Here is a 56,571-nt window from a genome sequence, read left to right as displayed (position 1 = left end):
GCACGGTGACCGCGTGCAATTCGGCGAAGACGTGCCTGAGGTGCTCCACGGCGCGCAAGCCACCGGAGATGCCGCCATACGAGACGAATCCCACCGGCTTGGCCCGCCATTCGGTGTAATGCCAGTCGATGGCGTTCTTCACCGACGCCGGATAGCTGTGGTTGTACTCCGGTGTCACCACGACGAAAGCGTCCGCCGCGGCCAGCCGGGGGCCGACCGCCGCCAGCGCCCGCGCCGCCTCCGGTTCGGGACGGTGGGAAAGCCGTTCCGGCAGCGGTGTTTCGGCCAGATCGACGACGTCGACGGTGACGTCATCGTGCTGGTCGGCGTGTGCGGCGAACCATTTCGCGACGGTCGGGCCGAAGCGGCCCGCACGAGTACTGCCGATGATGACGGCGAGATTGATCGGGTTGTCAGGCATGGCGCATTCCCTTCGACGCGTATCGATGCGGGAACAGCTTCGAGCCTGAACAAAGGTTGAGGTCAAGTCGGCGCGAGCGCCGGTCAGACCTCCAACTCCTCCTCGATGCCCTTCAGGCGGTGCCTGGCCATCGCCAGGTTCGCCCGGCCCCGGTCCAGAGCCAGGTAGAGGAACAGGCCCTTGGATTTGCGACCGGTCATCGGCCGGATGATGTGGTACTGGCCGGACAGCGTGATGAGGATGTCCTCGATGTCCTCCTTGAGGCCCAGTTGGTCCATGGTTCGCATCTTCGCGCGCACCACCTCGGTGTTGCCCGCGCCCGCTACCTGGAGATCCAAGGACTTGGAACTGCCGAGCATGCCCAGCGCCATGCCGCTGTTGTAGTCGACGACGGCGGCGCCGATCGCGCCGTCGATCACCATCATGTCTTTGAGTGCCAGATCCATATTGGACATATCTGTTCCTTTCAGTGGGTTTTCGTTGCCTGTTCGCTCGCCGCGTCAGTTGCCACCGGCGTCAGCAAGTCGGCGATCGCGCGGGCCGCCGGACGGGATTCCAGATGCAGCCTGCCGATATTCACCTCGGGGGCGGCCAAAACGGTCAGCGAGGCCCAGCCCGCCGCGTAGATCACCACGTGCCCGCCGGTGCCGTGCACCACGACCTCGCGGAAGCCGCCGCCGTGCGCGGTGCTGGCCAGCCGGTGCGAGAGCGACAGCTGCGAGGCGGCCATCGCGGCCATCCCGTTGGGCTCGATCTGCGGAGGTAGATCGTGGGCGACGAGCAGCCCGTCATTGGACGCCACCAGCGCGCCGGTCAGCCGAGGGACCCGATCGCGCAGTGCTTTCAGTTCCGTGAGCACCGCCGCGTTCGGTTCGGGGCCGGACATCGTCACCTTGGTCAACCTTCCCATCCAATCGCCGAGCAGTTTCTTGCGCGCGGTCACGCGAGCTCCTCCAAAGCCGCTTGCAGGCGGACGAGCAGGTCGCGGTCCGGCGGCTCGGACCGCTCGGCGACGGTGACCGGCGCCGAGTGCCGCCCGCGGCGCCGTGGGAGCCGGCCCGGCTCGGCGACCACGCGGGCGACCGCCGGCGACTCGGCGGCCACCGGCGCGAGCACGGCCGGTTCGATCGCCACCGGAACAGACGACCCAGCGGGCGGCTCGATCAACCCCGCCGCGGTCAGATCCCGCACCGCGACCAGACATCCATAGGTGGTGCGGCCGAGCTCGCGGCCGATCCCGGCGACGCTGCGCCGTGCGTCGGCGGCGGCCAGCACCTCGGCCTGCCCCCCGGTGAGCATCACGCGCCGTCGCCGTACCCGGCGGACCGGGACGACGGGGGCGCGATCGACCAGATCCGCGGGCCACGGCCCGGAGTCCGGATCGCCGCGCCGCGCGCACTCCTGCACGAGAACCCGGGGTGTGATGTGGCAGACGGGGGCGAGCCAGTGCGGCGGCGCGGGCCGGAATTCCGGGACGGTGGGCGTGGCCAGCAAGAAGTAGGCGGCATCGAAAACCGACAGCATCGCGAGCGTCTCCAGCCGTGGCCGCCCGAGCACCCGGCCGGGATCGCCCGACCCGGCGCGCCGCCAATCCTCGGCCGTGGCCACCCCGGCCTCGACGACCAGCCGGTCCAGCCCGGTGGTGCGCCTGCAGTCGGCGGAAACGATCGCTCCTTCGGCGAGATGAAACGCACCGTCGCCCGCGTGCAGCACCCCCGTACGTCCTTCCTTCTCCAGCCGCCGCAATTCGACTGCGAGTTCAGGGCTCATCAGCGTCCTCGGCCATTTCGTCGAGAATTCCGCGCAGCTGGAATCGCGCCATCGCCAGATTCCCGGTGTCCTCGTCGAACAGCACGTGCACGAAAAGCCGCCCGTCGAAGTCGCCGTTGACGAGGTTCAGCAGGTGATATCCGCGGGTTCCGCAGACGATGATCTCGGTGACGTCGTCGCCGCCGGTGGACAGCGCCGGGCAGGCGAGCACGGCGCGCACCACATCCGTTGTGGCCGCAGCGTCTTCGTGCTCGTCCACCAGGTCGTGCCTGCCGTCCGCGGCGATCGCCAGACCGCTCGCGCCGTCCACCAGCGTCACACTGCGCGCACCCGGAATATCCATGATGCGTTTCAGAGAGCCGTCGATACCGATCACGCGCCACCACTTGTCATGTGAGGGGTTTACGGGTTCCAGACGCTACACACGGGCGCGGCGGGCTGTACAGCAAATCGGGGAGAAATTTCCGGTAAAAATTATTTTCCCTGGCAGGACGGAATAATACCTTTCGGTATTCAATACCTTTTGGTATTCATACCCGTCGGTTTTTCCGGGCAACACGCCGGATTCGGCCACAATAAGTCCTCTATACGGCCATTCGACTGCCCCGCTGCCACTTACGCGACACGACTGCGACTATTCACGCACGGACATGCGCCGCCGGAGAAGACACGGACGCGGGGACTCCGCGGCTGCGCGCCGCACCTTGCCGCGCCCGCGCCCGTACGGCACTGTCACAGCCGCAGTCACCGCACAGCAATCACAAGATCGGGACGTGCGAACGCGGCCTCGGCCGCGCCGCCGGACGACGAGCGGTCAGCCGCCGGTGAGGCCGGTGGAGATCTTGACCACCACTTTGTCGTCGGTGACCTCCTGCACCGTGACGGTGCTCCCGTCGGCGGACTGGGTCTCCCCGACCGGCACGGTGACCTCCTGACCACCCACCGACAACGTGACCAGATTGCCGTTCACGGCAAGGAGTTTCGCTTCGATGCCCAGGATGCTCGCTCGGGCGTCCACACCGCGGGCGAAGGTGACCGTGCAACCGCTCACGGTGCAATCGGTCTTCGTACCAGGGCCTTCCGTCGTGCAGGCAGCCACTCCGAGCGAAGTCACCAAAGCGAACAAGGACACTGCGACGAGCCGACGAAAAGCCACGCGCTCAGTGTAGAGCCGATCGACCTCGCGGTGCGGCACATGCGCCGTTCCGAGCCGACGCACTGCCGTTGCCGTTCCCAGCCGACGCACCGTCGCTGCCGTTGCCTTGCCGGAACTTCAGCCCCGGCCGCGCAGGTAGTCGCTCACCACGGCGGCGCCGAGACCGTCCAGATCCGGCGCCACCACCCGGCCGCCGCTGCGGCGGGCCATCAGGTCGACGAACGCGGCCAAGCGCGGGTCGTCGCCGAGCATGAACACCGTCACCGACGCGCCCAGCTTCGCCAAGGCGTCGACCTGCGCCATGGTCACGGCCAGCGTGCGCGGCTCCGGCGGCCAGTTGAAATACGCTTCGCCATCCGGCTCCAGATGCGCTGTGGGCTCGCCATCGGTGACGACCAGCACCACCGGCACCGCGTCCGGATGCCTGCGCAGGTGCGCCGCCGCCAACAGCAGCGCGTGGTGCAGGTTGGTGCCCTGCTCCCAAACACCCTCCAGCGCGGTCAGTTCGCCGATGTCCACGGTCGTGGCGTGCCTGCCGAAGGTGATCACGCTCAGCGCGTCGGAACGGAACCGGGTGCCGATCAGATGGTGCAGCGCGAGGGCGGTGCGCTTCATCGGCACCCACCTGCCGTCCTGCACCATCGACCAGGACGTATCCACGCACAGGGCGACGGCGGCTCTGGACCGCTGCTCGGTTTCCATGATCTCGACATCGGAGACGTCCAGCGTCACCCGGCGCCTGCCCGTCGACGCCGACCGCAGCACGGCATTGCGCACGGTCCGCGACACGTCCCACGGCTCGGTGTCGCCGAATCGCCACGCCCGGGACCCGCCCGTCGGCTCGCCTGCCGCACCCGCCAGGGCCGTGTCCCGCTCGCCGCGCCGGGACCGCAACTGCCCGACCACATCCCGCAGCGCCACCTCGCCGAGCCGCCGCAAAGCCTTGGGCGTCAACCGCAATGAGCCGTCCTGCGCCCGCTCGAAGATGCCCTGCCTGCGCAATTCGCGCTCCAGCTCGGCCAGCCGGGCCGCGTCGACGCCTGCCTCCGGGCCGAGGTGGCGCGTCAACGCCTCCAGGTCGATGTCCTCCAGCCGGGCGCCGGCGTAGGTCTGCCCGAGTTGTTCGGCGAGCGCGTCGAGTTCGGCGAGATCCTGCAGTGCCTGCGCGCCCGCGCCGAGGCCGAGCGGGTCCTCGCCGCGGAAGGGCCGCCCGGAGCTCCAGTCCTCGCCCGGGCGCAGCGCCCGCAGATGCGCGTCCAGCGCGGCCACCTGCTGGGCGATCCCGGGGTCGCCGAACGCCTGGCCGATCAGCTCCGACAGCTCCGCGCGCTGCTGCTCGGACATCGAGTTCATCATTCGCTGCGCGGCGGCGGCGCGGGCGGCGAGAGCGTCGACCAATTCCGCGGTGTCGCGCGGATTCTCGGGGAAGAACTCGCCGTGCTCGGCCATGAACTCGGCGAACCGCTGCTCGGTGTCCTCACCCCGCGCGTGCGCGGCGAGCAGGTCGTTCAGGTCGGCCATCATCCGCCTGACCCGCTCGACGTCCTGGGGCGTGGTGTTCCGCAGAGCCTGTTTCATGCCCTGGAAGCGCGATTCCAGCAGTTCGCGTCCGAGCAGGTCGCGGATCTTCTGGTAGTTCTCGCGGCCGGTCTCCGAGCGCCAGGGGTACTCGGCGAGTTCGGTGACGGCGGCGGCCGTGCTCGACGGCAGGGCGTCCAGCTGCGCCTCGGCGAACCTGGCGTCGTCGGATGGGTCGGGGAACAGCGCGCCGCGCTCGGCTTCCAGCGCCTGCTCCAGCAGTTCGCGGACCTGCTGCAACGTGCCGTCCAGCCGGTGACGACGCGAGATCTCCGCGCGACGCTGCCACAGCTTGCGCGTCAGCTCCTCCAGCCCCGGCACGGAGCCGGTGCCACGGCGCAACAGCTCTTGCAAGGCGTTGCGCGGCGAGCTGCCCTCCATGACCTCGCGTCCGATCCGGTCCAGCGCCTCGCGCAGGTCCAGCGGAGGCGCCAAAGGGTCGGGCCCGTCGTGGTAGGGGCCGTAGGCGTAGCGGTCGGGCGTCGTCACGATGCCCCGCAGGCAACCGCGGCCCTCATCGCCCGTACACCGCCGTGCCGTCGTCGGAGTCCTTCGCGATCTGCCGGGCCAGGTAGAGCGCCTCCAACGCGAATTCGACGGCCGAGGCGATCCGGGGCGGCGGATCGGCCGCGTCGACGCCGAGCCGTCCGGCGACCTCGTGCAGGACCGGCAGCTCGGGCAGCGCCGACAGCACGTCCTCGCCGGGCACCCGTTCGCCGGTGGTGACCAGGTGCCCGTCGCCGACCGCCTCGGCCAGCGGCCGCAGGTTCAGACCGCCGAGCAATGCCCGCGCGGTCTCGGCGAACGAGCGGCGCAGCAGGTGCGTGAGATGTTCCTGTTCCCGGCCCTCCTCACCGGACTCGAACTCCAGCTTGCCGCGCAGCACCGCGGGCACGGATTCCAGGTCCACCGGACGCGCGACCGCGGGACGCTCGCCGGTGACGGCGGACCTGCGCAGCGCGGCCGCGGCCACCGTCTCGGCGGCGGCGACGGCGAATCGCGCGGAGACGCCCGAGCGCTGATCGATCGCGGACGACTCGCGCAATTGCCGCACGAAACGAGCGAGCACTTCGATCAGCGGATCGCCCACCTCGGCCACCAGCTCGGCCTCCTGCCGGACCAGAGCCACTTCGGCCTCGACGCTGAGCGGGTAGTGGGTGCGGATCTCCGCGCCGAACCGGTCCTTCAGCGGCGTGATGATCCGGCCGCGGTTGGTGTAGTCCTCCGGGTTGGCGGTGGCGACCAGCAGGACGTCCAGGGGTAGGCGCAGGATGTAGCCGCGGACCTGGATGTCGCGTTCCTCCATGACGTTCAGCAGCGCGACCTGGATGCGTTCGGCGAGGTCGGGCAGCTCGTTGATCGCCACGATGCCGCGATGCGCGCGGGGCACGAGCCCGAAGTGGATGGTCTCCGGGTCGCCGAGGCTGCGCCCCTCGGCCACCTTGACCGGGTCGACGTCCCCGATCAGGTCACCGACGGAGGTGTCCGGCGTGGCGAGCTTCTCGGCGTAACGCTGCGAGCGATGCCGCCACGCGACAGGCAGTTCGTCACCCAGTTCGGCCGCCAGCCGCCGACCGGCCGGGCTGATCGGGTCGAGCGGGTGTTCGCCCAGCTCGGCGCCCGCGATCACGGGTGTCCACTCGTCCAGTAGGCCGACCAGGGACCGCAGCAGCCGGGTCTTTCCCTGGCCGCGCTCACCGAGCAGCACCACGTCGTGCCCGGCCAGCAGCGCCCGTTCCAGTTGCGGCACGACAGTCCGTTCGAACCCGACGATGCCGGGCCACGGGTCGGCGCCGGAACCCAGCAGGCCGAGCAGGTTCTCGCGGATCTCGGTCTTCACACCACGCGGCAGGTAGCCGGCCGAACGCAGCTCGCCCGCGGTAGTGGGCAGATGTTCGGGAACTTTCACGAAATCGACGCTACGTCCATTCCGCCATCCGGTCGACCTCGCGTCGCTAGCTTGCTAGCATGCTAGCATCGGCTCGTGGGCGACGAGGAAGTGAAGCAGTTCAACGTGTACCTGCCGATCGGACTGATCAAGCAGGTGAAGTTCCACGCCATCGAGTCGGGCTCGTCCCTGTCGGCGCTGGTAGCGGACGCGTTGCGCGCCTACCTCGCGGACACCCCTGGCAACGATCGCGACTGAAGGAGATCCGCTGTGACGACGAAGGGCATCGAGGGCGTACACGTGCAGACGCACAATTGGGGCAAGACCGCGAGGTTCTTCCAAGCCCTCGGCTACGAGCCGGAGTTCACCACCGACCACAACTCCGGCCTGTTCCGCAACGGCGACGGTCCTTACGTCTTCATCGAGGAGATTCCGAACAACCAGACCCCCCGGACCCAGCTGATCCTGACCGTCGCCGATGCCGACGCGTTCCAGCCGAACAGCGACCTCGACGTGGTGACGCCCTTCGAGGCAACCCACTACGGGACGAAGGAGATGACGGTGCGCGACCCCGACGGGCGTACGTGGAGCCTCCAGTCCCAGGGCTGATATCGCGCCGTACCGAATCACGGGTCTTCAAGCGGAAAAGCCCCCGGACAGGGGGCTTTTCTCACAGTGAGATCCGAGTGTGGTCCTCGCGAGCCACAAGGTGCGGAGTCCGGACTACCGCCTGGTGAGCTGCGGTCGGATAGCGGCGCGCGGCGGCATCGCGGCGGAAACGTCGTCGTCTTCGTGCGGGATCGGTGCCGTGTCTGCGGCCAGGACCGGGGTGACCTGTTCCATCCGCGCCGGGCGCTCGTCGCCGTTCGCGCTCGGTCCGTAGTGCTGGGCCACGCTCGCGCCGATCGGCTCCAGCGCAGGAGCGTTCGACTCGCCGGCCTCCGTGCGCGCGAAGGGCTTCCCGTCGGCCGCACGCCCGGCAATCGCCTCCGCGTCACCGATGACCTCGGAATCCGGCTCGGCAGTCGCGACGTGCTCTTCATCGGCCGCGCGGACGGCGACCGCCTGCGGAGCACCACTGATCAGGTGCGTTTCGGCGGTCTCCTGGCGCGCCACGTGCTCGTCGGCCGTCTCCGCGACCCCGGCGGCGCTCGGTCCGGGCGCGGCGGCGGTGGGGTGCTCCACCGGCGGCACGGCGGGATCGGCCTGCTTGCTGAACCGGATCCGGTTCAGCGTCTGGCGCACCGCCGCCGCCAACCGTGCGTCCAGTACCGCCTCGTCCGGACCGGCATCGACAGGCCCTTGCGCACCGTTCGCGGCAACCGCAGGTGGCCGTTCGACCGCCGGGAACGGAGTGGTGGCCAGCCACAGCTCGGTGAGTTCCGGCGCGGGATGGGCGGCGGGGGCCGCGCTTTCGGCAGCCGCGGCGGGCTGCGGCGCTTCGACCGCAGAGTTCTGTCCGGGGTGCGGGACGGCCGCGCCTTCCGGAGCGGGGGCAGGCTGCTGCGCGGCCGCGGTGTCCCCGGCGGGGCGAGCGGGCGCCGCCGGCTCCATGAGGATGCTCGGCAGGATCTGGTTCCCGGCTCCGCCGACCTGGGTCAGCGCCGCCAGTCGTTCCTGGAGATCCTCGTGGTCGGGCACGGCGGCGGTCGCTTGCTCGATCGCGCGCCCATATCGCTCGGCGACGAGCCGGTGGGTGACGAGCGCGACGCCGATCATGATCGGCGCGATCGCGTGGATACCGATCCCGGCCAGATCTCCTGCCCGGAAATACGGGAACGTGTTCAGCGCGATGCTCGCCGTCAGCAAGACGCCCTCGACGGTGTAGACCTGCCACAGCCGATCGATCACACCCCACTCGGCGGTGTCCCCGGTGGACAGCATCAGCGCGACGAGCACCGCGCTGATCAGTGCTTCCAATCCGTAGGACAGCCAGAACATCGGATTGGTCACGCCGCCGGTCGGCGCGATGTTCTGCTGCACCGTGACCGCGGAGAACAGCATCGAGAACGCGACCACACCCGCGAGCAGTCCCAGCACCCGCGGCTTGCGCTGGTGCAGACGAGCGACTTTCGCGTGCGGGCTGCTGCTGTGGCGCTGCTCACCGATCGCCTGCGCGGCCCGCAGCAGGTCGGCGGCCTCGCGTTCGGCCAGCTCGGCGGCCGTGCGCCGCACCCGTTCCGCGGCGTCGGCGGCCGCCTGGATGCGCGCCCGTTTCTCATGGCGCTCGTAGTCGCGCACCAGCTCGGCCAACTCGCGGGAGGCGGCGAGCTCCCGCTCCGATAGTGCTTCGAGCAGTGCCGGATCGTCCTGGTGGGCCAACCGCTCGTGCGCGATCTGCACCCGATCCGGCAGTGCGCCGGCCACCAGATCATCCACCGGCGGCGCCCCAGCGGGCGCGTTGGTCGTGAAACGACGGAACATCAGCAAAGAACCTTTCCGACGATCGAGTGTTCCAGACGCAGCGCGCCAGAGCCGCCTCGGCCGTCGACCACTTCCGCCGAACCGGACGACCGACCCGGCCCAGACCGAAAAGATAACCCGTCATCGAAATCCGTTCGACCCGACGAGCAAACGGGACCGATCGGTGTCCTCCGCCGGGCAGCGGGACGAACCACCCAGGACAGAGCTCGGGTCACGAGGCGCATCGTCCCGCGCGATCGCCGCTCAGTAGCCTTTCGGCGAACGGTTCGGATCGGCTTGCTGGACCTTCGCCTGCAGGTCGTGGCCGTCTCGGGAGACGCCGTATCGTTCCATGACATAGTTCATACTGGCGGCGACGTTGGCCACCGGATCGTGAATGTTGTTGGACGTCCCGGCCACATGATAGGCCGAGAAGGTGCCCGGGATGGTCTGGGTAAGCCCCCTGGATGCCTTGCCTGCCGCGGCATTGCTGTCCCAATTGTTGACGGCGTTGGGGTTTCCGTTCGATTCCCGTTCGATCAGCACCTGATAGCCGCGCTTCCAGTATTCGCGGGCCACCGGATCGGTGATACCAAGTGCGTCCAGCGCGCCCTCGATCGCCGCGTCGACCGAGACGTTGCCCTGGTAGCGGGCGTAGTCGGCGGTCGTCGCCGCGGGCACGAAGCTCGGGCCGGGCGAGTAGCTGCGCTGCATGTAGTTGCTCGGCACGTAGTTGCTGGGCGGCGCGGACGTCGGGGTGTACGTGGGGGCGGAACCATCGATGTCTCTCGCGTGGGTCTGGACTCGGTCGTTGGCCTTCTCGATCTCGTCCTGCACGTTGTCGATCGTCTTCAATACGGTGTTCGCCAGCCGCGTTTCGATGTCGGGGTCGATGAATTCCTTGCCGGGACTCGGCTTCGGCACCCTCAGCGCATCCTGCAGAAGTTTGACGTGTTGCTTGACCGCCGCGAAAGTGCCGCTCGAGGTGTCGTAGGCGCCATAGGCGGACAGGTCGACATTGCTGTCCTGCTTGTGAATCTCGTCTTTGATGTCGCGGAACTCTTGCGCCCGGTCGGAGTAACCCTTGGCCATGACGGACTTGTCCTCGTCACCGGTGATGAGCTTCTCGTCGCGCAGCAGCTTCAACAGATCCGGCGCCTGCGAGGGCGAACCCGTCGCCAGCAGATCCGCGGAGGTCTGAATCGCCTCCCGCGCCGCCTCGAGGAGTCCGACGAACCCGGGGCGCACGCCGGCGGGCGGGTCGAGTTTCACCACCCAGCGTTCGGGGCTCATCGCGGCACCCGAACCCGCTTCGGCTGCCGACCTGCGAACACCGCCATCATCACCTCACGCCGGACAACCCTCATCAGGCCCTACGCGGCCTGCCACTGCGACACTCCGAGTATCGCGCAGGGGAGAATGGCCCATTCCCGGCACTGGGAGCAACGTCCAGCGAAACTTCGGCCGATCACCCGTCCCGGGTCTTCCCGCGCCGCACCACCGTTCGATGTGAGCTTGCGAACCGACGCCGCCGCGCCCGGACGGCGGATTGCGCGATTGAACGTGAAAATGACCGGCGTCATCGCCGGGGCGGGTCGAAGACGGGCGCCCCGACGATAACGTGTATTCCACCCACAACCATCAGCGGTCGGGGTTGTTCATCGATTGGGTGGATGTTTGCAGTAGATCACCGCTGCTGACGGTCGCGCATTTATCGCGCGAAGATCATCTCACTTTATCGTATCCGCCCGCCGCATTCCGTGTGTATCGGGTGCCGATGGGATCTCCGTAGGAGTTCGTGAGGGTCATCCGCTGGTTGTATTCCGCAGATTCACGGGCACTGCAGAACCGGAGCTTCAGGGAACCCTTGTTGTCGCCGAGGCCGCTGTCCAAGTCGTTGATCCTCATCCACACGTCCTCGCCACCTGCGAAATGGCGTCGAAGATCCAAGGCCTCCGGCAGGCCTTGTTCCCCTACGCGATAGATCACCTGGCCGACCCGGGCCTCGTCTCCGCTGTAGGGATACTTGGGGTCTCCCTTGCGTATCTCCTGGACATAATAGTTCCCCTGCAGTCCCGTACCGTCGGATTTGCACGTGCACGCTTCACCGCTATTGCTGTTGAAGGACCAACTGCCATCGGCGTACAGGTTCCCCGCCTCAGGTATTTTACCGATGTGCTGCCAACCTTTGTTCGCGTGAATCTCGGTTTCCATTTGCCCAGTCCTTTCGTAGTGGAGTGACCCAGTGAAAATGGCTGGAAAAAGGTGCTGCCGAAAACCAGTGCAACATCGTGACGACACGAGCTCAGGTCCAGCGGCAAGATGCTCGCCGGGAATGAGCCGGTTTCGCGCCGCCCGCAGGATGGAACGCCCTGCCTCACGTACTGTATCGCCGCTCCTACGATCTTCAGCCGCTCGCCACGGCACGTCGCACGGTCTAGGAATGGAGGCGACGGCGAAGTACCGCACTCGCTGCGGTGTGATTCCTCCGCTCCCTCGCGCTGTGCGCGGTGGTAGTGCGGCGCACCGGCAACACCCGATCCGAGCCATCCCGCGCGGCCTCGAAGTAGCTGGCTTCAGCCGAGCTGCCCTGCGGTTCGGCGCCGCTCGGCGCGGTGGGCGAGCGCATCGATGATTCGTTGCCACGCCGGTGACGCCTCGGAGATCCGGGAAGAGATCAGCCGCAGGCTCTCCGGTCGACCGCCGTTTCGTTCGTGTGCGATCTCCCATGCGTCCAGGTCTTCGATGAGCCGGTCCAGGCGTGGATCGTCGGGATCCCAGTCGACTGATTGATCGCAGGCGAGATACAGGCGCATCGTCTCGGAGTCGTCGAGGCCCGCGGTCTTGTCCCTGATCCGCTGCGGCATGGAGCGCGGGTCCAGAGCTTGCAGCAGGATCCACGAGTCGCGCTCGAGTCGTACCCGCCGTTCGCTGACGCCGAGACCGCGCATCCGGTTAAGGATGGCGACCACCTCCGGGGGCAGGACAAGACTTTCACCGCTTGCCAAATCGGCGATGCGGCTGCGGAATTCGGTGAGCTGGTCGATCTTGCGCTGCAATTCGGCGTCGATGTCGATGATGGCCGCGGCGAATTCGGTCGGCTGGGCGTGCAGCAGCGCGTCGATGCGGGCCAGCGGAATACCGGCGTCGGCGAGGGTCCTGATCCGGATGAGGTCCACCGCGGCTTGCGCGCTGTAGCGGCGGTAGCCGGAGGCATCACGCTCGGGCTCGGGCAGCAGGCCCACGTGGTGGTAGTGGCGAACGGTGCGGACGGTCACGCCTGCGGTCGCCGCGAGCCGGCCGATGGTCAGCACCGTTCCCCTGTCGTCGTCGGGCATGGTCGTGCCGAGTCTAGGGGCGCGCCGCCCGGTCCACGACATCGCGGATCGCCTGGACCACGGCATCGGGGCGGTCGAAGCAGAGCCGGTGGTGGAGGGTGTCGGAGAGAATGCGTTGTTCCCCCTGCGAGACCCCGCTCACCAGGGCCGCGTCCATTTTCGTCTTGGCGTGGTTCATTTCCTGCGCGGACTGCGCCTGCTGGGCAGGGTCGTTGCCCACCACGGTGAGCGCGACCACCGGAACGTCAGGAATGCTCGGTCCCGCTCGCAGTTCGGTGGCCAGATCGGTCAAGGCGGCACGCTCGGTGATGCCGACCCGCATCCACTCGTCGCTCAGCTTGGCATCGATCAGTGGTTGCCGTATGTGCTCCGGGTAGTCCGCGAGCAACTCGGCACGCATCTCGCGCAGGGCCGGGCGCATCTGTCGGAGCTGCTCGGGATCGGATGCCATCCGCTCGGCCGCGGCCAGACTCGCCGAGGGCGGCATGAAGTCGTCCCAGTCGCGGTGGAGGGCGTCCAACCAGACCAGTCCCGCCACGTCCTGCGAGTACAACTGCGCGAACCGATGCGCGTAGAAGCCGCCGAGGGAGTGTGCCGCGAGAACGTAAGGGGCGGTGATGTTCTGGGCGCGCAGCAGTTCCCGCAGTTCCGTGGCGACGTCGGCGGCGGTGCGCGGCAGCGGGAGAGGATCGCTGTAACCCGTGCCGCCGCGGTCATAGACCACAGCGGTGGTGAATTGCGAAACCTGTTGCTGCACACCGAAGTAGTCGAGTCCGACCGCGCTCGCGCCTGGCAGGAACACGACGGCCGGTCCGCCGCTGCCCGACCGGTGCACGAAAACACGGCGGCCGCCGATCTCCTGGAACCGTCCGATCGGCGGAGTGTGCCGAGTCGAGGAAGTGATGTCGTTCGTCATACGACAAGACTGCAACCCTGACGTAAGGTCAGTGTCAATCCCTCCGCCGCTCAGGTACGCGACCCTTCGGAACCTCGATTCAATTGTTCGCTTGCTGCTCGCACCAGGTCCGCAGCCGTTGCAGAGCGGACGCCAGGGTGCCGTCGTTCAGCGCGGCCAGGATTGTGCCATCACTGAAGCGCTCGGCACAGAGCACGGCGGTGACAACGCGAGCGGCATCGGCGACCGGTGCGGTATCCAGGCCCAGACCGCCCGGGTAAGCACTTTTGACGTCCCATTTCATAGACGGGAAGCGCACCATACAACCGACGCTGTACAGGGCTTCGGTCATTCGAACGACCGCGTCGCTGTAAACGACATAGGGCATCGACAGAGAGCCGTCAGAGTTCTCGAATTTTCTGATCCCGTAGGACTCCGGCTCCTCGGCGAGGACTTCATCGACGGCGGACCACAATCGCTGCCACGCTTCCGGCCGCGTGGCACGAAGGGCTGATTCGATGGCTGGATTGTCGCTCGGGTCGGGATGGTAGGGGTTGGCCCGCAGTTCGGCCTCGGCCTGCCGCGCGGCGAGGTTGAACTCATCGAACTGAGCTCTGATCCAAGCCATCTCCTCTTCGGTGTAGCCGGGCAGAACGTATCCAGAACCTCTGCGGAACAACCTGTTCCACCATCCAGCCACGGTCTTCCTCCCCCTCCGTCTGGAATGGACTGTCTCGATATTACTTCGCACTGCACTGACCGACCCGCCGTGCGCTCAGCGTCCCGCGGCGGTGAGCCGGTAGTCCGCTTCGAGCAGCATCCACCCGCTCAGCTGTACCGAGAGATCGCGGCTGAAGTTCGCCGACGAAGCGGCGGAGGAGTGCATGAGCTGGGGAAAAGTTCCCGGATGTTCCGGCACCGTGACCGGGCGGGTCCAGTCCACACCGAACAGCGGTAGCCCGTCCACCTCGGCACGGTGTTTCCAGGCCGCTCGCGCGGAAGCGTGCACGATGTCCGCGGCGGTTGTGTCGCCCAGAGACAGTGCGGCTTCCGCGAGATATCTGGCGAGGATACCCATGAACAGTCCGGAGTCGTCCCCGGCGGCCGCGGCGATCACCCCCGCGTCCGTGAGCCCGTCCGCGACCGCGGCGACGAGGGCTGCCACGCGCCTGCGCGGGCCCGCCTCGCCGGTACGCACCGCCAGTTCGGTTTCCAGCCCGATGGCAACGCCCTGGCAATAGGTGTGGACGGTCCGCTCTACTCGTCCGCCGGGCTCATGGACACCGTCGAGGATCAGTCCGCTATCGGTGTCGCGCAATCGGGTGTACAGGAAATCGGCGAGTTGTCCGGCGCGGGCCAGCTCGCCCAAACGCGCCATAGCGATACCGGTCGGGCCGATCGCGGGGGTGTTGTAGTACTCGTCGCCGGACCGCCACGGCACCGCGCCGACGACCGGGTTCCAGCCGTCGATCAAGTCGGCCCGCAGCTCGCCGACAGCGTCGCCGAACCGAATACCGAGCAGCCGGTCGGCGCGTTCGAGCGCCAGCACCAGCCACGCCATATCGTCGTAGTACCGGTTGGTCCAGCCGGTGAGATTGCGGGTCCGGATACCGCGTGCGAGGGCGACGACCCGATCAAAGCGTTCGGGCGTGCGGGCGCGGTACGCGGCGTCCACGGCACAGTCGAGAAGGTGGGCTTGCCACCAGTAACACCACGACATGAACGACTGGTCCAGCAAGGACGCAGGCCAGACGAGCGTGCCCAGCCGCGCGTGCGGCTGGTCCCATAGCGTGCGCACGTGCCGCTGCACGATCGCTTGTTCGGCCAGGTCCGCCCGCTTCCCGGGCTCATCGGGGCTGGCGGACACTTGCCGTGTGATCGTCACCGCCTGCGTCGGCTGCGCCATTGCGGTGAGTGTGATCGACGTTCCAGCCGCCATCAGCACACTGCGCCGGCTGATCCCCTTGTTCCGGCGATCCATCCGCTCGGACTCCCTTTACTGAACACGATTACCGGAGCCGAAACCTTGCGGCTACATCCTATCTCGCAACGACCACCGCGGCGCGGCGCGAACCGGCTGCACCAGGCGCAGGCGTCAACCGCCGGTGGCTCCTTGCGGCAACATCTGCTCCAGCCACCTCACCAAGCTGGCTCTGGTGGACCCGAGTGCGCGCTCATGCCGAGTTCGAGGCGTTCGCAGGAGCGTGTACCGATTTCGGCTGCACCGATGAATTTCGGATGGCTACCTCGTCGGTTCCTGAGACGCTTGCGCGCGAGACCGAAGGATTCCGACCGCCCGCACATCGACGGCACCGACATCACGGTGTCGGGTCCAGCGCCCGCCGCTGCCACAACCGAGGAGCTCGAATCATGGACCAGCACGCCATCGACGAGGTACTGAACCGCCCACTCAGCCAGGAACTACTGGCCCGTGACCTGGCCAGACTGGCCTTCATCGCGCTGGACGGCACCCCGCGGTCGATCCCGATCGGGATTGTCTGGAACGGCACGGAAATCGTCATGTGCACCGCGACGAACGCGCGGAAACTCCCGGCGTTGCGCCGCAATCCCGCGGTCGCGCTGACGATCGACACCGAGTCGCACCCGCCGAAGGTCCTACTCATCCGCGGCCGAGCGGAGCTGGATGTCGTCGACGGCATCCCGGAGGAGTACTTCCAGTGGAACGGCACTTACGAGATGACGCCCGAGCAACGGGCCGAGTGGGAGGAAGGCGTGCGGTCGCTCTACGACGGCATGGTGCGGGTCGTGGTGAAGCCGACCTGGGCCAAGCTGATCGACTTCGAGACAACCCTGCCCACCGCCATCGAGGAACTCATGCGGCAACAGAAAGAACGTGAGCGCGCCTGACACGCGCCGCCGAAATCGAAGGCAGAGGTTGGACGGCAACTCAGCGGTTCGTTCGCCGCCAGCCCCGTCCACGCGCTCTCATGCCGATTATCGAGTGGTAGGCGTTGATCAACTCTGGGATCATCGGGTCAGCGTTCGACATTGATGGCGATGGAAGGAAATCGCGGATGACCACGCCGCGACGGTACTGGATCGAATTCGACCGACAGGAGTGCTCCGACGCTCGGTTCTGGCAGGGCGTCGGCGTGACTGGATTCGACGTACCGGATTGCTTGTCGATGGTGGCGGATCTGGTCCCCGACGGACCGTTGCCACCCGTGCGCCGAATCACGGTCGACATCTCACTGGCCGAGCCACTGCCGGTGAATGGCTATCTCGGCGTCCCGGTGTGGCGCGGCGTGTGGTATCCACCCGTGAACCTCGGAATCGGGCCGACCCGCGGCCTCGACCGAAGAGGCGCGCCCTCCAACTACCCGACACCCCTCACGGCATTACGCCGCCGAGCGCGGGCCAGCGAGACTCTGCGCACGAAGACCACGTGGTGGGACGAAATCCCGCATATCGATGGCCTGCTGTGGCCGCTGGTGAACATGCACCGCGCCGAGAACGGCCGCGGAATGCGGCTGAGCGCCCCAGCGCTGCGCGCCGCCTCCGCCACGGACCCGACCTACGGGGACATGGTGCGCGAAGCCCTCGACTACATGATCGCGTGGCACCCGACACCAGACGAATGGTTCGACCCGACCGAAACCAGGTTCGCCGATCAACGGGACCTGGACGAGTACCTGAGAGCCTTCCGCGACTACTTGTTCGGAACTCGCCCGGAGCCGATCTACCCTCCCGGCAGCGAACCGCTTTCGCCCGACGCGGAACGGTCGAGTTCGGTAGCGGATTAGCGTCTGGGAAGAAGTAGGGCGGCGCGGGGATCGCTGCTGGTAGACATTCTTCTGAGCCTCCATCCGGTGTCCGGGTGGAGCCCCAGTCGTTTGGTTGACGCCGTGCGATGGTTGGTTCGGTTAGCACGGTATGCGGATGAGCGGATGTCTGCGGCTCAGTCGACCCGTGGGCCGGCGTGTAACAGTTGCTCAGCAAACCACTGAACTCGGGCCATAGTAATCCCCGCTTGCTGTTCAACGGCGAGCGGATGATCGGTGGGCTCCAACTCCACCAGTGGGCGGTCGCCGAGGGGCTGAGTGTGCAGCTTGGTCTTGAGGTTCACCGTGGTCGGCTCATACAGGGGAAGCGCTGTGGACAACCACCCGAAATATGGCGACTCCTCGACCCTCTCGGGGTTGTCCCACAATGCTGACATGCGGTGGAAGCTGGCCTCGCTCAGCGATACCCAGACACCCCAGTCGAATTCACCATCAGTATCTGTGATCGGGAGCACCAGACGCGCCCGCACGAAGAAGTGCTCCCCGGCGATCACGCATTGTTCTTCCTCCAGCACGCTGCCCTGCTGATCCGCGAAGTCGGCGTTCCAGTAGACGGGCGCGAGGGTGCCATAGCTGAGGGGAGGCCCGTCGTGCAATTCGGCACAGGAGGAGCAGGAGAACATCGAGCCAACCATCACCGGCCCAGCGTAATGCCGTAGATCGTATGCACGCTCATCGGCATGAGCGCGCACTCGAGTTCACTGGAGCCAGCTTGGTGATGTAGCCGGGGGTCCGAGATGTTGCCAAGCGGCGGGTGGAACCTTGAGTCCGTGCGGAGGTTGTTCGGCTTCGGAACGTGAGTTCAACTCTGAACAGGAGGTTCGACGTGCAGATATTCGATGTCGAGGGGGTCGAGTTCCGAAGCCGAATAATTCCTGCGCAACCCGATACGACCAAGGCGACACCGACCCGAGTCCGCGCCTCCAGCCGCACCACTTAGCTGGCTCTAGTGGACTCAAGTGCGCGCTGATGCCGAGTTGAGTATGGTGCGGGTCTCGAGCATGTTGTGTAACCGGGTTATGAGTGCTCAGAGTGGACAATCGAGCGAAGAGAAGAGTGATGACCGACCCTAGTTGGCGGCTTGTGCAGGCAGACGAAGTCATCGGCGTCTTGACCCAGGACTCCGTCGACATGTTCTGGACAGACTGCGTGTTCGAGCCTGGACCCGGATGGGCAAATCTCCAGCCGTTGTTTGCGGCTTCTCGCGACGCTTGGCGGCGCGGTGACTCGGAGGCGGCTGTGGAAGCGGATGAGGCGATACAGGCGCTGGGGCTTAGCCTCGTGCCGATCGACGGCGGTCCGCCACTGACGGAAATTCTCGTGCGCATCAACGGGGGCGAGGCCCGCTTTCGATACTGATCGCACTTGCGACACCGCTGAGATGGTGGAAGACAATATTCGCACATGCCGCGTGGCGCGCGGCCTGAAGCGGCCACGCCGCGGTCCCGAAGATCAAAGGACTCAGGGTATCTCAGACAGCCGAACGCACTGATCTGCCGAATGCCGTGCGTTCCGTCGGAGCGTCATAGTTCGGACCATGCGACCCCGAACCATGGTGAGGTTCGTCCAGCCAGCAACTGGAGGTGGAAGTCGGGGCCTTCATGTGTCCGATCCTCCTCGGGATCGGTGAGTTGACTGATGGTGCAGATGTAATCGCCGTTCGGGAGTTCGATACTGGACCCGTACATGTCCTTGTCGTCGTCCACGGCGGAGTCCGCGAACTGGGCAGCCATGGTGACCGTGTCCAAATTGACGACGACCAGCTCACCGCGCGTCACGGTGATGGGGCCGGCGATTTGCCTGATGATCGGCAGCCGCGGATCTACCGGCGAATCCGAAAGGTCGATCCGCCATCGCTCCTCGCCGCCGGTTCCCCAGAGCAGCATCGTCCGCCGCCGCATCTCTGACTCGACGCGCTCGAACAGCATCTCCAAGGTCCAGTCTTCGCCCACGAACGACGTGTACGCGTGTGGGTCGACAAGACCGAGGAATCCCGAGTCATCGGTCATTTCGTCGATCCGATGCTGAAGCTGCGCCATGCGGTAGTCCTCCCCGGATTGGTCACCGAACCATACAGGCACAATGCTCGGTAGAACGCCGAGCTCATCTACCGGCCAACCCTCCATGTCTGAGTCCATCCATGCCCCGTCGAGCGGCTGAACCTGCCCCGCGATCTCGGTGCACACATTCGCTGGCTGTCCGGGGGAAGGGTGCTGCCCGGACGCCACATAGGTCAGCAACCCACGCTCATGCCGCATACCGCGCTGACCGAACCGGCCAGCGCGCAACGCCGGCGGAACGACTGAGCCCCCACCCGGAGACCGGGATGGGGGCTCGGCAGAGTCTCTACCAGTAGCGATACACGCGCTGCCCTACTTCTTCGCAGACGCTATACGTTGAAGCGGAACTCGACCACGTCCCCATCCGCCATGACATAGTCCTTGCCCTCCATGCGCACCTTGCCCGCGGCTTTGGCGGCGGCCATGGATCCCGCTTCGACCAGGTCGTTGTAGGCGACGACTTCGGCCTTGATGAAGCCGCGTTCGAAGTCGGTGTGGATGACGCCCGCGGCCTTGGGGGCGGTGTCGCCCTGGTGAATGGTCCAGGCGCGGGCTTCTTTCGGGCCCGCGGTGAGGTAGGTCTGCAGGCCCAGGGTGTGGAAGCCGGCGCGGGCCAGGGCGTGCAGGCCGGGTTCGGTTTGACCGATGGATTCGAGGAGTTCGATGGCGGATTCCTCGTCGAGTTCGAGGAGTTCGGCTTCCACCTTGGCGTCGAGGAAGACCGCGTCGGCCGGGGCGACGGAGGCTTTCAGTTCGGCGACCTTCGCTTCGTCGGTGAGCACCGACTCGTCGGCGTTGAAGACGTAGAGGAAGGGCTTGGTGGTGAGCAGCGAGAGTTCCTTCAGCAGCTCGGTGTCCACCTTGTCGGCCGCCGCGAACAGGGTGGTGCCACCGTTGAGGATCTCCTGCGCGGCCTTGGCGGCGTCGGCGACCGGCTTGCGCTCCTTCTTGACCTTGGCTTCCTTCTCCAACCGCACGACCGCCTTCTCCAGGGTCTGCAGGTCGGCGAGGATGAGTTCGGTCTCGATCACCTCGATGTCGGCGCCGGGGTCGACGCGACCGTCGACGTGCACCACGTCGTCGTCGGCGAACACCCGCACCACCTGGCAGATGGCATCGGCCTCGCGGATGTTGGCGAGGAACTTGTTGCCAAGGCCCGCGCCCTCGGAAGCGCCCTTCACGATGCCGGCGATGTCGACGAACGACACGGTGGCGGGCACGATCCGCTCAGAGGAGAAGATCTCGGCCAGCTTGTTCAGCCGCGGGTCGGGCAGCGGAACCACGCCGACGTTGGGCTCGATGGTCGCGAACGGGTAGTTCGCGGCGAGCACGTCGTTCTTGGTCAACGCGTTGAACAGCGTCGACTTTCCGACGTTGGGCAGGCCGACGATTCCGAGGGTGAGACTCACGAGGAACAGAGTCTACGCGGCGCACCGGCTCCCCTCCCCCGCGAGTGGCACATGGAGGTCCTCTCGGACTTCGCCGCGACCATATGCCACTCGCCGCCCCTTCCTCAGGGGATGAGGACCACCTTGCCGCGGTTGGCGCGGGTCTCGATGGCGGTGTGGGCGGCGGCCGCCTCTTCGAGCGAGAACTCGGCGTGAACGGCGGGGCAGAGCTGGCCGGACGCGAAGTACTGCCACAGCTCTTGGCGCCAATGCTCGTAGCGGTCGGGCTGGTCTCGCGCGACGCGTGCCATCTGGAAGCCGATCACCGATTTCGCACCGACGAGCAGGTCGTATGCCTGGATTGCGCCGCCGCCGGAGCTGTAGGCGACCAACCGGCCGCCGGGCGCGAGCGCTGCGAGGGCGGGGGAAAGCAGGTCGCCGCCGACCGCGTCGAGCACGTAGTCGGAAGGAGGCCCCCAGCTCTGCTGGCCGTATTCGACTACGTCGTCGGCTCCGAGTTTTTGCACGAACTCGGCCTTGGCGAGATCCGACACCGCCCCGACCACCCGCGCCGCGCCGCGCACCCGCGCCAGCTGGACGGCGAGGTGGCCCACGCCGCTCGCGGCAGCGGTGATCAAGGCGGACTCGCCTTCCCGGGGAGACGCGGCATCGAGCGCACCGAGCGCCACCAGGCCGCTGCGCACCAGCGCGACGGCGTCGACCGCCGACGCTCCGTCGGGGATCGGCGAGGCCATGGCCGCCGAGAGCAGGGCGTACTCGGCGTAGCCGTGACCGAACACCAGGCCGGTCACCCGGTAGCCGGGCGCGTACCGGTCGACGCCCTCGCCCACCGCGACCACCTCGCCCGCGACCTCGCCGCCCAAGGCGATCGGTTCGCGCTGCTCACGGACCTTGCGCACCACCGGCAGGGTCACCCCGACCGCCTCGACCCGAACCAGGAGCTCACCCGGCCCGGGCGTCGGGACCTCGACCGAGACGAGCTCGAGCACCTCGGGACCACCGCCGCGCTCGTACTGCACCCGCCGCATCGCACCTCCAGAAATCGTTAGGAGGCGTAACGGTAACCGGATCCAGGCCGGTGACCCCAGTCCACTACACGCTGTAGTGGTACAACTCACCGTCGATCGACCCCGGCGGAGAGATTCCCGCCGAACCTTCCGTCACCACTCGTCGGCTCGCACCCAACGCGCCCGGATGCGTGGAGTGCCGAGGCCCCATCCCGACCGGACAGGCGTCAGCTCGAAGCACCATCCGCGCACTGGCCGAGCCCACGAACCAGAGTGCGCGCCAAGCCGCGAGCGAGTTCGTCCGGCGCAGGCTCGGCGTCAGGAAGGCCCCACCTCGGTCTGCGCCGACGCCGCCCGGTCCATCACCAAGGGGATGGAGACGGCGGGCGTGCGGCGACTCGTCATGGTCAGCAACAGCGCCCGAGTCGCCGGACGCGGCGACGACTGGTTACCCGCTTCGTGGTGAAACCGGTCATCCTGCGGCCACTGCTGCGCCACAGCCTGGCCGACATGGCCGCCGCGGAGCAGGCGGTCCGCGATTCGGCGCTCGACTGGACCATCGTCCGCGCACCGCAGCTCACCGACAACGCCGCGAAAGGCTCATATCGCGCCGCGGTAGAGCGGAACGTGCTGTTCGGCATCCGGATCACGCGCGAGGATCTGGCCACCTGCCTGCTCGACTCGGCGGGGGACGAATCGGCGATCCGCAAGCACGTCAACGTGGCGAACTGATCATGTCGTCCGCCCGGCGTAGCGTGATTCGTATGGAGCCGACCACGGAGGTGGTGACGGCGCGTCCGGCACCAGCGCTCGCGGCGTTCATCGACCGCTACCTCGGGTATCGCATGTCCGGGTTCGCGGCGGGAATCCATCGCGGGCTGCCTTCGCGGCACATGACGTTCATCGTCGCGATCGGCCCCACGATCGATGTCGTCGAGCAGACCGATCCGCGCCAGTCGCCACAGAACTACCGGTGCGTGCTGAGCGGCTTACAGGCGAGTTCGGCCTTGATCGCGCACGACGGGCGCCAGGAGGGTGTGGCCGTGGCGCTGACGCCACTCGGTTGCCGCACTTTGTTCGGCATACCCGCGGCGGCGCTGTGGGATACGTCGGTCGAATTCTCCGATGTCGTCGGTCCCGTGGGCCGCCAGCTGTGGGAGCGTTTGCAATACGCGCCGAGCTGGTCGGACCGTTTCGCCGCGTGCGATCTGGTGCTGTCGGCGCTCGCCGATCCGGATCGGTCGGTCGGTCCAGAACTCACCTGGGCGTGGCGCAGTGTGGTCGATTCGGGCGGCGGCCTCGCGATCGGCCCGCTGGCCGAGGAGATCGGGTGGAGCAGGCAGCATCTGACGCGTCGGTTCAATCGCGAGTTCGGTCTGAGCCCGAAGCTCGCCGCCCGCATCACCCGTTTCGAGCGGGCGCGCCGGATGCTCGCGCACACGCCCTCCTACATCACGATCGCCCAGGTGGCCGCCGCGTGCGGGTACTACGACCAGGCTCATCTGGATCGTGACTTCGCCGACCTCGCCGGGGCGAGCCCCAGCCTCTGGCTGGCCGAGGAGGTTCCATCCGTCCAAGCCGCCGACGAGTTCGCCGGATGACGATGAAGGCATGACGAATCAGACCGAAACCAGCACCCGCACCGCCGTCTGGCCCACCCTGACCTTCCGCGATGCCCGCGCCATGACCACCTTCCTGGTCGAGGCGTTCGGCTTCCGGGAGGCCGCGCTCTACACCAGGGAGGACGATCCGTCGATCGTCGAGCACGCGGAACTGCGCTGGCCGCTGGGCGGCGGCGTCATGTTCGGCTCGGCGGGCAAGGACGACGGACCGTTCGGCAGCCGCCCGACCGGCACCGACTCGGTGTACCTGGTCTGCGAGGAACCGGACGCCCTGTTCGCCCGGGCCACCGCCGCGGGCGCGGAGGTGGTCCGTGGCCTGCGCGACGAGGGCTACGGCTCGCGCGGCTTCACGGTCCGCGACCCGGAGGGCAACCTGTGGAGCTTCGGCACCTACTGGGGCGCCTGACGCGCGGCCGACAACGCCCGTCCGTCATCTGCCGCGGGGCCGGTCCGAGCCCCGCGGCACCCCTCAGCGCCCGCCGAGTCCCGACATCGCGATGCCGCGGATGAACGCCCGCTGGGCGATCGCGTAGATCACCAGCAGCGGAAGCAGGATGACCACCGCGGCGGCCATGAGAATCGGCCATTGCGTGTGGTACTGACCCTGCAGCCGGACCAGGCCCAGCGTCGCGGTGGCGACGTCCTCACGCTGGATCATGACCAGCGGCCACAGGAAGTCGTTCCACACGGTGATCCAGGTGAGCACGGCCAGCACCATCAAGGCGGGGCGCGTGTGCGGCAGGAGAACCCGCCAGTAGACCTGCCAGGTGGAGCAGCCGTCGAGGATGGCGGCCTCCTCCAATTCCGCGGGCAGCGTGCGGAAGAACTGCCGCATCAGGTATGTGCCGAACGCGCTGCCGAACAGTCCGGGCACGATCATCGCCCACGGGGTGTCCACCCAGCCGAACGCCCGCATCAGCAGGAACTGCGGGATCACCGTCACCGTCAACGGCACCATCAGCGTCGCGAGGTAGGCGAGGAACAGCATGTCGCGCCCGCGAAAACGCAGGCGCGCGAACGCGTAACCGGCCAGCGAGCAGAAGAAGACCTGTCCCGCCGTGACGCACAGCGCGTAGATCGTGGTGTTGAGCAGCATCCGCCCCATGGGCAGCAGATCGAAGACCTTCGCGTAATTCGACCACTGTGGCCGCTGCGGGAGGAACGCGGCGTCGGCGATCTCGCCGTCCCGCTTCAGCGAACCGGACACCGCCCACAGGATCGGCAGGAGCGCACACCACGCGATGCCGACCAGCACGGCGTATACCGCCGTCCCGCGCACCACCCGCCGCACGATCGCGCGGTCGACCCGGCCGGACGCGGCAGCCGCGCGATCGCGCCGGACCGGCAGCGCGCGTCGCACCACCTCGTAGGTGTTCACTGTTCCACCTCCGCGCGCCGGGCCATCCGCAACTGCACCAGCGTCAGCGCGAACAGCAGAGCGAAGATCACCCAGGCCAGCGCGGAGGCGTAGCCGACTTCGTAGAAACCGAACGCGTTCTGGAACAGCATGATCCCCAGCAGGTAGGTTCCCGTCTCCGGCCCGCCGTTGGCGCCGGTCAGCGCGTACGCCTGGTCGAATGCCTGTACCGAGTTGATGATCGTGATGATGAAGACGAACGACAGCGGCCCCCGGATCAACGGCACGGTGATCGCGGAGAACCGCCGCAGCGGCCCGGCCCCGTCGATCTTCGCGGCCTCGTAGAGCGTCTCCGGCACTCCCTGCATGGCGGCGAGGAGGATCACCGTCGCGAAGGGCACGCTCTTCCACACGGTGACGATGCTGAGCGAGATCAACGCCCAATCGGGATCGGTGAGCCAGGGCACCGCGTCGACGCCGATCCAGCCGAGCGCGACGTTCAGCAGCCCGTCGTCGGTGAACAGGAACCGCCATACCACCGCCATGGCGACCGCCGACGCGACCAGCGGCAGGAACGCGATCGTCCGAAAGAGCCCGATACCGGCCAGCTTTCGATTCAGCGCGGCGGCCACGGCGAGTCCGATCGTCACGGTGGGCACCAAGGTGAGCACCGTGAAAACGGCCGTGTTGCGCAAGGCGATGAGGAATAACGGATCGGACGTGAACAGCCGCCGGTAGTTGTCCGCACCGACAAAACGCATGGGGCTGAACAAGTCCCACGAATGAAAACTCAAATAGAGCGAAAAGCCCAACGGGAACAACAAGAAAATCGCGACGGCCGCCACGTTGGGTGCCACGAATGTCCAACCGGCCCGCTCCCGCCGCCGGGCCAGGCGAGACGAAACGCCGCCGAGGTCTTTGCTCGCGGTTTGCGACCGCCGTGCCCGGGTCATGGCGTGTCCAGCAGTGCGTCGACGTCGGCGGCGAAACGCCCGTCCAAGGACGCGGCCGTGGCGGCGCCGCGCAGCACTCGGTTGGAGCCGCGCTCGAGCAAGGCCGACACTTTCCCCCAGGCGGGAGTCACCGGCAGGGGCCGGGAACTGGCCGGACCGTCGGTGAACACCTCGAGATTGCGGATCTCACGGTGCGCCGCGGCGAAACCCGGCGAACTCATCGCCGATTTCAGCACCGGCACGAACAGCCCGGACGCGGCGATGATCGCCTGTCCCACCGGCCCGGTCGCGAACTTCACGAACTCCCATGCCTGTTCGACGCGGGGGCTGCCTGCGGCGATGGCCAGCCCGGTGCTGCCGACGTCGGTGATAGCGCCGGGTCCGCCGCGCGGGCCGACCGGTAGCACCGTGACGTCGATGGCGAGGTCGTCGTGTCCGGCGAATTCGGAATACAGCCAGTGCCCGCCCAACGCCATCGCCGCCCGGCCCCGCCGGAACAGGTCGGGCGCCGAAACCGAGAGCGTGTCGGCGGCTTTCGGCGCCACGCGATGACGGACGGCGAGGTCGGCGTAGAACTGGAACCCTTCGGCGAACCGCGGATCGCCGAGGTTGGTCCTGGTCGGATTCACCGAGGGCGAGAACCACTCGGCGCCGTTGTTCATGCCGAAGCAGGCCGCCGAGAAGTACGGCACCCAGGCGTCGGCGAAGCCCCATCGCGTCCGGCCGGAGGAGTCGTGCCTGGTCAAGGCGGTGGCGGCGGCCAGGAACTCGTCGAAGGACCAGGCATCCCGCCAGCGCGCGGGCGGGGTGATCCCGGCCGCTTCGAACAGTTCCCGGTTGTAGTACAGGAACACCCCGGACCACTGCTCGGGTAACGCGTACTGCCCGCCCGCGTAGCCGAAGGTGTCGTACAGCGCCGGGTAGCTGTCGGCGCGGAGCTGGGCCGCGTACCGCGGATCGCGATCGAGCAGCGTGTTCAGATCCAGCAGCACGCCCCGCTCGGCCAACCCGGAGTACAGCAGTTCCCAGGCCATCAGCACGTCCGGGCACTTGCCGCCCGCACAGTAGGTGAGCATCTGCTGCAACGGGTCCGGGCCGGACATGACGGTGCGGATCCTGATGTCCGGATGCAGTTTCCGGAACTCGTCGATGATCTTCAGCCGGACCCGCGCCTCTTCCGGTCTGGCCTGGAAGAAGAAGGTCAACGCGTCGTCATCGGCGCCGCAGCCGCCACTGGCCAGCAGCGGGGCGGCCAGCGCCGACCCGAGCAGCGTCCGGCGACGGACCCGGGCGACGGGATTCGCACGCGACACAGCCCTCCTCCCAGGGCGGATGTGGAGCTGATCGAACCGCATGGCAGCATACGTTCGGCAATCACACGGTGACGGCCGACACATGAACAATATTTCACGGTGCCCGCCCGGCGGCCGGAATCGGCACGACGGCGTTCTCCGATCGGATACGTTGTCACGTGTTTCAGCAAGATCCTGCGCGTTTTACAGGAGAGTAGGCAGATGGCGACAATCGAATATCTGCGGACCGATCCCGATCTGCCGCCCGTCGGCGTGGTCGACAAGTCCCCGATCACTCCGGCCAAGAAATTGATCTTCGCCGGGATCGCCGCGCTCGGCGCCATAGCTTGGGCGGTGCTCGCCATCTCGCGGGGCGAATCGGTGAACGCGGTGTGGATCGTGATCGCGGCGGTGTGCACCTACATCATCGCGTATCGGTTCTACGCCAGGTTCATCGAACGCAAGCTCGTCAAACCGCGCGACGACCTGGCCACGCCCGCCGAGATCCTGGAGAACGGCAAGGACTACATGCCGATGGACCGGCGGGTGCTCTACGGGCACCATTTCGCCGCCATCGCGGGCGCGGGTCCGCTGGTCGGGCCGGTGCTGGCCGCGCAGATGGGCTACCTGCCGGGAACGATTTGGATCGTGGTCGGCGTGGTCTTGGCCGGGGCCGTGCAGGACTACCTGGTGCTGTGGGTCTCGATGAAGCGGCGCGGTCGCAGCCTCGGCCAGATGGCCCGCGACGAGCTGGGCGTGATCGGCGGCTGGTCGGCCATCGTCGGCGTCCTGGTGATCATGATGATCCTGCTGGCGGTGCTCGCCCTGGTGGTGGTCAACGCGCTCGCGCACAGCCCGTGGGGCGTCTTCTCGATCGGCATGACCATTCCGATCGCCCTGTTCATGGGCGTGTACCTGCGGTTCCTGCGGCCGGGCAAGGTCGGCGAGGTCTCCGCCATCGGCTTCGGCCTGTTGCTGCTCGCCATCGTGAGCGGCGGCTGGGTCTCGGAAACCGACTGGGGCGCGGACTGGTTCACGCTCTCGCCGGTGACCATCTCCTGGCTGCTGATCGCCTACGGCTTCTTCGCCTCGGTGCTTCCGGTATGGCTGCTGCTCGCGCCGCGCGACTACCTGTCGACGTTCATGAAGGTCGGCACCATCGCGCTGCTCGCGGTCGGCATCCTGGTCACGCTGCCGGTGCTGCAGGCGCCCGCGGTCTCGTCGTTCGCGTCCAGCGGCACCGGACCGGCCTTCGCGGGCTCGCTGTTCCCGTTCCTGTTCATCACCATCGCCTGTGGCGCGCTGAGCGGTTTCCACGCGCTGGTCTCCTCCGGCACCACGCCGAAACTGCTGGAGAAGGAATCGCACGCCAGGATGATCGGCTACGGCGGCATGCTGATGGAGTCGTTCGTCGCGGTCATGGCCATCATCACCGCCTCGATCATCGACCAGCACCTGTACTTCGCGATGAACGCGCCGGTCGGGCTCACCGGCGGCACCGCGGAGAAGGCCGCGGCCTACACCAACAGCCTCGGGCTCAGCGGACCCGCGGTGACACCTGCGGAACTGAGCCAGGCCGCGACCGATGTCGGCGAGTCGACGATCATCTCCCGCACGGGCGGCGCGCCGACGCTGGCGGTCGGCATCTCCGAGGTGTTCCACCAATTCCTCGGCGGCGCGAGCATGAAGTCCTTCTGGTACCACTTCGCGATTATGTTCGAGGCGCTGTTCATCCTGACCACGATCGACGCGGGCACCCGTGTGGCGCGGTTCATGCTCTCGGACGCGCTGGGCAACTTCGGCGGGCCCGCGAAGAAGTTCCGTGATCCGTCCTGGCGGGTGGGCGCGTGGCTGTGCTCCGCCATCGTGGTCGCGGCATGGGGCTCGATCCTGCTGATGGGCGTCACCGACCCGCTGGGCGGCATCAATACGCTGTTCCCGCTGTTCGGCATCGCCAACCAGTTGCTCGCGGCCATGGCGTTGACCGTCGTGCTGGTGATCGTGGTGAAGAAGGGCCTCGCGAAATGGGCCTGGATTCCCGGCATTCCGCTGGTCTGGGACCTCGTGGTGACCATGACGGCGTCCTGGCAGAAGATCTTCTCCGCCGACCCGAAGCTCGGTTACTGGAAGCAGCACAGCATCTGCCAGACCGCGCAGGACGCCGGGAAGCTGTGCCTGACGGCGAAGACCCAGGACGATATGGACGCGATCGTGCGCAACACCTTCATTCAGGGCACGTTGTCGATCGTGTTCGCGGTGCTGGTGCTGATCGTGGCGGTGGTCGGCGCGGTGGTGGCCTACCGCGCCTGGCGCTCCGGGGAGACGACGACCACCGAGACGCCGGAGCAGGCGTCGAAGATCTTCGCGCCCAGCGGATTCGTCGCCACCGCGGCGGAGAAGGAAGTGCAGAAGCAGTGGGACGAGTTGATCGCTACCGGAAAGGTGCGCGCCCCGGGCGCCGCACACGTCCACGCGCAATGAGCGACTCCGCGACCCAGGGCGCCGACCGGTCCGCGCGACCGGTCGGCGCCCGGCTGCGCGCGGCGGCCCGCGCCTGCGCCGACGGCGTTCGCGCCGGCGTCTGGTGGTTCGACTCGATCCTCGGCGGGCAGGACTACCAGCGCTACGTGGCCCACCTGCGCCGCAGGCATCCGGACCGCGCCGTTCCGACCGAACGGGAGTACTGGCGGCAGCGGCATGCCGAGGCGGATCGCAATCCGGCCAACCGCTGCTGCTGAACGGCGAAAATTTGGGCGCGCGCCGCCACACATCGGTTTGGTAGTTCTGACACCTGGGACAGGGCGTCAGTTGTGCGATGTCATGGCGGATGTGCGAGGTGGCGACCGCTAGCGGCGATCGCGGCCGATTTCCGCTAGCACGGGTTCGCCGCAGCTGCCATTGTGGTGTGCGTGACGATCACGGCATTGGATTTCGAACGTTGCTACCGGGCGGTGTCGACCCGGGACTCGCGATTCGACGGGCAATTCTTCACCGCGGTGCGGACCACCGGAATCTATTGCCGCCCTTCGTGTCCGGCGATCACGCCGAAACGGGCCAACGTGTCGTTCCTGCCGACCGCCGCCGCCGCGCAGCAGGCGGGCTACCGCGCCTGCCGCCGCTGCCTGCCGGACGCGGCGCCCGGCTCGCCGCTGTGGAACACGAGGGCGGATCTGGCCGCCCGCGCGATGCGGCTGATCGGCGACGGCGTGGTCGAGCGGGCCGGGGTACCCGGGCTGGCCGCCACGCTCGGCTATTCCCAGCGCCAGCTCACCCGCGTGCTGACCACCGAGCTGGGCGCGGGCCCGCTGGCGCTGGCCAGGGCGCACCGGGCACACACCGCGCGGCTGCTGATCCAGACCACCGCTATGCCCATGTCCGATATCGCGTTCGCGGCGGGCTTCGCCTCCATCCGCCAGTTCAACGACACGGTCCGCGAGGTGTTCGCGGTCAGCCCCACCACCATGCGGCTCGAGGCACAGCGCGCGAAGACCGGCGTCCCGGCACGTCCGGCGCCCACCGGCAGCGGCTCGCTCACACTGCGGCTGCCCTACCGGGAGCCGCTCGACCGGGCCTGGCTGGAGTGGTTCCTGTCCGCGCACGCCGTGCCTGGCATGGAACTGTGGGACAACCGCACCTACACCAGGAATCTGCGCACGCCACACGGGCACGCCACCGCGCGACTGAGTTTCCAGCGCGATCATGTGCGGGCGGAGTTGTCTTTGCACGACATGCGCGATCTCGCTCCGACGGTGACGCGACTGCGGCACCTGCTGGATCTGGACGCCGATCCGGTCGGAATCGATGAAGCGCTCGGTGTGGGAACCGCGACGCGCGGAGATTCGGGGGAACGACTGCTCGACCGCGGCGCCGAAGACCTGCCGGACGCGGGGGCGGACTCCGCGCCCGAGAGCGAGGCGCTGACCGGCGTGCACGCGCTCGACGCGGGGCGGCCGTCGTTCACGCCGGGCATCCGTGTGCCCGGGTGCCTGGACGGGGCCGAACTGTTGCTCCGCACCATGATCGGGCAGCAGATCTCGGTGTCCGCCGCCGCCACGCACACCGCCCGGCTGGTCGAGGCGCTCGGCGAGCGGGTGGACGGGCCGCTCCCGCTGCTGTTCCCGACGCCGGAGGTGATCGCAGAGCGGGGCGCCGAGGTCTTGACCGGCCCGGCGCGACGGGTCCGTTCCATCATCGCGGCCGCCGAGGCGCTCGCCTCCGGTGAGCTGCCGCTGCACCAAGGACGCACCGCCGCCGACCTGCGCCGTGACTTGCTCGCGCTGGACGGCATCGGGCCATGGACGGCCGACTACGTGACCATGCGCCTGCTCGCCGACCCGGACATCCTGCTCGGCACCGACCTGGTCGTCCGTCGCGGCGCGACCCTCCTCGGCATCGATCTGACGGAGACCGCGCGCTGGGCGCCGTGGCGGTCGTACCTGTCGATGCACTTGTGGAAAGCGGCGCTGACCAGCCGCGCCACGCCTTCCGAAATCCCCGCGCTCGCCACCACGAAAGGCAGTATCGAATGAACGCCGGCATCGCCGTCCCCACCGAGGTCGGCGGGACTCGCACCACTACAGCGGATTTCGCCGTCACGGCGACGCCGCTCGGACCGTTCACCACGCTCGTCGACTCGGACGGCGCGGTCCTGGCTTCCGGCTGGACCTCCGACGCGGAGAATCTGCGCGGACTGATCCACCCCGCCCTCCGCCCTGCCGGACTACGGCAACGCGACGCCCTGGGCGAGGTGACCAGCGCCGTCGCCGCCTATCACGAGGGCGATCTCACGGCGATCGACGCGATCCCCGTTCGGCAACGCTCCGGGGAGTTCCTGCTCCACGCTTGGGAAGTGCTTCGCACCGTCCCGGCGGGCAGCCCGCTCACCTACACCGAATTCGCCGCCCGCTCCGGCCGCCCCGACGCCACCCGCGCCGCGGCCAACGCGTGCGCACGCAACGCCGCCGCCCTCTTCGTCCCCTGCCACCGAATCCTCCGCATCGGCGGCGCACTCGGCGGCTTCCGCTGGGGCTTGCCGATCAAGCGTTGGCTTCTCGATCACGAGGGGTGAACGGTCCGAATCGATTCGGCGCACAGGCCGTACCTCTGCGGCCTTCTCGGCACAAAGGTCGCCGGTCATGGCTCTAGGAGATTGCGTGGTCGATCGAGCGGTTTCGTTCATCGACCGCACAGTGCCGAAGCCGACGAATCGGTGCGGCGCACCACGGGACGGTCAGGCGAGGGTCGCTTGCAGGTGAGAGCCCGCGCGGCCGCGCAGGACGTGCAGGCGGCTGGGGATACGCTGGCGCATTTCGTCCACATGGCTCACCACGCCGACGACTCGGCCGCCGGCGCGGAGTTCGTCCAGCACGCCCATCACGGCATCCAAGGTGTCGGCGTCCAAGCCGCCGAAGCCCTCGTCGATGAACAGGGTGTCCAGCACCAGGCCGCCCGATTCCGCGGCGACGGTGTCGGCCAGGCCGAGCGCCAAGGACAGTGAGGCCATGAAGGTCTCCCCGCCGGAGAGCGTTTTGGCCGGGCGGACGGCTCCGGTGTAGTCGTCACGGATGTCGAGTCCGAGCCCACCTCGGCGACCGCGCGGACCGGCCTTGTCGGAGTGGACGAATTCGTAACGTCCGCCGGACATCCTGCGCAACCGCTGCGAGCCGGCCTGGGCGACCTCCTCCAAGCGGGCGGCCAGGACATAGGAGTGCAGGGACATGCGGCGGTTGTTCGCGCCGCGCCCGGCTACCACGTCGGCGAGGCCGTTCAGCTCCTCGAACGCCTGCCGTGCCGGGGCGATCCGGTCCACGGCGGCCCAGAGCTGACCGCCGAGGTCCTCGAGTTGGCTCGCCCGCCTGCCTGCCTCGGCGTGCGCGGCCACCGCGGCGTTGAGTTCGGCCTGTGCGGCCGCCACGAGCGCGTCGAGTTCGGCCAGGTCGCCGGGTTCCTGCTCGGACGCCGCCCGGATCTCCGGTTCCGCCAGGACGGCTTCCGCCGCGGCGCGGGCGCGGTCGGCCGCCACGAGTTCCGCTTCGATCTCCGCTTGCCGCCGGGAGTCGCGCGCCGCCGCGGCGACGACCTTCGCGCAGGCGGTCAGGAGTGCGACGTCATCCCGCGCGGTGGCGCGGCCGTCGGCGTCGCGGTGCACCGGTTCGTCCGCACGGGCGCCGGATCCGAGGTGAGCCGCCCCGCCGGATCCCTCGGGCACGGCCGACGCGGCGCCGGAGGGGTCCGCAGGCACGGACTCGGCGGGCAACCCCGCTTCCGGCACGAAACCAGCCGCGCGAGCAAGGTTTTCGACCCGGTTCGCGATCAGCGACACCTGCTCACGCGCCGCCGCCGCTTCCGCGCGGGCATCGCGCACGGCGGCCGCCTCGGTGACCAGGGCGGCGAGCCGGGCCCGGCGCCGGTCGACGGTCTGGTCGGCGCCCGCCGCGGTGCGCAGCCGTTCGGTGAGCTCGGCACGGCGAGCCTGCGCGGAGACGATGGTGGCGGCGACCGCGCTGCGGCGCGCCTCGCAGGCACGCAGATCTTCGTGCAGGCGTGCCTCGTCGTCACGCAACCGGGCCAGTTCGGCCTTCACGTCCTCGGCGTTGGCAGCCAGTTCGGCCGTGTCCTCGTAGCGGTCGGTCGCGGTGCGCAGGGCAGCGGCGAGTTCGACGCGATCGGTGTCACCGCCGCGGGCGATGAGCGCCTCGATCTCCCGTTCGAGCCCGGTGATGCGGGCCAGCGCGCGGTCGCGGGTGTCCTCCGCCGCGCGCTCGGCCGCCACGGCGGCCTCCTCCTCGTCCTTGGACACGGCGGTGTCGGTGGGCCGGGCCGGTGCCGGATGGTCCGCGGAACCGCAGACCGCGCACGGACTTCCGTCGACCAGCTCCCCCGCCAGTTCGGCGGCCATGCCGGACAGCCTGCGCCCGCGCAGATCCAGCACGAGTTCTTTGGCGTCGAGGTGCGCCGCGCGGGCGGCGTCGAACTCGATGCGCGCGTGGTCGAGGGCGGTGCGGCGGGCAGCCAGTTCGACCGCGGCTGTCGCGGCGGCCTGCAACCGCTCCGTCTCGGTGGTGATGCCGGGTAACGCCGCGACCGCTTCGGTGGCTTCGCGCAGCCTGGTCTCGGCCGCGGTGAGGGCGGCGGGCAACTCCTCGCGCCGTGCGGCGAGTTCGGTGGCGCGCCGGGCGAGTGTCGCGTCCTCGGTGCGCAGCGCGGCGAGTTCACCGTCGAGCCGGGTGGCGGTGGCGGCATCGGCCAGCACTTCGTCCAGCGCGCCGATCTGCCCGCTCCAGCGCTGGATCGCCGCGTCGATGTCCGCGTCGTCGCGCACCCGCGCGCCCTCGGAATCGACCAGCTCGGCGCCGCCGAGTTCCACGCTCGCCGGTTCCAGCAGCCGGGCGGCCAGTCGCCGCGCCGCGTCGCGCTCCTCGCTCTCGCGTTGCCGCTGGGTGCGCACCGCCGAACGCGCTTCCTCGATGGCGGCGGCGACCGGCTCGGCCCGGCGCGCGAGTTCCAGTTCGGCCTGGCGTGCGGCGCGCAGCTCGGCACCTGCGGTGTAGTCGTCCAGCTGCGCGCGCGCCGCGGCCATGCGGCGGCGCAGCTCGTGCAGCCGCCGCTGCTGTTCGGCCTGTTCGCGGGCGTGAGCCGATGCGCGTTGGCAGCGTTCGAGTTCCGTGGTGGCGGTGGCCAGATCGGCGCGGGCGGTGGACAGCAGATCCTGCGACCAGCCGACGCACTCCGCCAGACCGGCCGAATCCGCCACTCCCGCCGCCATGCCCACCTGCGTGATCAGTCGCTTGATGCCGTCCGTCCGCGCGTCCAGCTCCGCTTCGGCGGCGCGGCGCCGCTCGGCGAGCCAATGCTCCGCGGTGCCGAAACGCCCGGTGTCGAAGAGTTTTTCGAGCAGCTTCTCCCGATCTTCGTTGTCCGCCCGCAGAAAGCGGGCGAAATCGCCTTGCGGTAGCAGCACCACTTGGAAGAACTGGTCGGCGCTCATGCCGAGCAGGCGCAGCACCTCCTCGCCGATATCGGGGATCCGGGAGAGGTTCTCCCCCTTGCCGTCCAGCCAGGTCAGCGTCGCCTTGGGGTTGATGGTGCGCAGGCCGGTGCCGTCTCGCTTGAGACGCTGGAACTCGGGACTGCGGGTGAGGCGCAGCCGCCGTCCGCCCAGCGTCGCCTCCAGGGTCACCTGCGGTGGCGTGTGCTCCGGTGCGTGATCGGAGTGCAGCCGCTTGCTCTCCCCCCGCGCGCCGGGGACACGGCCGTAGAGCGCGAACGCGATGGCGTCCAGCACCGTGGTCTTGCCCGCTCCGGTCTGGCCGTGCAGCAGGAACAGCCCGTCGGCGCCGAGCGCGTCGAAGTCGACGACCGTGGGTTCGGCGAACGGACCGAACGCGATCATCTCGAGCTTGTGCAGCCTCATGCCGCCGCGCCTACGCCCGGTCTCGGCAGTGCGCTCATGCGGTGAGTTCCTCGGCGGCGCGCACCGCGGACACCTGCTCGGGCTCCGCGACGGCGGCGGCGAGCGCGCGCTCCAGCCAGGTCATCTCACTCGCGCTGGGCAGACCGCGCACGTCGGTGAGGAAGCTGCGGGCTACTTCGATGTCGCGGCGGCCGTGCACCCGCTCACGGTAGCGCAGTTCCGGGTTCCCCTCCGGCCGCATCCATTCGACGTGCACCGCGTAGGGGAACCGTTCGCGCAGCTTGCGCATCGCGTCGACCGGGCGGGCGACATCGGTGAGCACGGCGGACACGTAATGCTGTTCGGCCGCGGTGTGCTCGGCGCCGCTGAGCAGTTCGTCCAGTGTGCCGGTGAGCTTGCTCAGCCCGCGGACGGTCGGCAGATCCCGGCGGCGCACCGAGCTCAGGCCGGAGGCGTCCAGTTCGACGATCCAGACCGCTTTGCGCTGCGCGTTCTCGCCGAACGAGTAGGGCAGCGGCGATCCGGAGTAGCGCACCGACTCGGCCAGCGTCTGTGCGGAGTGCAGGTGGCCGAGCGCGACGTAGTCGATGCCGTCGAAGGCGGCCAGCGGTACCGTCTCCACGCCGCCGACCGAGATCGAGCGCTCCGATCCGGTGGCCTCCCCGCCGACGACGAAAGCGTGTGCGAGCACGACCGTCCGCGCACCCGGCCGCCGCGCGATGTCGGCGCGCACGCGCGCCATGGCCGCGTCCAGGATCTCGGCGTGCGAGCGGGCTTGCGGCACTTCGAGTTCGGCGCGGGTGATCTCCGGCTCCAAGTACGGGATGCCGTAGAACGCCACCGGGCCGTGCTCGTCCTCCAGCAGGATCGGGCGGTCGGCGTCGGCGACGGTGGTGCGCAGATGCAACCCGCCCGCCGCCGCGAAACTCGCGCCCGCGCCCAACCGGGCGGGTGAATCGTGGTTACCCGAGGTGGCCACGATCTGGGCCCCCGCGGCACGGATGGCCTCGAATCCCCGGTTGCACACCGCGATCGCGTCGGCGCTGGGAATCGACCGGTCGTACACGTCGCCGGGCAGCACCACCACCTCGACCGACTCCTCGGCCACCAGCTCCGCGATGGCGGTCAGTGAACGAGCCTGGTCGGCAAGCAGATCGACCCCGTGGAACGTGCGCCCGATGTGCCAGTCCGAGGTGTGCAGCATCCGCATGCCGCGAAACCGTAGGGCAACCCACCGACAGACTCCAATCGCCCCGCCCGCCGCGTCGTATTCGCCCAGGCGGAGCACGGCGTGTCCGCCCGGAACCAGCGGACGTGTCCCGATCGGGGGGCGAGCGTCGTCGACATGCCGAATCACCGCATATCACTTCGCCTCCGGTCGCGCACGATGCGGGCCTTCCTGGATGCCGGAACTCTTACCGGTATGCGCGTCCACCGGAGACGCGCTGGCAGCGCCGATCGCCGACGCGATGCCGAAGAGTTGCCCGGTGCTCGTTCTTGTCGGTGACGTACGGCACTATCGGCGCCATGACCGCACCGATGCTCGTCGCGCTGCTGCTGGTGTTCGCCGCCGGGTTCGGCCTCGGCTGGCTGGGCCACGCGGCACGCGCCGGTCACCGCGCGACGGCGGCGGAGGCGCGGCTCGCGGTGGCCGCGGACAACGAACGATTGCTACGCCAGTCGCTCAGCGCGGCCAACGAGGATGCCGCGCGCAGGCATTCGCACGCCGTCGGCGCGATGGTGGAGCCGCTGCGCGCGGCGGTCGGCGCGCTGAACGAGCACATCCAGCAGGTCGAGCGGCAGCGGATCACCGCGTATTCCGGTCTGCGCGAACAGGTCGCGAGCATGCAGCGCACGTCCCATCAGCTCACCGGGCAGACCGGTCAGCTGGTCGCGGCGCTGCGCGCGCCCCAGGTACGGGGGCGCTGGGGCGAGATCCAGCTGGAGCGGGTGGTCGAACTCGCCGGGATGACCAGGCACTGCGACTTCCAGACGCAGGTGCACCGGACCGGTCGCGGCGAGGACGACCGGGCGGTGCGGCCGGACCTGGTGGTGCGGCTGGCGGGCGACCGGCGCATCGTGGTGGACGCGAAGGTGCCGTTCGCCGCCTACCTGGACGCCTGCGGCACCGACGACCCCGACGTGCGCGCCGAACTGCTCACCCGGCACGCCAAACATCTGCGCGCGCACGTCGACCAGCTGTCGGACAAGGCGTACTGGGCCGCCTTCGACCCCGCGCCGGAGTTCGTGGTGCTGTTCGTGCCCGGCGATCCGTTCCTGGACGCGGCCCTGACCACCGATTCCGAGTTGCTGGAGTACGCGTTCGGCCGCGACGTGATCCTCGCTACGCCGACCACCCTGATCGCGTTGCTGCGCACCATCGCCTTCGGCTGGCGGCAGGAGGCGCTGTCCAGGGACATGGCGACGGTGCAGCGGCTCGGGCGTGAGCTGTATCACCGGCTCGGCACGACCGGCAAGCATCTGGACCGGCTCGGCGCGCAACTCGGCAAAGCCGTCGAGGCGTTCAACTACACCGTGGCCTCCGTGGAGTCGCGGGTGCTGGTCACCGCGCGCAAACTGCACGACCTGGAGATGGCCGAGCAGGACGTGCCCGCGATCGGACTGGTGGACGCCCGGCCCCGCCCGGTGGGCTTCGCCGACGCGGGCGGCTAACCAGCCCCTGTGGCCGTGCCGCCACGCCGCCGAGCGCGGCGGCAACTAATGTGCATATCGTGGCTGCTTCCGAACGCGTGCGATCCCGGGTGCCCGCGCCGCAACGCTCGATCCTGCCGTCGGTGCCGGGGATTCCGGTCGGCGCGGCGATCCTGACGGCGGTTGCGTGCACGTTCCTGGGGTTTCTGATCGATGCCAGCGGCGGCAGCGGCGACCTGACCGGCACGTTCGCCGCGCTGTACGTGCTCGGCTGCGTGGCGGCCGTCGCCGCCGTGCGCTACCGCGGCTTGTTCAGCACGATGGTGCTGCCGCCCCTGCTGCTGTTCGTCGCCGTGCCGCTGGCCTATCAGCATCTCACCGGCCGTGGCACGACCTCGCTGAAGGACGTCCTGCTGAACCTGGCGATTCCGCTGGTGAACCGGTTCCCCACCATGATGCTCGCCACGATCGTCGTCCTGCTGATCGGCGGCGTCCGGATCTACCTGCACCGCCGCGAAGAGGAGGCCGCCCGGCCGTCCTCGTCCCGCCGCGGCGCGAGCTGGGGAAAGAAGTCACCTGCGAAGAAGAGCGGGCCGGCTCGTTCTTCCGGTGGCCTCGCGGACTCGGCGCGCCGCAAAGCTCGCCGGCCGAAGAAGGAGCCCGGCGAGCCCGAGCTGGACGACGCCGACGAGCCCGCCCCCCGACCGGCCCGTCGCCCGGCGGCGCAGGTCGCCGACGCCGCGCCCCGCGTGGCGCCGTCTCGTCCGCGGGAAGGCCGGGCCCCCGCCCGGGGCGCCGGCCGCCCGGCCGGAGCCGTGCCCCGTCCCGAAGGCGAGCCACCGCGCGCCGCGGGCCGCCGCCGCGACATGCCGCCGCATCCCCAGCCCAACGTGCGCTACCGGGAACGCGATGCCAACCGCACCGAACGACGCAGGCCGGAGAACCTGTAGCCGGTTCGCCGGAACGACACCCGCGCGCCGCCGGGGGACTCCCTCACCACGACGCGAGTCGCGAACGGAGCACGTGGCTCAACCGCCCGTTCTGATGGTCGAGATCGGGCGCGAAATCGGCTTCATCACCCATCCTGCGGGGCCGACCACAGCATCGACCCGGCGCGGATTCGGCGTCAGCGGCGCGCGTCGCGCAGTTCCCGGGGCAGCGCGAAGACGAGGGTCTCGTTGGCCGTGGTGACCGGCTGGACGTCGCCGTAACCGTGCTCGGCCAGCATGTCCAGCACGCCGCGGACCAGGATCTCGGGGACCGACGCGCCCGAGGTGATACCGATCGTGCGGACACCTTCGAGCCAGGCCGGGTCGATTTCGCGGGCGAAGTCCACCAGGTACGCGGCCTTGGCGCCCGCCCCGAGCGCGACCTCGACCAGACGCACCGAGTTCGACGAGTTGCGGGAACCGACCACGATCACCAGGTCGCATTCCGGCGCCATCGCCTTCACCGCGACCTGGCGGTTCTGCGTGGCGTAGCAGATGTCGTCGCTCGGCGGGTCCTGCAGACCGGGGAAGCGCTCGCGCAGCCGCTGCACCGTCTCCATCGTCTCGTCCACGCTCAGCGTGGTCTGGGAGAGCCAGATCACCTTCGACTCGTCGCGCACGCTGACCTTGTCCACCGCGTCCGGCCCGTCGACCAGCTGGACGTGCTCGGGCGCCTCACCGGCGGTGCCCTCGACTTCCTCGTGGCCCTCGTGCCCGATCAGCAGGATGTCGTAGTCGTCGCGGGCGAAGCGCTTGGCCTCCTGGTGCACCTTGGTCACCAGCGGGCAGGTGGCGTCGATGGTGTGCAGACTGCGCGCGGCAGCCGACGCGTGCACCGCGGGCGACACGCCGTGCGCGGAGAACACCACGACCGCGCCCTCGGGCACCTCGTCGGTCTCGTCGACGAAGACCACCCCCCGCTCGCGCAGCGTCTCCACGACATGCCGGTTGTGCACGATCTCCTTTCGCACGTAGATCGGCGCGCCGTGCTTGTCGAGCGCCTTCTCCACGGTTTCGACCGCGCGGTCCACGCCGGCGCAGTACCCGCGCGGCTCCGCGAGCAGCACGCGTTTTCCGCCGTCGGCGACGGCGTTTCCGGCGCCTGCCGAGCGGGCGATTCCGACGTTCAAGGGAATGGCCGAAGACATGCCCACAGGATACGTGCGGCCCTGGCCCCTGCCACGTCCGGGAGTTGTCCGTCACATGCCCGGCCGGATCCGCGGAGCACGGGTCGCGAGCTGGGATGAAAGGCCGTCCCGGCGCGGTTGCCGGCCCGCGGCGGCGAATGTCGCGGACACTCCGGTGGGACCTGGGTTTATTCTCCGCATTATGAGCACAGCGCCGCACAATTCCGGCCGGTCGGCCCCGCGCCGGAACGGGCGAATATCCGAACCCCGCCTGCCCCTCCTTTGCATAACACACCATTTCGGGCAGGCTAGGACCATGTTTCGACCACCCTTTCTGGCCCGGGTCGCAGCCGGCGCCGCCGTATACGCGCTCGAGGAATCCCGTCGGCTACCCACGGCGGCAATGAATTTCCCGATCACGGCCATCAGTCAGATGCTGCAGACGACCATGCACGTCCAGCAGTTCGTGACCAGTCTGGCGCTGAAGGGCGACGCGGTTTTCGATCGACTGTCCAACCGCCCGGTCGAGCAGCCGGAGTGGGCCACTTTCGACGAGGACCTCACCGACGACCCGAACCCCGCTCCGCTGCGCAGCAGTCGATTCGATCTCTACACCGCCGACGATCCCGATCCGGTCCGCGCGAGCGAGGCCAACGGCCACGCCGCCCCGGTGACGACGATCGGTGAGCAACCGGCCGATGAGCCGGATCCGGCTGAGCCGGAATCGGATCCCGCCCCGGTGGCACCTGCGCTCGCCGAACCGGAAGTCGCCATCCGCTACGACTACGCCAACATGACCCTGGCCCAGCTGCGCGCACGCCTGCGCATGCTGACCCTCGAAGACCTCACCGCGCTGCTGGAGTACGAGCAGCACACCCGCGCCAGGGCGCCGTTCGTGACCATGCTGACGAACCGGATCGCCACCGTGCAGGCCCAGTGACCGAACCCGGGACACCCACCTCGGCGGCGACCGGCCGGGAGACCCCCGGCCGACCCGCCGCGCCGGCCAATTCCGCCGAGCACCCGTGGCCCGTGCGCTCGGTGTCCATGAAGGTCGCCCAGTGGATCGATCGGCTCGGCAGCATCTGGGTGGAGGGCCAGATCACCCAGATCAACCTGCGTCCCGGCACCCGCACCGCGTTCCTGGTGCTGCGTGACCCGTCGGCCGACATGTCGCTGTCGGTAACCTGTGACCCCGATCTCATCCGCGATTCCCCCGTCCCACTGCAAGAGGGCAGCCGGGTGGTGGTCTACGGCAAGCTCTCGTTCTTCACCGGTCGCGGCACGATCTCTCTACGCGTACTGGAGATTCGGCCGGTCGGCATCGGCGAGCTGCTCGCCCGCATCGAACGGCTCAAGGCGCTGCTGGCCGCCGAGGGCCTGTTCGATCCCCGGCTCAAGCGCCCGATCCCGTTCCTGCCCGGGACGGTCGGCCTGATCACCGGCCGCGCCAGCGCCGCGGAGCGCGATGTGCTGAGTGTGGCCAGGAACCGCTGGCCCGCAGTCCGTTTCGAGATCCGCAACACCGCCGTGCAGGGGCCGACCGCGGTGTCGCAGATGCTCACCGCGCTGGCCGAGCTCGATCGCCACCCGGCCGTCGAAGTGATCGTGCTCGCCCGCGGCGGCGGCAGCGTGGAAGACCTGCTGCCCTTCTCCGACGAGGCGCTGTGCCGCGCCATCGTGGCCGCGACCACGCCGATCGTGAGCGCGATCGGCCACGAACCGGACAACCCGCTCAGCGACCTGGTCGCCGACCTGCGCGCCGCCACCCCGACCGATGCCGCCAAGCGGATCGTCCCGGACGCCGCCGCCGAACTGGCCTGCATCCGCGAGCTGCGCGAACGCACCGCCGCTGCGCTGCGCGGCTGGGTCGACCGGGAGACCAGGGCACTGGCCCAGCTGCGGTCACGGCCCGTGCTGGCCGACCCGCTGCGCGAGATCGATCGCCGTCAGGAAGAGGTCGAACGCCTGCGCGGCGCCGGGCACCGCTGCGCCGAGCAGCTCCTTCGCACCGAATCCACGGCCACCCGGCACCTGCGCGAGAAACTCACCGCCGTCGGCCCGGCCGCCACACTGGCCCGTGGCTACGCTGTCGTACAGCGCGTCACCGGCCGGGAACGGGAGGTGGTGCGCTCGATCGAGGACGCGCCCGCGGGCAGTCAGCTGCGCATCCGGGTCGCCGACGGTGCCGTCACGGCCGCCGCGCTCGGCACCCAGGCGCTGGGCCCGAAGCACACCGACACAGGGAGGAACTGACCTTGGCCGAGTCCGGCAAGTCCGCGGGGAAGAACGGGACGGGCGCCGACCCGGCCGACGAATCGGCCGAGATCGCCGGTTTCGGCTACGAACGCGCGCGCGACGAACTCGTCAACGTGGTCAAGATTCTCGAGCAAGGCGGCCTCGACCTGGACGAATCCCTCGCCCTGTGGGAGCGCGGCGAGGCGCTGGCCAACCGCTGCGAAGAGCACCTGGCCGGTGCGCGCAAGCGCGTAGAGGACGCGCTGCACCGCACCGACCTGGAACAGCCGCGATGACCATCCGCCGCGCCACGCCCGATATCCGCACCGCCGACCTGGCCGCCAGTCGCGATTTCTACCGGCTGCTCGGCTTCCGAGAGGCGATGGACCTGGGCTGGGTAGTGACGATGGCCTCGCCGTCCAACCCGACCGCCCAGGTCCTGCTCGTCGGCCCGGAGGCCGACCGGCTCCAGCCGGACATGAGCGTGGAGGTCGACGACGTCGACGCGATACACGCGGCGGTCGAAGCCGCGGGCGCCGACATCGTCTACCCCTTGCGCGACGAGCCGTGGGGCGTGCGCCGCTTCTTCGTCCGCGACCCGAGCGGGACCATCGTCAACGTGGTGAGCCACCGCTGAGGACAGCGCTCGGAGTCACGCTCACCGCGGGGCTGGTGCGGCGACGAACCGCGCGACGCCGTCCTCGCCGCTCACCCGCTCGAACCCGGCTTTCTCCAGCACACGCACCGATGACGGGTTGGCCGGTTCCACCTCGGCGCGCACCACGCGCACACCCGGCGCGGTGAACGCGTGCGCCGTCATGGCGACGGTGGCCTCGGTGGCGTAACCACGACCGCGCCGCGAGGCGACGATGCCGTACCCGATCTCCAGCGCACCGTCGGCGGGCGGCCAGAACAGCCCGATCGATCCGACGACGAGCCCGCTCGATCGCTCGATGATCAGCCGGTGCCCGAACGGCCCGAGCCAGTCCGGGTGCGTGGCCAGCAGCCCCGCGATCACACGATCTCCCTCGGCCGGGAAATCCGCGGCCCACGTGGCGTGCCGCTGGTCGTCGAGCACGGCGGCTATGGCGCCCGCGGTCCACGACCGCAGAATCAGGCGTTCGGTGGGCAGATCGGAGGAAAGGGAAACAGACACGTGACACTCCTGGTCATCGAAAAATAGACCGGTTCGCGCCGACGCGTCCGCGGAAGAATCAGTGGCGCGCGAACCGGCGAAGGACATGCGAAATACAGCTGGCGGCAGCCATATTCATCGACCTCCGAGATCCGGTTCGGCACGTGTCTCGTACCGCGGCAAACCTAACGGTCGCGCGCGGCCGAAGGCAAGCCGCGTCTCAGGGCTTCAGCGGTTGCGCCGCGGTGATCGCCTGGGCGAGCGTGGTGAACGCCGCCTGGTTCCCCGCGCCGGTGATCAGCACACGGGACTGCCCGAGATCGGTGATCCACGCCGTCTCCGAGCCCTGCTCGGCGTAGACGATCCACTTCTGCGCGCCGACCTGCTCGGTGCCGCTGGCATACCGGGACCCGAGCACGAACCGGGCCAGCGCCTCCTCGGTGGCGTTGCTCTGGGTGAAGCGCATGTAGGTGCCCTGCGGCGTGATGTAGCCGACCGTGCTGACCGGTCCGCCGCCGGTGCCGCCGATGGACTCGCGGCTGCCGGAATTCGGCGTCCAGTCCGCGGGCAGGTCCGGGTTGCGGATCGGGAACGGCAGCGAGCGCGCGTCGGCGGTGAGCGCCGCTCGCGCGTCGAAATGCGGGATCTGCCCCTGCGTCGGACCGTTGGCGGCGAAACTGCACTGACTGGCCAGGCCCGCGAAAACCAGCGCGATCAACACCAACGGGATCAGCGACCAGAACAGATCCCGGTAGTCGTTCAGGATGCGTGGCTTTTGGTACGACACCCTCCCAGTATCCACTCGCGCGGCGACGCTTCCCCGCGCACCCCGACACCGCCGAGCAGGGGTGTACGACCGTGCCACATCGAATGAGACAATCGACCGGTACGTACCGACGCACAGGAGGCACCCCGCAATGACGGCAACTTCCCCCACACCTAGCCGCCGCGAGGCGCCCGACCGCAACCTCGCACTCGAGCTGGTCCGCGTGACCGAGGCCGGGGCGATGGCCGCGGGCCGGTGGGTCGGACGCGGCGACAAGGAAGGGGGCGACGGCGCCGCCGTCGACGCCATGCGGCAGCTGGTCAGCTCGGTGTCCATGCGCGGCACCGTCGTCATCGGCGAGGGCGAGAAGGACGAGGCGCCCATGCTGTACAACGGCGAGGCCGTCGGCGACGGCACCGGACCCGAAGTGGACTTCGCGGTGGACCCGATCGACGGCACCACGCTGATGTCCAAGGGCGTGCCCGGCGCGATCTCGGTACTCGCGGTCGCCGAGCGCGGCGCCATGTTCGACCCCTCCGCGGTGTTCTACATGCACAAGATCGCCGTCGGCCCCGACGCCGCCGACGTGATCGATATCGCGGCGCCGATCGGCGAGAACATCCGCCGGGTCGCCAAGGCCAAGAGCCTGTCGAAGTCCGACCTCACCGTCTGCATCCTGGACCGCCCCCGGCACACCGAACTGATCCAGCAGGTGCGCGACGCGGGCGCCCGCATCCGCTTGATCTCCGACGGCGACGTCGCGGGCGCGATCGCCGCGGCCCGCCCGGAGTCCGGCACCGACATCCTCGTCGGCATCGGCGGCACGCCCGAGGGCATCATCGCCGCCGCCGCCATCCGCTGCATGGGCGGCGAGCTGCAGGGCATGCTCGCGCCGAAAGACGACGAAGAACGGCAGAAGGCCATCGACGCGGGCCACGACCTCGACCGCGTGCTCACCACCGAAGACCTCGTCTCCGGTGAGAACGTCTTCTTCTGCGCCACCGGCGTCACCGACGGCGACCTGCTACGCGGCGTGCGCTACTACGGCGGCGGCGCGTCCACCCAATCCATCGTCATGCGCTCGAAGTCCGGCACCGTCCGCATGATCGACGCCTACCACCGCCTGACCAAGCTGCGCGAATACTCCTCGGTCGACTTCATCGGCGACGAACACGCGGTCCCGCCGCTGCCGTAATTTTTTCCAGCGCCTGCGGCGCTGGGTGTTCGCGGCCCCCTTGTGGCTCGCGTTCGAGCGGCCACCGCTGGCGACTTCGTCGCGGACGCGGTGGCCGCTCGAACGCGAGCCGGGCCGCGAACGGCGGATGCTCGGTCTCGCTGCGCTCGAAAGACGTGGTTGGGGTGCGCTGGGCGCGTAGGGCGAGAAACCCGACACCTCGGTGCACGCGACACCGCTGTAACTTCTGCAAGCGCCTATGCCGCTGGGTGTTCGCATGCCCGGTCTCGCTCCGCTCGAAATCGGGAGCCGGGAGCCGGGGCGAGTGGTGCCGCAGGGTGGACACCGCGGCACCTCTGTGCGTGCGATATCGCTGCCGCATCTTCGACAGTGCCTCCGCGCTGGTGATTACGGCCGCTTTGGACTCGCCTTCGCGACTACCGCTGGCGATTCCGTCGTGGACGCGGCCGCTCGGACGCGAGTCGGGCCGTGAGTGGACGATGGCCGGTCCCGCCGTCGGGCGCCGAACTGCTGTTGAGTGCTCACGGCAATGACTGCTGGCCGAGTAGTGCACAGCCATGCACAGGGGGTTTCACGCCGCGCAATACGAGCTCGGGTCGGGCCAGGGTGGCGGCTCGCGTGGTCGTCGCGGCAGTTCACCGTGCCCTCTTCGCCTGTACGGCCGGGGAAGGCGACGGTTCCGGGGTTGCGCGGACATCCCCGCGGGGCGGTTTCGTATTCCCGGTGCGGGGCCGCTGGGGTGTGCGAATGACCTCAGGCGTGGCTGCCCCATGGGGGCGGTCACCGGCATAGGGTCGGAAACATGACCGAGGAGCAGCAGTACCGCATCGAGCACGACACCATGGGTGAGGTTCGGGTTCCGGTGGACGCTTTGTGGCGGGCGCAGACGCAGCGGGCCGTGGAGAACTTCCCGATCAGCGGCCGCGGTCTGGAGCGCGCGCAGATCCGCGCGCTCGGCCTGCTGAAGGCCGCGTGCGCCACCGTGAACCGCGATCTGGGTCTGCTCGATCCCGGCAAGGCCGACGCCATCATCGCGGCGGCGAACGAGATCGCCGAAGGCGAGCACGACGATCAGTTCCCGATCGACGTCTTCCAAACCGGTTCCGGCACCAGCTCGAACATGAACGCCAACGAGGTGATCGCCTCGCTGGCCAAGGCGAAGGGCGTCACCGTCCACCCGAACGACGACGTGAACATGTCGCAGTCGTCCAACGACACCTTCCCGACGGCGACGCATCTGGCCGCCACCGAGGCGGTCATCACGGATCTGGTTCCCGCGCTGGAACATCTGCGACTGGCGCTGCTGGACAAGGCGGCGGAATGGCGGACCGTGGTCAAGTCCGGGCGTACCCACCTGATGGACGCGGTGCCGGTCACCCTGGGTCAGGAGTTCGGCGGCTACACCCGCCAGGTGGCGGCGAGCATCGACCGCGTGATGGCGACGCTGCCGCGGCTGGGCGAGCTGCCGATCGGTGGAACGGCGGTCGGCACCGGTCTGAACGCGCCGGACGGCTTCGGCGCGAAGGTCGTCGCGGAATTGGTGCGCGCCACCGGCATCGACGCGTTGCGCGAGGCCGAGGACCACTTCGAGGCGCAGGCCGCGCGTGACGGCCTGGTCGAGGCGTCCGGCGCGCTCCGCACGATCGCGGTGAGCCTGACCAAGATCGCCAACGACATTCGCTGGATGGGCTCGGGCCCACTGACCGGTCTGGCCGAGATCCAGCTGCCGGATCTGCAGCCGGGCAGCTCGATCATGCCGGGCAAGGTGAATCCGGTACTCCCCGAGGCGGTCACCCAGGTCGGCGCCCAGGTGATCGGCAACGACGCCGCGGTCGCCTTCGCGGGGGCGAACGGCGCTTTCGAACTGAACGTGTACATCCCGGTGATGGCCCGCAACCTGCTGGAGTCCATCCGCCTGCTGGCCAACGTCTCCCGCCTGTTCGCCGACAAGTGCGTGCGCGGCCTGGTCGCCAACGTCGAGCACCTGCGCACGCTCGCCGAGTCCTCCCCCTCGATCGTGACCCCCCTGAACTCGGTGATCGGCTACGAGGAGGCGGCCGCCGTCGCGAAGGAAGCGCTGCGGGAGAAGAAGACGATTCGCCAGACCGTCATCGACCGCGGCCTGCTGGACGAGAAGCTGACCGAGGCGGAACTCGACCGCCGCCTCGACGTGCTGGCCATGGCGAAGGTGAAAGAACAGGACTGACGAGACCGCGAACGAACGCCACCCCGGCAACCGTACGGCTGCCGGGGTGGCGTTGGACCGGTACGACTCGCGACCGCGGTCCGGTTCCGATGACCGCGGGTCAGTCGCGCAGGCGCGCGAGTTCGTCGCGCGCCAGCACACCGTCCGGGCCGAGATCGGTGCGGGTGAAGATGTTCCACCGCCGCAGCAACGGCGCGAAGACCAGCTCGTCCTCCGTGGCCCGGTCGTAGACGCCCGCCTCGGCGAGTACCTCGTCGCTGCTGCGGCCGTCGGGCAGCGTTACCGTCGGGACCTCGAAACCGGCGACCCGGTCGGCGATGGCCCGCACCGTCTGATCCGGCGCCAGGTCGAGCGCGGCGGCGATCAGGTCGGCGAAGAAGACCGACTGCAGTTCGTCGTCCAGTGCGATGCGCTCGGCGATAGCGGTGACCAGAGGGTTCTCGCCGAGCGCCGCGATGTTGCGATGCCGGACCGCGCTGGCAGCCTCCTCGAAGGCGCAATTGGCCAGCACGTCGAGCAGGTGCATCGCCGGGCGGCGGAAGCCCTTGGTCATGTGCTCCATCCGCAACCGCTCCAGTTCCACCGGGTCGACGGCCCTGGTGACCATGAGGTAGTTGCGGATGGTGATCTCGTGGCGGTTCTCCTCGGCCGTCCAGCGGCCGACCCAGCGCCACCAGGCGCCGGTGCGCAGGTACTTGCCGATCTCGCGGTGATACGAGGGCAAGTTGTCGGCGATCAGCACGGAGACGGTCAACGCCAGCTTGGCGGTGTCGCTGAGCTCGGACTGCTCCGGCGCCCAGTCGGTGCCGCCGAGGAAGGCGAAGTTGCGCCCGTCGTCCCACGGCACGAGGTCGTGCGGCTGCCACCCGTCGGCGACATCCACGTGCTTGCGCAGCAGCAGTTCTACGTCCACCGCGAGCGATTCGAGCAATTCGCGATCGGTCAGGAGAGTTTGCACCGAGATAACCTAGCGGCTTGGCCCGCGAAGCGGGGGCGGATGGATGGAATGGGCGGGCAGCCGGGACCGCGCAGCGGTCCCGGACGCCGAAATACCAGGATTACTACTTCGGCGTGACGGTGATAGTACCGTCCACCCAGGTGATGGTGCCGCCACTGAAATCGCTCTGCTTCCCGCCGGGAATGTCCTTCTCGTCGCTGACCGGGTAGCCGAGCTCACCCTGCGCGCCGCCGTTCTCTTCCCACGCCTTGCGGATCTCACCCCAGACGACGTGCGGTTCACCGTCCTTGGCCTCGTAGATCGTGCCGCCGGCGAAGTCCTGGTACTCGCCGTCCTCCGGGCCCTTCTCCTCGGCTTCCAGCGGGAGGCCGAGCGTGCCGGTGGGGCCGCCGAGCTGCACGTACTTCTCGTAGATGTCGCCGTCCACGGAGATCTCGCCTGCCGGGGTGGCGATCCTGGTCCCCTCGGCGGCCGGGCCCGTGGTGCCCGTGGCACGGTTCTCGGTGGTCGTCTCGTCGTTGTCGGGCGCGGTGGTGGTGGTTCCGGGCGCGAGCGTGGTCATCATGGTCGTCACCATGCCGGTCATCGTGGCGCCGACATCGGAGTCGTCATCGTCACCACAGCCGGCCAGCGCCAGCCCTGCCGCGGCGAGTACTGCGGTGATTCCAGCCGTTCGTCGAGCGAAGTGGTGCATGTCCATCCTCTCGCTGTGGGCTAACGGCACACACCACGGGCTCCGTGACGCCGCGCGTAGCCTCGGCCGATTGTCAGGCGATGACCCGGTGACCGAGGCGGTCACCGGGTCATACCGAACAGCTATCGCGGCGGATATTACCCGTCGGATGTGCCGTGAAACACACCTCCGACGGTGCCCCGGGATCAGGCGTTGGGGCCGTACTCCTCCAGCATCTCGGTGACCAGCGCCGCGATCGGCGAGCGCTCGCTACGGGTCAGCGTGATGTGCGCGAAAAGCGGATGGCCTTTGAGCTTCTCGACCACCGCCGCGACGCCGTCGTGCCTGCCGACACGCAGATTGTCGCGCTGGGCCACATCGTGGGTGAGCACCACCCGCGAGCCGGTACCCAGGCGGCTGAGCACCGTGAGCAGCACATTCCGCTCCAGCGACTGAGCCTCGTCCACGATCACGAAGGAGTCGTGCAGCGACCGCCCGCGGATGTGGGTCAGCGGCAGCACCTCCAGCATGTCGCGGCTGAGCACCTCCTCCATCACCTCCCGGCTGGCCAGCCCGTCGAGCGTGTCGAAGACCGCCTGCGCCCAGGGGCCCATCTTCTCGCTCTCGGTGCCGGGCAGGTAGCCCAGTTCCTGGCCGCCGACCGCGTACAGCGGGCGGAAGACCACCACTTTGCGCTGCGTACGCCGCTCCAGCACCGCCTCCAGGCCCGCGGTCAACGCCAGCGCCGACTTACCCGTGCCCGCGCGGCCGCCGAGCGAGACGATGCCGACGCTCTCGTCCAGCAGCAGGTCCAACGCGATGCGCTGCTCGGCGGACCGGCCGTGCAGCCCGAACGCCTCGCGCTCGCGCACCAGCTGCACCCGCTTGTCCGGCGTGACCCGGCCGAGCGCGCTGGAGCCTGCGCCGAGCAACCGGATGCCGGTGTGGCAGGGCAGCTCTCGCGCCTCGTCCAGATCGATCACCGACTCGGCGTAGAGCTGATCGATGCTCGCCGTGCTGACGTCGAGTTCCACCATGCCGGTCCAACCGGAGGTGACCACGTCCTGGGCGTGGTACCCGTCGGCGTGCAAACCCACCGCGCCGGCCTTGACCCGCAGCGGAATGTCCTTGGACACCAACACCACTTCGCGGCCCTCGGCCGCGAGGTTGAGCGCACAGGCCAGGATTCGGGCGTCGTTGGTGTCGGTGCGGAAGCCGACCGGAAGGACCGCGGGATCGGTGTGGTTCAGTTCCACCTGCAACGTTCCGCCCTCGTTGCCGATCGGCACCTGCTGGTCCAGCCTGCCGTGTTGCAGGCGCAGATCGTCCAGGTTGCGCAGGGCTTCCCGCGCGAACCAGCCCAGCTCGTGATGGTGCCGTTTGGCTTCGAGTTCACTGATTACCACCAGTGGTAACACCACGTCGTGTTCGCCGAACCGCGTGAAGGACCAGGGATCCGACAGCAGGACGGAAGTGTCGACGACGAAGGTTTTGCCGAGTAATTGCGAGGGGCGGGCCCCCTTCGCGGCGGCTCCGCCTTTCGCGGAGCTGGAGTTCGCCGAGGGAGCGGAAACGGAGCGTGCAGCAGTCACGGTGGGCTCCTCTGTGTTCGTGCGGCAGTCGCACGAACGATCTCGCTGGACCGGTCCGTCCTGCTGGACCCGACGTTGCCGTCAGGCGCCACGAGGGCCGGGGACCGGCCCCCTCGTACTGAGTAGCTCAGTCACGGTCAGGACCTCCCGTACGAGCCACACCGCCGCGGCCCGCACACCCGACGCTACCGTCGACCGGGGCATCCGCGCTCGGAGACCGGGAGGCGTGTCCGTGAATTTGTCGTAAACCCGCACGTCGCCCTGGTTCAGCTCAGCACGTCGAGCAACACCGGAACATGGCTGTTCGCCGGATCCTGTACGGCGGTGAGCAATGTCACCGGACCTTCGGCGGCCAACGCGCGTAATTCCCGCAAATCTTGCCGAACATCCGGCATCGCCAGTTCCGCGCGGTAACGGCGGGCGAATTCCGGGCCGCGAGCCTCCCGGTCGGCATGGAACCAGCGGCGCAACTCGGTGGACGGGGTGAGCGCTCTGGGCCAGCGATCGACCCGCGCTTGCGCTTTGGTGATCCCCCTCGGCCAGAGCCGGTCGACCAGCACTCGCGTGCCGTCGTCCGGGTCGGGTGCGTCGTAGACGCGCTTCACGCGGAAGCCGCGCGACGTTTGCGGTGTCATAGCAGTCATCGCAGCACGGCTCTCCGCGACGGAAAGGATTCGCCACGCGGTCGCTGTCGCCCGATTCGACGGTTAGAGTCGCTGGTATGTCCGGTAACGAGGATTTGGAGAAGCTGTCGTCGAAGGAACTGCACGACCGGGCGATGAAGCTGGCCGTGCGGCGCGGCGATGTGAAGTTCCTGTGGCGGCTGCTCACCTCGATTCCGGCCGCGGAAGCCGCGGCGGGCAACGTCGGCGAGAGCGAGGCGGACATCAAATACGTGCTGCCCATGCTCGACGACTACATCCACGCGGGCGACGGCGCGGTCGCCGAGGTGCTGCGGCCGGTCTACCTGGATTATCTGGCCCAGCATTCCTGAGCCGGGTCAGCCCCGCCGCAGCGCCGCGCGCCAGAGGCCCGCTCCGGTGCCGCGCAGGACGTTCTCCCAGCTGAAGTGGTCGTGCCACAGGACGATTCGGCCGTCGCGCAGTTCGAACGTGCCGGTCACCCAGAACCCGACGCGCACCGGCCCGAAGCGCAGGTAGTCGGTGCGGTCGGTGAGCACGATGTCGCCGTCTGCGGCGATGTGGTGCAGGTCCACGCCGAATCCGAGCCAGTCGCGACGCAGGCCGCGCAGCACGCCCGCGACCCGGTGGACGCCCCGCAGGTCGGGCAGCGAGGTGTTCTTCCAGACGATGTCGGGGTGCAGCAGGTCGATCGCCTCCTCGGCGGCGCCCAGCTCCAGCGCGGCGAAGAACTCCCGCACGGTGGTGATCGAGTCCTGTCTCAGATCGGGTTCGTCGGTCATGGTCCGAGCGTAGGCCGCGCCGGTCACCCGCGGCGCGCGATGAGCACGGCCAGTCCGTCGAGAATGCGCCCGATGCCGAATCGCAGCGCGCCCTCCCCGCCCGCGACCGCGCCCTGCTCGCCGAACGCGGCGACGGTGGCCGGGTAGCGATCGGCCGCGGCGGCCACCATCTCGGCCAGCTGCCCGGCGATCTGTTTCTCGAACTCGTCGGCCTCCGACACCCGCACCTGCTGCACCAGGCTGCGGGCGTGCCCGATCAGCAGGACGATGGTGTCCAGGCGTTCGGCGGTGGTGAGCCCGGTGTCGGCCAGCGCCGCCAGCGCGGACTCCATCCAGGCCATCTCGTTCGGCCCGACCGGCCGGACCCCCACCGACACCTCCAGCGACCAGGGGTGGGCGCGCAAGCGCTCGTAGATCGTCTCGCACCACATGCTCAGCCGCCCACGCCAAGCCTCCTGCGTCCCGCCCTCGCCGCCGTCCATCTCCGGGGGCGCGCCGAGCGCGGTGTCCAGCATCAGCGCTACCAGTTCGGCCTTGCCCGGCACGTAGCGGTACAGCGACATCTTGGTGAAACCGAGGCGTTCGGCCAGCCGCTGCATGGACAGGTTGGCCAGCCCTTCGGCGTCGGCCAGCGCGATCGCCTCCGCGACGATCCGCTCCACCGACAGCGCGGGTTTCGGACCGCGCTTCGGGCGGTGGCCGGTGCCCCAGAGCAGTTCGAGCGTGGTGGGTGGCGGCATGCCCGAGATCCTTCCGGAGAACGTCTTGACCCGAAACTGTGTCTACCATACGCTAATCCGCGTCCCTTGGATACAGTTTCCGTCGGACACAGATTCATGTAGAGGAGATCCCCATGCACAACACCACCGTCCTCGTCTCCGGAGCCGGCATCGCCGGGCCCGCACTGGCCTACTGGCTACATCGGTACGGGTTCGCGGTCACCGTCGTCGAGCGCGCTCCCGCGCTGCGCCCCGGCGGCCAGGCGATCGACTTCAAGAGCCGCACCCACCGCACCGTGCTGGAGCGGATGGGCATCCTGGACGAGGTCGAGCAACGCAGGACGGGCACCACCGACACCGTCTTCGTGGACGAGCACGGCTCGCGGCGGGCGCTCATGCCGGGCGAGTTCACCGGAGGCGACGTCGAGATCCTGCGCGGCGACCTGTCCGAGATCCTCTACCTGCGCACCGCCGAGCGCTGCGAGTACCTGTTCGGCGATTCGGTCACCGCGCTCACCGACACGGCGGCCGGCGTGCACGTCGAATTCGAGCACGCGCCCGCACGCACCTTCGACCTCGTCTTCGGCGCGGACGGCATCCACTCGCGGGTCCGCCGCCTGGCCTTCGGCCCCGAGCGCGACTTCGTGAAGTACCTCGGCTACTACTACGCCGTCGCGGGCGCGAGCGGCAACCCGGCCGAACCACGCGAGCGGGCGACCGCCTACGCACACAACGCTCCCGGGCGGCTGGCGATCAGCAGCGGTCCGAAGGCGCAGCAGATGTACATGTTCGCCTCCCCCGAACTCGACTACGCCCGCGACGACAGCGCGCAGCAGCGGCGCATTCTCACCGCGACCTACGCCGAGGTCGGCTGGGAAGTGCCGCGCATGCTCGCCGAGCTGGCCGGATTCGACGATTTCTACATGGACTCGATCAGCCAGGTCCGCATGCCGGACGGCTACAGCAAAGGCCGGGTCGCCCTGGTCGGCGACTCCGCGTACGGGAATACGCTGGGCGGCTTCGGCACGGGGCTCGCCGTGGTCGGCGCCTACGTCATCGCGGGCGAGCTGGCCGTGGCGGACGGCGATCACACGGCGGCCTTCGCCCGCTACGACGAGCTCATGAAGCGCTACGCGAAGATCGCGGGCAACAGCAACGCCGGTCGCTTCCTCGCGCCGAAGACCGCGCGCGGCATCAGAATGCGCGACTGGTTCCTCGAATCGCGGCTGTTCACGCTCATGACGAAATACGCCGACCACGCCGCCGACGACATCGATCTGAAGGACTACCCCGCCCTGGTCGGCGCCGCCGATGCGCGCTGATCATCCGCCACCCGCCTTGACAACAATCCGACCCGTCGCGTCCTCCGGCGCCCGGCAAGACGTCCCAGTTCGTCACGGCCGCACCGCCGATCCCGGGCGTGCGACCGGGCGGCCCCGTGCGATCGACTGTGTTTCGATGGAACCGAAGCGAGATGGGACGCGTCTATAGAGTCAGACGGCACTGACGGAAGGGGCGGCTATGGCGGACAGCCCGTTTCCCGGGTACATCGAGGCTGCGAAAACCGGGGCATTGCAGGTGCGGATGGAACCGCAAGGTTTCGTCGAGATCGACCAGGCGTGCCAGGAGTTGATCGACCAGCTCACCGGTGCCCGCGCGGATGCTCGCGATCTCGGTGAGAAGGCGCAGTGGGGATTGGGCGAGGACAATCCGCGCCTTTCCTCGGCGGTCGAACTGGTCCGGCTGTTCCGGGAGAAGGCCTTCGGCGGCCCGAACAACGCTTATGACACGCTGAGCGACTACATCTCCGTCGCCGAGGAGATCCGAGCCATGTTCAAGGCGATCTGCGACACCTACCAGCGCACTGATGCCGAGTTCGCCGCCAAGATGCGGGAACTGAGCGTATGAGCGGCAGAGAGCACCGGCTCGTTCGGCCGAAGACGGGTTTCACAGCAGTGGCGGCGCTGGCAGTACTGCTCACTGGATGTGGCGACGAGACCACGTCATCCCATTCGGCTACATCGGCGGCGCAATCGAATTCTTCGAGCGCCGCAGTGAGTTCCCCTGCCGGGCCCGGCTCGCAGACATCCTTCGATCCCTGCACCGCCCTGACGCCGCAGTTCTTGGCCGAACACGAGTGGGACGCGCTGCCACCCGCTCCTAAGCAGAACAGCATGGGCGGCATCACCTGGAAGGGCTGCCGGTATGTCGCGCGAGCCGGGTACAGCTTCACGATCCAAACGACCAACGGGACGCTCGATCAAGTGAAGGAGAAATTTCCTTCGGCCACAGGTGTCCCGCTCGGTAACCGGAATGCGTTGCGGTACGAGGCTCGGCCCGACGTTCCTGGTGGTTGCACAGTAAACGTCGAATTGCGCGGTGGCTCGCTGTACGTCCTCGTCGATGACCCGAGCGGCAAGCACCCACGCAAACTGTCGCCGTGTGACAACGCCACAGACATCGCCCGAGCAGTCGCACCACTGCTGCCGACGGGCAGCTGAACACCGGGGGAACGATCATGAGACAGACCGACGGCCGCGCGATCACCAATCCGGAGAACGCGCAGAGTTTTTCGCACGCGGAGATCAAACAGGCGGCCGACGCGATGAATCCGGCCGGACTCGACAGCGCGCTCGCCGCGTGGTCGGCCATCGCGGCGGCGGTCACGAACGCGGGGCAGCAGTTCGAGTCCGCGATCAAGAAGGCCGTGGAACAGCGGTGGGAGGGCGCGGCGGCCGACAGCGCGGTCCGCGGCGTGCGGGATTACGCGGAGCGGATGGGCGAATTCGGCGAGGCGCTCGGCGCGCAGAGCGTGCCGCTGTCGGCGGCGGCGGACGCGGCCACCAAGTTCAAGATGTCGGTGCCCGACCTGGTGGACACTTCGGGCAGCCCGGCCGATCCCGAACAGCGCAACTCGCGCGAGGAGCAGGCCCGCGACGAGATGAACACCCAGTACATCCAGCCGTATGGGGCGACGGCGCCGGCCATCCCCACGCTGCCGCGCCCGGTCGCCCCCGCCGCCGCGACACCCACGGGTCTCGAGCCCGGCACCGGCACGGCAGCAGGCGCGAACGCCGGTTCACCGCCGGTGGACGGCGCTAGTCCCGCCGACACGACCTCTTCCACCACAGCCTCTTCCGCCTCGTCCGCTTCCGCCGACACGTCCTCGTCCGGCGAGAAGCCCTCTTCCGAGGACACCGCCGCCCCCAGCGGCGCGGCGGAGGAAGGCAACCCGGACGACCAGCCACAATCGACCGGCGAGAACACTCCGGGAACGACTACGCCGCAGGCTGTCGCGCAGAGTCAGGACCCGACGGCCACCACGCCCGCGTCCACCACGAGGACGCAGACATCCACCCCTGCTCCAGCCTTCCTGTCCGGCACCCCGCTGCCGACCACACCCGCCACCGTCACCCCCACGTCGTTCGACGGTGGGCCGGCGGGCACGCCGTCCAGGCTGGGCACGCCCGGTGCGGTGGGAACTCCGAGCGCCGCGGAGCAGGAAGCGCGCTCGGGCACTTCGCGTCCCGCCC

The 56,571-nt window shown here is 68.8% G+C and carries 58 protein-coding genes (1 of these 58 only partly in view); 25 read left to right on the top strand and 33 right to left on the bottom strand.

Annotated elements, in window-relative coordinates; all coding sequences use genetic code 11:
• The 8 genes from HOV91_RS16395 to HOV91_RS16360 all read right to left on the bottom strand — a co-directional run.
• Positions 1–421, bottom strand: the 5' portion of a protein-coding gene (locus tag HOV91_RS16395) for an NADPH-dependent FMN reductase (protein ID WP_174186257.1). The gene continues 164 nt to the left of window position 1, outside the view; only the first 421 of its 585 coding nucleotides appear in the window; it begins with the start codon at positions 419–421; its stop codon lies beyond the left edge, outside the window.
• Between the two features lie 83 nt (positions 422–504).
• On the bottom strand, positions 505–876 hold the full coding sequence (locus HOV91_RS16390; RefSeq protein ID WP_174186256.1) for a hypothetical protein: 372 nt from the start codon (positions 874–876) through the stop codon (positions 505–507).
• 11 nt (positions 877–887) lie between these two features.
• On the bottom strand, positions 888–1,364 hold the full coding sequence (locus HOV91_RS16385) for a roadblock/LC7 domain-containing protein (RefSeq protein WP_312884648.1): 477 nt from the start codon (positions 1,362–1,364) through the stop codon (positions 888–890).
• On the bottom strand, positions 1,361–2,191 hold the full coding sequence (locus tag HOV91_RS16380; protein ID WP_174186255.1) for a hypothetical protein: 831 nt from the start codon (positions 2,189–2,191) through the stop codon (positions 1,361–1,363). The genes HOV91_RS16385 and HOV91_RS16380 overlap by 4 nt, the downstream gene beginning before the upstream one ends.
• Positions 2,181–2,534, bottom strand: coding sequence for a roadblock/LC7 domain-containing protein (locus HOV91_RS16375; protein WP_217440541.1), 354 nt, complete (start codon positions 2,532–2,534; stop codon positions 2,181–2,183). The genes HOV91_RS16380 and HOV91_RS16375 overlap by 11 nt, the downstream gene beginning before the upstream one ends.
• A gap of 471 nt (positions 2,535–3,005) precedes the next feature.
• Positions 3,006–3,242: a hypothetical protein gene (locus tag HOV91_RS16370; RefSeq protein WP_246350211.1), complete on the bottom strand. Its 237-nt coding sequence runs from the start codon at positions 3,240–3,242 to the stop codon at positions 3,006–3,008.
• A 222-nt stretch (positions 3,243–3,464) separates the two neighbouring features.
• Positions 3,465–5,414 carry a VWA domain-containing protein gene (locus tag HOV91_RS16365; protein ID WP_312884647.1) on the bottom strand — a complete coding sequence of 650 codons (1,950 nt, stop codon included), beginning with the start codon at positions 5,412–5,414 and terminating at the stop codon, positions 3,465–3,467.
• 25 nt (positions 5,415–5,439) lie between these two features.
• Entirely contained in the window at positions 5,440–6,834 is a 1,395-nt protein-coding gene (locus tag HOV91_RS16360) for a sigma 54-interacting transcriptional regulator (protein ID WP_174186252.1), read from the bottom strand.
• 75 nt (positions 6,835–6,909) lie between these two features.
• Between HOV91_RS16360 and HOV91_RS16355 the strand changes: the two genes are divergently transcribed.
• Both HOV91_RS16355 and HOV91_RS16350 read left to right on the top strand, forming a co-directional pair.
• Entirely contained in the window at positions 6,910–7,071 is a 162-nt protein-coding gene (locus HOV91_RS16355; protein ID WP_174186251.1) for a ribbon-helix-helix domain-containing protein, read from the top strand.
• Between the two features lie 12 nt (positions 7,072–7,083).
• Positions 7,084–7,422 (top strand): VOC family protein, encoded by a 339-nt coding sequence (locus tag HOV91_RS16350; protein ID WP_174186250.1) that lies wholly within the window; start codon positions 7,084–7,086, stop codon positions 7,420–7,422.
• A gap of 114 nt (positions 7,423–7,536) precedes the next feature.
• On the opposite strand, the gene HOV91_RS16345 is transcribed toward HOV91_RS16350, so the two are convergent.
• The 7 genes from HOV91_RS16345 to HOV91_RS16315 all read right to left on the bottom strand — a co-directional run bounded on the left by HOV91_RS16345 (position 7,537) and on the right by HOV91_RS16315 (position 15,355).
• Positions 7,537–9,237, bottom strand: a complete 1,701-nt coding sequence (locus HOV91_RS16345) for a hypothetical protein (protein WP_174186249.1) — start codon at positions 9,235–9,237, stop codon at positions 7,537–7,539.
• 243 nt (positions 9,238–9,480) lie between these two features.
• A complete protein-coding gene (locus HOV91_RS39880; protein ID WP_246350208.1) occupies positions 9,481–10,509 on the bottom strand; it encodes a transglycosylase SLT domain-containing protein in 1,029 nt (342 codons plus the stop codon).
• Positions 10,510–10,941: 432 nt separating this feature from the next.
• Entirely contained in the window at positions 10,942–11,430 is a 489-nt protein-coding gene (locus HOV91_RS16335; protein WP_174186248.1) for a hypothetical protein, read from the bottom strand.
• A gap of 362 nt (positions 11,431–11,792) precedes the next feature.
• Positions 11,793–12,554 carry a MerR family transcriptional regulator gene (locus tag HOV91_RS16330; RefSeq protein ID WP_217440539.1) on the bottom strand — a complete coding sequence of 254 codons (762 nt, stop codon included), beginning with the start codon at positions 12,552–12,554 and terminating at the stop codon, positions 11,793–11,795.
• A 13-nt stretch (positions 12,555–12,567) separates the two neighbouring features.
• Positions 12,568–13,470 (bottom strand): alpha/beta fold hydrolase, encoded by a 903-nt coding sequence (locus HOV91_RS16325; protein WP_174186247.1) that lies wholly within the window; start codon positions 13,468–13,470, stop codon positions 12,568–12,570.
• A gap of 79 nt (positions 13,471–13,549) precedes the next feature.
• Entirely contained in the window at positions 13,550–14,149 is a 600-nt protein-coding gene (locus HOV91_RS16320) for a DUF6508 domain-containing protein (RefSeq protein ID WP_174186246.1), read from the bottom strand.
• 75 nt (positions 14,150–14,224) lie between these two features.
• Complete coding sequence (locus HOV91_RS16315; RefSeq protein ID WP_312884645.1) at positions 14,225–15,355, bottom strand: glycoside hydrolase family 76 protein; 1,131 nt, start codon at positions 15,353–15,355, stop codon at positions 14,225–14,227.
• 464 nt (positions 15,356–15,819) lie between these two features.
• On the opposite strand from HOV91_RS16315, the gene HOV91_RS16310 reads away from it, so the two are divergent.
• Together HOV91_RS16310 and HOV91_RS16305 are read left to right on the top strand one after the other, a co-directional pair.
• Positions 15,820–16,317: a pyridoxamine 5'-phosphate oxidase family protein gene (locus HOV91_RS16310; protein WP_174186244.1), complete on the top strand. Its 498-nt coding sequence runs from the start codon at positions 15,820–15,822 to the stop codon at positions 16,315–16,317.
• 167 nt (positions 16,318–16,484) lie between these two features.
• Complete coding sequence (locus HOV91_RS16305; RefSeq protein WP_174186243.1) at positions 16,485–17,213, top strand: hypothetical protein; 729 nt, start codon at positions 16,485–16,487, stop codon at positions 17,211–17,213.
• A gap of 155 nt (positions 17,214–17,368) precedes the next feature.
• Here HOV91_RS16305 and HOV91_RS16300 read toward each other — a convergent pair whose 3' ends face one another.
• Complete coding sequence (locus HOV91_RS16300) at positions 17,369–17,887, bottom strand: DUF2199 domain-containing protein (protein ID WP_174186279.1); 519 nt, start codon at positions 17,885–17,887, stop codon at positions 17,369–17,371.
• Between the two features lie 424 nt (positions 17,888–18,311).
• On the opposite strand from HOV91_RS16300, the gene HOV91_RS16295 reads away from it, so the two are divergent.
• Entirely contained in the window at positions 18,312–18,611 is a 300-nt protein-coding gene (locus HOV91_RS16295; protein ID WP_174186242.1) for a hypothetical protein, read from the top strand.
• Between the two features lie 164 nt (positions 18,612–18,775).
• Here the strand turns inward: HOV91_RS16295 and HOV91_RS16290 are convergent, their stop codons facing one another.
• The 3 genes from HOV91_RS16290 to HOV91_RS16280 all read right to left on the bottom strand — a co-directional run bounded on the left by HOV91_RS16290 (position 18,776) and on the right by HOV91_RS16280 (position 21,749).
• Complete coding sequence (locus HOV91_RS16290; protein ID WP_174186241.1) at positions 18,776–19,492, bottom strand: hypothetical protein; 717 nt, start codon at positions 19,490–19,492, stop codon at positions 18,776–18,778.
• Between the two features lie 149 nt (positions 19,493–19,641).
• Positions 19,642–20,721, bottom strand: a complete 1,080-nt coding sequence (gene ychF, locus HOV91_RS16285) for a redox-regulated ATPase YchF (protein WP_174186240.1) — start codon at positions 20,719–20,721, stop codon at positions 19,642–19,644.
• A gap of 104 nt (positions 20,722–20,825) precedes the next feature.
• The gene (locus HOV91_RS16280; RefSeq protein ID WP_174186239.1) at positions 20,826–21,749 is read right to left on the bottom strand and encodes a quinone oxidoreductase family protein; all 924 of its coding nucleotides are present in this window, start codon (positions 21,747–21,749) and stop codon (positions 20,826–20,828) included.
• A gap of 441 nt (positions 21,750–22,190) precedes the next feature.
• Here HOV91_RS16280 and HOV91_RS16275 point away from each other — a divergent pair, with 441 nt between their 5' ends.
• From HOV91_RS16275 to HOV91_RS16265, 3 genes are read left to right on the top strand one after another with little or no spacing between them, the layout of a single operon-like run.
• The gene (locus HOV91_RS16275) at positions 22,191–22,460 is read left to right on the top strand and encodes an NAD(P)H-binding protein (protein WP_174186238.1); all 270 of its coding nucleotides are present in this window, start codon (positions 22,191–22,193) and stop codon (positions 22,458–22,460) included.
• 32 nt (positions 22,461–22,492) lie between these two features.
• Positions 22,493–23,329: an AraC family transcriptional regulator gene (locus tag HOV91_RS16270; protein WP_174186237.1), complete on the top strand. Its 837-nt coding sequence runs from the start codon at positions 22,493–22,495 to the stop codon at positions 23,327–23,329.
• 10 nt (positions 23,330–23,339) lie between these two features.
• Entirely contained in the window at positions 23,340–23,756 is a 417-nt protein-coding gene (locus HOV91_RS16265) for a VOC family protein (RefSeq protein WP_174186236.1), read from the top strand.
• 63 nt (positions 23,757–23,819) lie between these two features.
• Here the strand turns inward: HOV91_RS16265 and HOV91_RS16260 are convergent, their stop codons facing one another.
• From HOV91_RS16260 to HOV91_RS16250, 3 genes are read right to left on the bottom strand one after another with little or no spacing between them, the layout of a single operon-like run.
• Entirely contained in the window at positions 23,820–24,698 is an 879-nt protein-coding gene (locus HOV91_RS16260) for a carbohydrate ABC transporter permease (RefSeq protein ID WP_217440557.1), read from the bottom strand.
• Between the two features lie 26 nt (positions 24,699–24,724).
• The gene (locus HOV91_RS16255; protein ID WP_438822672.1) at positions 24,725–25,600 is read right to left on the bottom strand and encodes a carbohydrate ABC transporter permease; all 876 of its coding nucleotides are present in this window, start codon (positions 25,598–25,600) and stop codon (positions 24,725–24,727) included.
• A gap of 56 nt (positions 25,601–25,656) precedes the next feature.
• A complete protein-coding gene (locus HOV91_RS16250) occupies positions 25,657–26,973 on the bottom strand; it encodes an ABC transporter substrate-binding protein (protein WP_312884643.1) in 1,317 nt (438 codons plus the stop codon).
• Between the two features lie 201 nt (positions 26,974–27,174).
• Between HOV91_RS16250 and HOV91_RS16245 the strand changes: the two genes are divergently transcribed.
• The 4 genes from HOV91_RS16245 (at position 27,175) to HOV91_RS16230 (ending at position 32,020) form a co-directional block, all read left to right on the top strand.
• Positions 27,175–29,433, top strand: a complete 2,259-nt coding sequence (locus HOV91_RS16245; RefSeq protein ID WP_174186233.1) for a carbon starvation CstA family protein — start codon at positions 27,175–27,177, stop codon at positions 29,431–29,433.
• Between the two features lie 53 nt (positions 29,434–29,486).
• Positions 29,487–29,690, top strand: a complete 204-nt coding sequence (locus HOV91_RS16240) for a YbdD/YjiX family protein (protein WP_246350219.1) — start codon at positions 29,487–29,489, stop codon at positions 29,688–29,690.
• Between the two features lie 162 nt (positions 29,691–29,852).
• The gene (locus tag HOV91_RS16235) at positions 29,853–31,481 is read left to right on the top strand and encodes a DNA-3-methyladenine glycosylase 2 family protein (protein ID WP_174186231.1); all 1,629 of its coding nucleotides are present in this window, start codon (positions 29,853–29,855) and stop codon (positions 31,479–31,481) included.
• Entirely contained in the window at positions 31,478–32,020 is a 543-nt protein-coding gene (locus HOV91_RS16230; RefSeq protein ID WP_174186230.1) for a methylated-DNA--[protein]-cysteine S-methyltransferase, read from the top strand. The genes HOV91_RS16235 and HOV91_RS16230 overlap by 4 nt, the downstream gene beginning before the upstream one ends.
• Positions 32,021–32,182: 162 nt before the next feature.
• Here the strand turns inward: HOV91_RS16230 and HOV91_RS16225 are convergent, their stop codons facing one another.
• Positions 32,183–35,365: an AAA family ATPase gene (locus HOV91_RS16225; RefSeq protein ID WP_174186229.1), complete on the bottom strand. Its 3,183-nt coding sequence runs from the start codon at positions 35,363–35,365 to the stop codon at positions 32,183–32,185.
• 34 nt (positions 35,366–35,399) lie between these two features.
• Positions 35,400–36,575 carry an exonuclease SbcCD subunit D gene (locus tag HOV91_RS16220; protein WP_174186228.1) on the bottom strand — a complete coding sequence of 392 codons (1,176 nt, stop codon included), beginning with the start codon at positions 36,573–36,575 and terminating at the stop codon, positions 35,400–35,402.
• 317 nt (positions 36,576–36,892) lie between these two features.
• Between HOV91_RS16220 and HOV91_RS16215 the strand changes: the two genes are divergently transcribed.
• Positions 36,893–38,038 carry a DNA recombination protein RmuC gene (locus HOV91_RS16215; protein ID WP_174186227.1) on the top strand — a complete coding sequence of 382 codons (1,146 nt, stop codon included), beginning with the start codon at positions 36,893–36,895 and terminating at the stop codon, positions 38,036–38,038.
• Positions 38,039–38,097: 59 nt separating this feature from the next.
• A complete protein-coding gene (locus HOV91_RS16210) occupies positions 38,098–38,967 on the top strand; it encodes a DUF6542 domain-containing protein (RefSeq protein ID WP_312884642.1) in 870 nt (289 codons plus the stop codon).
• A gap of 176 nt (positions 38,968–39,143) precedes the next feature.
• Here HOV91_RS16210 and HOV91_RS16205 read toward each other — a convergent pair whose 3' ends face one another.
• Positions 39,144–40,154 (bottom strand): 4-hydroxy-3-methylbut-2-enyl diphosphate reductase, encoded by a 1,011-nt coding sequence (locus HOV91_RS16205; protein ID WP_174186226.1) that lies wholly within the window; start codon positions 40,152–40,154, stop codon positions 39,144–39,146.
• Positions 40,155–40,449: 295 nt separating this feature from the next.
• Between HOV91_RS16205 and HOV91_RS16200 the strand changes: the two genes are divergently transcribed.
• From HOV91_RS16200 to HOV91_RS16185, 4 genes are all read left to right on the top strand, one after another.
• The gene (locus HOV91_RS16200; protein WP_174186225.1) at positions 40,450–41,073 is read left to right on the top strand and encodes a lipid droplet-associated protein; all 624 of its coding nucleotides are present in this window, start codon (positions 40,450–40,452) and stop codon (positions 41,071–41,073) included.
• Between the two features lie 92 nt (positions 41,074–41,165).
• The gene (xseA, locus tag HOV91_RS16195) at positions 41,166–42,389 is read left to right on the top strand and encodes an exodeoxyribonuclease VII large subunit (protein WP_312884652.1); all 1,224 of its coding nucleotides are present in this window, start codon (positions 41,166–41,168) and stop codon (positions 42,387–42,389) included.
• A 71-nt stretch (positions 42,390–42,460) separates the two neighbouring features.
• Entirely contained in the window at positions 42,461–42,667 is a 207-nt protein-coding gene (locus tag HOV91_RS16190) for an exodeoxyribonuclease VII small subunit (protein WP_174186276.1), read from the top strand.
• A complete protein-coding gene (locus HOV91_RS16185; RefSeq protein WP_174186223.1) occupies positions 42,664–43,008 on the top strand; it encodes a VOC family protein in 345 nt (114 codons plus the stop codon). The genes HOV91_RS16190 and HOV91_RS16185 overlap by 4 nt, the downstream gene beginning before the upstream one ends.
• 21 nt (positions 43,009–43,029) lie before the next feature.
• Here the strand turns inward: HOV91_RS16185 and HOV91_RS16180 are convergent, their stop codons facing one another.
• Together HOV91_RS16180 and HOV91_RS16175 are read right to left on the bottom strand one after the other, a co-directional pair.
• Positions 43,030–43,527, bottom strand: coding sequence for a GNAT family N-acetyltransferase (locus tag HOV91_RS16180; RefSeq protein WP_217440533.1), 498 nt, complete (start codon positions 43,525–43,527; stop codon positions 43,030–43,032).
• A 199-nt stretch (positions 43,528–43,726) separates the two neighbouring features.
• Complete coding sequence (locus HOV91_RS16175; RefSeq protein WP_174186221.1) at positions 43,727–44,293, bottom strand: DUF4245 domain-containing protein; 567 nt, start codon at positions 44,291–44,293, stop codon at positions 43,727–43,729.
• Between the two features lie 130 nt (positions 44,294–44,423).
• On the opposite strand from HOV91_RS16175, the gene glpX reads away from it, so the two are divergent.
• Positions 44,424–45,467, top strand: a complete 1,044-nt coding sequence (glpX, locus tag HOV91_RS16170) for a class II fructose-bisphosphatase (RefSeq protein WP_174186220.1) — start codon at positions 44,424–44,426, stop codon at positions 45,465–45,467.
• A gap of 802 nt (positions 45,468–46,269) precedes the next feature.
• Positions 46,270–47,673, top strand: a complete 1,404-nt coding sequence (locus HOV91_RS16165; protein ID WP_174186219.1) for a class II fumarate hydratase — start codon at positions 46,270–46,272, stop codon at positions 47,671–47,673.
• 100 nt (positions 47,674–47,773) lie between these two features.
• Here HOV91_RS16165 and HOV91_RS16160 read toward each other — a convergent pair whose 3' ends face one another.
• The 4 genes from HOV91_RS16160 to HOV91_RS16145 all read right to left on the bottom strand — a co-directional run bounded on the left by HOV91_RS16160 (position 47,774) and on the right by HOV91_RS16145 (position 51,531).
• Positions 47,774–48,631 (bottom strand): acyl-ACP desaturase, encoded by an 858-nt coding sequence (locus HOV91_RS16160; RefSeq protein ID WP_174186218.1) that lies wholly within the window; start codon positions 48,629–48,631, stop codon positions 47,774–47,776.
• A 103-nt stretch (positions 48,632–48,734) separates the two neighbouring features.
• Positions 48,735–49,325 carry an LGFP repeat-containing protein gene (locus HOV91_RS16155; RefSeq protein WP_174186217.1) on the bottom strand — a complete coding sequence of 197 codons (591 nt, stop codon included), beginning with the start codon at positions 49,323–49,325 and terminating at the stop codon, positions 48,735–48,737.
• 185 nt (positions 49,326–49,510) lie between these two features.
• Positions 49,511–50,896, bottom strand: a complete 1,386-nt coding sequence (phoH2, locus tag HOV91_RS16150; RefSeq protein WP_174186216.1) for an RNA 5'-3' helicase PhoH2 — start codon at positions 50,894–50,896, stop codon at positions 49,511–49,513.
• A gap of 266 nt (positions 50,897–51,162) precedes the next feature.
• Positions 51,163–51,531, bottom strand: a complete 369-nt coding sequence (locus tag HOV91_RS16145; protein WP_174186215.1) for a DUF488 domain-containing protein — start codon at positions 51,529–51,531, stop codon at positions 51,163–51,165.
• Between the two features lie 86 nt (positions 51,532–51,617).
• Here HOV91_RS16145 and HOV91_RS16140 point away from each other — a divergent pair, with 86 nt between their 5' ends.
• Positions 51,618–51,890, top strand: a complete 273-nt coding sequence (locus HOV91_RS16140) for a hypothetical protein (RefSeq protein ID WP_174186214.1) — start codon at positions 51,618–51,620, stop codon at positions 51,888–51,890.
• A gap of 6 nt (positions 51,891–51,896) precedes the next feature.
• Here the strand turns inward: HOV91_RS16140 and HOV91_RS16135 are convergent, their stop codons facing one another.
• Together HOV91_RS16135 and HOV91_RS16130 are read right to left on the bottom strand one after the other, a co-directional pair.
• A complete protein-coding gene (locus HOV91_RS16135; RefSeq protein WP_174186213.1) occupies positions 51,897–52,319 on the bottom strand; it encodes a limonene-1,2-epoxide hydrolase family protein in 423 nt (140 codons plus the stop codon).
• Positions 52,320–52,342: 23 nt separating this feature from the next.
• Positions 52,343–53,059 (bottom strand): TetR/AcrR family transcriptional regulator, encoded by a 717-nt coding sequence (locus tag HOV91_RS16130; protein WP_174186212.1) that lies wholly within the window; start codon positions 53,057–53,059, stop codon positions 52,343–52,345.
• Between the two features lie 113 nt (positions 53,060–53,172).
• Here HOV91_RS16130 and HOV91_RS16125 point away from each other — a divergent pair, with 113 nt between their 5' ends.
• The 4 genes from HOV91_RS16125 to HOV91_RS16110 form a co-directional block, all read left to right on the top strand.
• The gene (locus tag HOV91_RS16125; RefSeq protein WP_174186211.1) at positions 53,173–54,360 is read left to right on the top strand and encodes an FAD-dependent monooxygenase; all 1,188 of its coding nucleotides are present in this window, start codon (positions 53,173–53,175) and stop codon (positions 54,358–54,360) included.
• A gap of 199 nt (positions 54,361–54,559) precedes the next feature.
• Positions 54,560–54,946, top strand: coding sequence for a hypothetical protein (locus HOV91_RS16120; RefSeq protein ID WP_174186210.1), 387 nt, complete (start codon positions 54,560–54,562; stop codon positions 54,944–54,946).
• The gene (locus HOV91_RS16115; protein ID WP_174186209.1) at positions 54,943–55,539 is read left to right on the top strand and encodes a DUF3558 domain-containing protein; all 597 of its coding nucleotides are present in this window, start codon (positions 54,943–54,945) and stop codon (positions 55,537–55,539) included. Before HOV91_RS16120 ends, HOV91_RS16115 begins: the two co-directional genes overlap by 4 nt.
• A gap of 17 nt (positions 55,540–55,556) precedes the next feature.
• Positions 55,557–56,571 (top strand): hypothetical protein (locus HOV91_RS16110; protein WP_174186208.1); only part of this gene is annotated, 1,015 nt, incomplete at its 3' end.

Source organism: Nocardia barduliensis, assembly GCF_013315795.1.
Classification (GTDB): Bacteria; Actinomycetota; Actinomycetes; order Mycobacteriales; family Mycobacteriaceae; genus Nocardia; species Nocardia barduliensis.
Note: the sequence above shows the minus strand (reverse complement) of the source record. Positions and strands in the feature narration are given on the sequence as shown.

Excerpts from the sequence above, each read along its gene's own strand:
- HOV91_RS16390 (WP_174186256.1), bottom strand. The coding sequence starts at position 876 with ATGTCCAATATGGATCTGGCACTCAAAGACATGATGGTGATCGACGGC.
- HOV91_RS16380 (WP_174186255.1), bottom strand. The coding sequence starts at position 2,191 with ATGAGCCCTGAACTCGCAGTCGAATTGCGGCGGCTGGAGAAGGAAGGA.
- HOV91_RS16375 (WP_217440541.1), bottom strand. The coding sequence starts at position 2,534 with ATGGATATTCCGGGTGCGCGCAGTGTGACGCTGGTGGACGGCGCGAGC.
- HOV91_RS16345 (WP_174186249.1), bottom strand. The coding sequence starts at position 9,237 with ATGTTCCGTCGTTTCACGACCAACGCGCCCGCTGGGGCGCCGCCGGTG.
- HOV91_RS39880 (WP_246350208.1), bottom strand. The coding sequence starts at position 10,509 with ATGAGCCCCGAACGCTGGGTGGTGAAACTCGACCCGCCCGCCGGCGTG.
- HOV91_RS16335 (WP_174186248.1), bottom strand. The coding sequence starts at position 11,430 with ATGGAAACCGAGATTCACGCGAACAAAGGTTGGCAGCACATCGGTAAA.
- HOV91_RS16330 (WP_217440539.1), bottom strand. The coding sequence starts at position 12,554 with ATGCCCGACGACGACAGGGGAACGGTGCTGACCATCGGCCGGCTCGCG.
- HOV91_RS16325 (WP_174186247.1), bottom strand. The coding sequence starts at position 13,470 with ATGACGAACGACATCACTTCCTCGACTCGGCACACTCCGCCGATCGGA.
- HOV91_RS16315 (WP_312884645.1), bottom strand. The coding sequence starts at position 15,355 with ATGGCGCAGCCGACGCAGGCGGTGACGATCACACGGCAAGTGTCCGCC.
- HOV91_RS16310 (WP_174186244.1), top strand. The coding sequence starts at position 15,820 with ATGGACCAGCACGCCATCGACGAGGTACTGAACCGCCCACTCAGCCAG.
- HOV91_RS16305 (WP_174186243.1), top strand. The coding sequence starts at position 16,485 with ATGACCACGCCGCGACGGTACTGGATCGAATTCGACCGACAGGAGTGC.
- HOV91_RS16300 (WP_174186279.1), bottom strand. The coding sequence starts at position 17,887 with ATGGTTGGCTCGATGTTCTCCTGCTCCTCCTGTGCCGAATTGCACGAC.
- HOV91_RS16295 (WP_174186242.1), top strand. The coding sequence starts at position 18,312 with ATGACCGACCCTAGTTGGCGGCTTGTGCAGGCAGACGAAGTCATCGGC.
- HOV91_RS16280 (WP_174186239.1), bottom strand. The coding sequence starts at position 21,749 with ATGCGGCGGGTGCAGTACGAGCGCGGCGGTGGTCCCGAGGTGCTCGAG.
- HOV91_RS16270 (WP_174186237.1), top strand. The coding sequence starts at position 22,493 with ATGGAGCCGACCACGGAGGTGGTGACGGCGCGTCCGGCACCAGCGCTC.
- HOV91_RS16265 (WP_174186236.1), top strand. The coding sequence starts at position 23,340 with ATGACGAATCAGACCGAAACCAGCACCCGCACCGCCGTCTGGCCCACC.
- HOV91_RS16245 (WP_174186233.1), top strand. The coding sequence starts at position 27,175 with ATGGCGACAATCGAATATCTGCGGACCGATCCCGATCTGCCGCCCGTC.
- HOV91_RS16230 (WP_174186230.1), top strand. The coding sequence starts at position 31,478 with ATGAACGCCGGCATCGCCGTCCCCACCGAGGTCGGCGGGACTCGCACC.
- HOV91_RS16225 (WP_174186229.1), bottom strand. The coding sequence starts at position 35,365 with ATGAGGCTGCACAAGCTCGAGATGATCGCGTTCGGTCCGTTCGCCGAA.
- HOV91_RS16220 (WP_174186228.1), bottom strand. The coding sequence starts at position 36,575 with ATGCGGATGCTGCACACCTCGGACTGGCACATCGGGCGCACGTTCCAC.
- HOV91_RS16215 (WP_174186227.1), top strand. The coding sequence starts at position 36,893 with ATGACCGCACCGATGCTCGTCGCGCTGCTGCTGGTGTTCGCCGCCGGG.
- HOV91_RS16205 (WP_174186226.1), bottom strand. The coding sequence starts at position 40,154 with ATGTCTTCGGCCATTCCCTTGAACGTCGGAATCGCCCGCTCGGCAGGC.
- HOV91_RS16200 (WP_174186225.1), top strand. The coding sequence starts at position 40,450 with ATGTTTCGACCACCCTTTCTGGCCCGGGTCGCAGCCGGCGCCGCCGTA.
- HOV91_RS16185 (WP_174186223.1), top strand. The coding sequence starts at position 42,664 with ATGACCATCCGCCGCGCCACGCCCGATATCCGCACCGCCGACCTGGCC.
- glpX (WP_174186220.1), top strand. The coding sequence starts at position 44,424 with ATGACGGCAACTTCCCCCACACCTAGCCGCCGCGAGGCGCCCGACCGC.
- HOV91_RS16165 (WP_174186219.1), top strand. The coding sequence starts at position 46,270 with ATGACCGAGGAGCAGCAGTACCGCATCGAGCACGACACCATGGGTGAG.
- HOV91_RS16155 (WP_174186217.1), bottom strand. The coding sequence starts at position 49,325 with ATGCACCACTTCGCTCGACGAACGGCTGGAATCACCGCAGTACTCGCC.
- HOV91_RS16145 (WP_174186215.1), bottom strand. The coding sequence starts at position 51,531 with ATGACACCGCAAACGTCGCGCGGCTTCCGCGTGAAGCGCGTCTACGAC.
- HOV91_RS16140 (WP_174186214.1), top strand. The coding sequence starts at position 51,618 with ATGTCCGGTAACGAGGATTTGGAGAAGCTGTCGTCGAAGGAACTGCAC.
- HOV91_RS16135 (WP_174186213.1), bottom strand. The coding sequence starts at position 52,319 with ATGACCGACGAACCCGATCTGAGACAGGACTCGATCACCACCGTGCGG.
- HOV91_RS16130 (WP_174186212.1), bottom strand. The coding sequence starts at position 53,059 with ATGCCGCCACCCACCACGCTCGAACTGCTCTGGGGCACCGGCCACCGC.
- HOV91_RS16125 (WP_174186211.1), top strand. The coding sequence starts at position 53,173 with ATGCACAACACCACCGTCCTCGTCTCCGGAGCCGGCATCGCCGGGCCC.
- HOV91_RS16120 (WP_174186210.1), top strand. The coding sequence starts at position 54,560 with ATGGCGGACAGCCCGTTTCCCGGGTACATCGAGGCTGCGAAAACCGGG.
- HOV91_RS16115 (WP_174186209.1), top strand. The coding sequence starts at position 54,943 with ATGAGCGGCAGAGAGCACCGGCTCGTTCGGCCGAAGACGGGTTTCACA.